The 57,671-nt window shown below is 63.2% G+C and carries 32 protein-coding genes and 1 pseudogene (1 of these 33 running past the window's edge); 6 read left to right on the forward strand and 27 right to left on the reverse strand.

Annotated elements, in window-relative coordinates; all coding sequences use genetic code 11:
- Positions 1-125: 125 nt before the first annotated feature.
- From ACVJGD_RS19815 to motA, 17 genes and pseudogenes are all read right to left on the reverse strand, one after another.
- Complete coding sequence (locus ACVJGD_RS19815) at positions 126-1,379, reverse strand: flagellin N-terminal helical domain-containing protein (RefSeq protein ID WP_456635923.1); 1,254 nt, start codon at positions 1,377-1,379, stop codon at positions 126-128.
- A 201-nt stretch (positions 1,380-1,580) separates the two neighbouring features.
- Positions 1,581-2,315: a flagellar type III secretion system pore protein FliP gene (gene fliP / locus ACVJGD_RS19820; protein ID WP_456635924.1), complete on the reverse strand. Its 735-nt coding sequence runs from the start codon at positions 2,313-2,315 to the stop codon at positions 1,581-1,583.
- The gene (locus tag ACVJGD_RS19825; protein WP_456635925.1) at positions 2,312-2,767 is read right to left on the reverse strand and encodes a flagellar basal body-associated FliL family protein; all 456 of its coding nucleotides are present in this window, start codon (positions 2,765-2,767) and stop codon (positions 2,312-2,314) included. The genes fliP and ACVJGD_RS19825 overlap by 4 nt, the downstream gene beginning before the upstream one ends.
- Positions 2,768-2,814: 47 nt before the next feature.
- Complete coding sequence (flgH, locus tag ACVJGD_RS19830; RefSeq protein WP_456635926.1) at positions 2,815-3,516, reverse strand: flagellar basal body L-ring protein FlgH; 702 nt, start codon at positions 3,514-3,516, stop codon at positions 2,815-2,817.
- Complete coding sequence (locus ACVJGD_RS19835) at positions 3,513-4,199, reverse strand: MotE family protein (protein ID WP_456635927.1); 687 nt, start codon at positions 4,197-4,199, stop codon at positions 3,513-3,515. The genes flgH and ACVJGD_RS19835 overlap by 4 nt, the downstream gene beginning before the upstream one ends.
- Before the next feature lie 70 nt (positions 4,200-4,269).
- A complete protein-coding gene (flgI, locus tag ACVJGD_RS19840; protein WP_456635928.1) occupies positions 4,270-5,370 on the reverse strand; it encodes a flagellar basal body P-ring protein FlgI in 1,101 nt (366 codons plus the stop codon).
- Positions 5,367-5,846 carry a flagellar basal body P-ring formation chaperone FlgA gene (gene flgA, locus ACVJGD_RS19845; RefSeq protein ID WP_456635929.1) on the reverse strand — a complete coding sequence of 160 codons (480 nt, stop codon included), beginning with the start codon at positions 5,844-5,846 and terminating at the stop codon, positions 5,367-5,369. Before flgA ends, flgI begins: the two co-directional genes overlap by 4 nt.
- A gap of 21 nt (positions 5,847-5,867) precedes the next feature.
- The gene (gene flgG, locus ACVJGD_RS19850; protein ID WP_456635930.1) at positions 5,868-6,656 is read right to left on the reverse strand and encodes a flagellar basal-body rod protein FlgG; all 789 of its coding nucleotides are present in this window, start codon (positions 6,654-6,656) and stop codon (positions 5,868-5,870) included.
- Positions 6,657-6,665: 9 nt separating this feature from the next.
- Complete coding sequence (locus tag ACVJGD_RS19855) at positions 6,666-6,986, reverse strand: flagellar hook-basal body complex protein FliE (protein WP_456640306.1); 321 nt, start codon at positions 6,984-6,986, stop codon at positions 6,666-6,668.
- 6 nt (positions 6,987-6,992) lie between these two features.
- Positions 6,993-7,412, reverse strand: a complete 420-nt coding sequence (gene flgC / locus ACVJGD_RS19860; protein ID WP_028161567.1) for a flagellar basal body rod protein FlgC — start codon at positions 7,410-7,412, stop codon at positions 6,993-6,995.
- Between the two features lie 11 nt (positions 7,413-7,423).
- A complete protein-coding gene (flgB, locus tag ACVJGD_RS19865; protein WP_456635931.1) occupies positions 7,424-7,801 on the reverse strand; it encodes a flagellar basal body rod protein FlgB in 378 nt (125 codons plus the stop codon).
- 92 nt (positions 7,802-7,893) lie between these two features.
- On the reverse strand, positions 7,894-8,970 hold the full coding sequence (gene flhB, locus ACVJGD_RS19870; protein WP_456635932.1) for a flagellar biosynthesis protein FlhB: 1,077 nt from the start codon (positions 8,968-8,970) through the stop codon (positions 7,894-7,896).
- Positions 8,971-8,982: 12 nt separating this feature from the next.
- Positions 8,983-10,018, reverse strand: a pseudogene (locus ACVJGD_RS19875) (flagellar motor switch protein FliG).
- Between the two features lie 11 nt (positions 10,019-10,029).
- A complete protein-coding gene (gene fliN, locus ACVJGD_RS19880) occupies positions 10,030-10,428 on the reverse strand; it encodes a flagellar motor switch protein FliN (RefSeq protein ID WP_456635933.1) in 399 nt (132 codons plus the stop codon).
- A gap of 51 nt (positions 10,429-10,479) precedes the next feature.
- A complete protein-coding gene (locus ACVJGD_RS19885; RefSeq protein WP_456635934.1) occupies positions 10,480-10,761 on the reverse strand; it encodes a hypothetical protein in 282 nt (93 codons plus the stop codon).
- Positions 10,742-11,677, reverse strand: coding sequence for a flagellar motor switch protein FliM (locus ACVJGD_RS19890; RefSeq protein WP_456635935.1), 936 nt, complete (start codon positions 11,675-11,677; stop codon positions 10,742-10,744). Before ACVJGD_RS19890 ends, ACVJGD_RS19885 begins: the two co-directional genes overlap by 20 nt.
- Positions 11,677-12,582, reverse strand: a complete 906-nt coding sequence (gene motA / locus ACVJGD_RS19895) for a flagellar motor stator protein MotA (RefSeq protein WP_456635936.1) — start codon at positions 12,580-12,582, stop codon at positions 11,677-11,679. The genes ACVJGD_RS19890 and motA overlap by 1 nt, the downstream gene beginning before the upstream one ends.
- A 215-nt stretch (positions 12,583-12,797) precedes the next feature.
- Here motA and flgF point away from each other — a divergent pair, with 215 nt between their 5' ends.
- Together flgF and fliI are read left to right on the forward strand one after the other, a co-directional pair.
- Positions 12,798-13,529 carry a flagellar basal-body rod protein FlgF gene (gene flgF, locus ACVJGD_RS19900; RefSeq protein WP_456640307.1) on the forward strand — a complete coding sequence of 244 codons (732 nt, stop codon included), beginning with the start codon at positions 12,798-12,800 and terminating at the stop codon, positions 13,527-13,529.
- Positions 13,530-13,558: 29 nt separating this feature from the next.
- Positions 13,559-14,890, forward strand: a complete 1,332-nt coding sequence (gene fliI, locus ACVJGD_RS19905) for a flagellar protein export ATPase FliI (protein WP_456635937.1) — start codon at positions 13,559-13,561, stop codon at positions 14,888-14,890.
- A 64-nt stretch (positions 14,891-14,954) separates the two neighbouring features.
- On the opposite strand, the gene ACVJGD_RS19910 is transcribed toward fliI, so the two are convergent.
- A complete protein-coding gene (locus tag ACVJGD_RS19910) occupies positions 14,955-15,761 on the reverse strand; it encodes an NAD-dependent protein deacetylase (RefSeq protein ID WP_456635938.1) in 807 nt (268 codons plus the stop codon).
- A gap of 139 nt (positions 15,762-15,900) precedes the next feature.
- Between ACVJGD_RS19910 and ACVJGD_RS19915 the strand changes: the two genes are divergently transcribed.
- A complete protein-coding gene (locus ACVJGD_RS19915) occupies positions 15,901-16,308 on the forward strand; it encodes a hypothetical protein (RefSeq protein WP_456635939.1) in 408 nt (135 codons plus the stop codon).
- An 810-nt stretch (positions 16,309-17,118) separates the two neighbouring features.
- Positions 17,119-17,934 carry a 4'-phosphopantetheinyl transferase family protein gene (locus tag ACVJGD_RS19920; RefSeq protein WP_456635940.1) on the forward strand — a complete coding sequence of 272 codons (816 nt, stop codon included), beginning with the start codon at positions 17,119-17,121 and terminating at the stop codon, positions 17,932-17,934.
- A gap of 9 nt (positions 17,935-17,943) precedes the next feature.
- Here the strand turns inward: ACVJGD_RS19920 and ACVJGD_RS19925 are convergent, their stop codons facing one another.
- The 3 genes from ACVJGD_RS19925 to ACVJGD_RS19935 all read right to left on the reverse strand — a co-directional run bounded on the left by ACVJGD_RS19925 (position 17,944) and on the right by ACVJGD_RS19935 (position 22,246).
- Positions 17,944-19,314: a lysine N(6)-hydroxylase/L-ornithine N(5)-oxygenase family protein gene (locus ACVJGD_RS19925; RefSeq protein WP_456635941.1), complete on the reverse strand. Its 1,371-nt coding sequence runs from the start codon at positions 19,312-19,314 to the stop codon at positions 17,944-17,946.
- A complete protein-coding gene (locus ACVJGD_RS19930) occupies positions 19,265-20,263 on the reverse strand; it encodes a GNAT family N-acetyltransferase (RefSeq protein ID WP_456635942.1) in 999 nt (332 codons plus the stop codon). Before ACVJGD_RS19930 ends, ACVJGD_RS19925 begins: the two co-directional genes overlap by 50 nt.
- 279 nt (positions 20,264-20,542) lie before the next feature.
- Complete coding sequence (locus tag ACVJGD_RS19935; RefSeq protein WP_456635943.1) at positions 20,543-22,246, reverse strand: cyclic peptide export ABC transporter; 1,704 nt, start codon at positions 22,244-22,246, stop codon at positions 20,543-20,545.
- A 296-nt stretch (positions 22,247-22,542) separates the two neighbouring features.
- Here ACVJGD_RS19935 and ACVJGD_RS19940 point away from each other — a divergent pair, with 296 nt between their 5' ends.
- Both ACVJGD_RS19940 and ACVJGD_RS19945 read left to right on the forward strand, forming a co-directional pair.
- On the forward strand, positions 22,543-23,601 hold the full coding sequence (locus tag ACVJGD_RS19940; protein WP_456635944.1) for a DUF2218 domain-containing protein: 1,059 nt from the start codon (positions 22,543-22,545) through the stop codon (positions 23,599-23,601).
- Entirely contained in the window at positions 23,601-24,431 is an 831-nt protein-coding gene (locus tag ACVJGD_RS19945) for an ATP-binding cassette domain-containing protein (protein WP_456640308.1), read from the forward strand. Before ACVJGD_RS19940 ends, ACVJGD_RS19945 begins: the two co-directional genes overlap by 1 nt.
- 36 nt (positions 24,432-24,467) lie before the next feature.
- Here ACVJGD_RS19945 and fhuB read toward each other — a convergent pair whose 3' ends face one another.
- The 6 genes in view from fhuB to ACVJGD_RS19975 are tightly spaced (at most 46 nt apart) and all read right to left on the reverse strand, a layout consistent with a single transcriptional unit that may run on beyond the window.
- Complete coding sequence (gene fhuB / locus ACVJGD_RS19950) at positions 24,468-26,474, reverse strand: Fe(3+)-hydroxamate ABC transporter permease FhuB (protein ID WP_456635945.1); 2,007 nt, start codon at positions 26,472-26,474, stop codon at positions 24,468-24,470.
- Positions 26,461-27,390 (reverse strand): ABC transporter substrate-binding protein, encoded by a 930-nt coding sequence (locus ACVJGD_RS19955; protein ID WP_456635946.1) that lies wholly within the window; start codon positions 27,388-27,390, stop codon positions 26,461-26,463. The genes fhuB and ACVJGD_RS19955 overlap by 14 nt, the downstream gene beginning before the upstream one ends.
- A gap of 46 nt (positions 27,391-27,436) precedes the next feature.
- The gene (locus tag ACVJGD_RS19960) at positions 27,437-28,426 is read right to left on the reverse strand and encodes an alpha/beta hydrolase (RefSeq protein ID WP_456635947.1); all 990 of its coding nucleotides are present in this window, start codon (positions 28,424-28,426) and stop codon (positions 27,437-27,439) included.
- 4 nt (positions 28,427-28,430) lie between these two features.
- On the reverse strand, positions 28,431-44,879 hold the full coding sequence (locus tag ACVJGD_RS19965; protein WP_456635948.1) for a non-ribosomal peptide synthase/polyketide synthase: 16,449 nt from the start codon (positions 44,877-44,879) through the stop codon (positions 28,431-28,433).
- Entirely contained in the window at positions 44,872-51,465 is a 6,594-nt protein-coding gene (locus ACVJGD_RS19970; protein ID WP_456635949.1) for an amino acid adenylation domain-containing protein, read from the reverse strand. Before ACVJGD_RS19970 ends, ACVJGD_RS19965 begins: the two co-directional genes overlap by 8 nt.
- Positions 51,466-51,467: 2 nt before the next feature.
- Positions 51,468-57,671 carry the 3' portion of an amino acid adenylation domain-containing protein gene (locus ACVJGD_RS19975; protein WP_456635950.1) on the reverse strand. The gene runs 3,615 nt beyond the window's last position, so only the last 6,204 of its 9,819 coding nucleotides appear in the window; its start codon lies beyond the right edge, outside the window; it ends in the stop codon at positions 51,468-51,470.

Genomic DNA, 57,671 nt, shown 5'->3' on the forward strand with positions numbered 1-57,671 from the left:
CCCTCTGCGATACTTCCGAATCGATACTCGATCGTGAAGCTTGTCCGAGGGTTGCGCGGCGCGAACATTGCAAAACGGCCGCGACCAGGTCGGTCGCGGCCGTCGTAGTCACGAGGTGACGTCTACTAGCCGCGGAACAGCGACAGGATGCTCTGGCTGCCCGAGTTCGCGATCGACAGAGCCTGAATGCCGAGCTGCTGCTGGACCTGGAGGGCCTGCAGGCGGGTCGATTCAGCGTTCATGTCGGCGTCGACGAGCTGGCCGATACCGCGATCGAGCGAGTCAGTCAGCGTCTTCACGAAGTCCTGCTGCAGGCCGATGCGGTTCTTGATCGCGCCAAGGTTGGTGGCCGAGTCGGTGATCTTGGCGAAGGCATCCTGGGTGCCCTGGATGTAGGTCTCGAGCTTCGCCAGGTCAGCAGCGCTGTCGGTGAGCTTCGAGATGTCCAGCGTCGCGACGCTGAAGGTCTCCCAGGCCGTACCGCTATAGGCATCGTAGGTGGCGTCGAGAATACCCTTCTTGGTGTCGACGGGCGTGGCGAGCGCGGTCAGCGTGACCGCGGCACCGAGACCGGCAACACTGGCGTCGATCGCGATGTCTTCATCGTTGCGGCTCTTGAAGGACAGCTTGTCGCCGGCCGCCGAGACGCCAACAGACAGACCATCGATGCCGAGCTTGTTGATCGCCGTCGCGATGTCCTTGAGCGAGGTGTTCTTCGCCACCGCGATGTTGATCGCCGGATTGGCGCCGACGGTCACCGTGATGTTGCCGCCGACGTCGGTTGTGTTGTCATAGGCAGCCGTATCGGCCGTCGGGAAGGTCTGCGCCGCGTAGGTGGTATCCAGATTCGCATCATAGAGCTTGATCGAGTCCAGATTGATCGAAAGCGTGTCGATCTTGACCGTGCCGCCGGCACGCGAGAACGACGAAACGACGGTCTTCGAGGAGTTGTAGCTCGCCGAGGTCGAGTCGACCGAGATCCAGTTCTCACCGTTGAAAACCGCGCTGTCGGCGGTGTTCTTCAACTGCTTCTGCAGTTCGGTGATTTCGCTCTGGATCTTGGCGCGATCGACGCCGGGCGTACGGGCGGCAACCAGCTTCGCGTTGATCTGCGAGACGACGCTGACGGTGCCGTTCAGGCCCGTATACATCGTGTCGATGGTCGCGGCGCCGAGGCCGAGAGCGTCCTGCACGGCGCTCAGAGCCATGTTGTCCGAACGCATGGTGGTGGCGATCGACCAATAAGCGGCGTTATCGGACGCCGTCGACACCCGATAGCCGGTGGAGATGCGGTTCTGGGTGGTCGCAAGACCCGCGCTGACTGTCCGCAGGGTCTGCAGAGCGGTCATGGCGGAGGAGTTAGTCATCAAGCTAGACATTGCTTATGTCCCTTTAGTGTGAGGTGTTTATCTGGGGACATACCGGGCTTTCACCGGTACGGCAGGGCGGCATCATGCCTTTGGGGTTGAAGGAGCACCCAACCTGCCGTTCATCCATCCTAGCAGCCGAACCTTACCTAAAGCTGAACAGCAGCTCGGGCATTTGCAGTCCGGATACCGTCCGGGGCACCCGATGCTAGTCTACTGAAATGATCGTACCAGGCCGATGGCGAGAAGATTCCAGCCATCGATCAGCACGAAGAACAGCACCTTGAAAGGAAGCGCGAACACGGTCGGCGGCATCATCATCATGCCCATAGACATCGTCAGCGTGGCGACGACCATGTCGATCACGAGAAATGGCATGATGACCAGGAAGCCGATCTCGAAGGCCCTTCGCAGCTCGGAAATCATGAAGGCGGGTATGATCACGCGCAGATCGATCCGCTGGCCGTCGGGCCGCGTCTTGAAGCCTTCGGCCGCCAGGCTTTCAAAGCTTTGCAGATCCTTCTCGCGAACATGCGCCAGCATGAAATCGCGAAACGGATCTGTCACACGCGTATATGCTTCCTGCTCCGAAATTTCGTTCTGCATCAAGGGCTGAACGCCGTCCTTCCAGGCGCGGTCAAATGTCGGTGCCATGACGTAGAAGGTCATGAAGAGCGCGAGGCTGATCATGACGATATTTGCCGGCGTCGTCTGCAGCCCGAGTCCCGCGCGCAGAAACGAAAGCGCGACGACGAACCTTGTGAAGCTCGTCACCATGATCAGGAGTCCGGGAGCCAGTGACAAGACCGTGAGCAGCGCCACGAGCTGGATGATCCGCCCACTGGCGCTTCCACCGCCTTGCGGGATCAGCGTGGACAGATCCGGAATCTGGGCCGCCGCCGCGGTGGGGAGAAGAGCCAGGAGCAGGACGAGGCAGAAGCGCTTCATTGGATGACCAGTGTTTCAATGATCAGTTCGCGCACTTTTCCACCCGAACGGATTGCCGCCCTCTCGTTGAGATCCTCGCGAAGATACTGCAGCCCGCGCGAGCCCTCGATCTGCGCCGCCGAAACCGTTCGCAGGTAGGACACGATGTCTTCGCCCAGCCGGGCAGCGAGAACGCTCGCCTCCTCCTCGTTCATCTGATCGGTGACAACCGATCCTTCCATGCGGATCCAGGTCCCGGCCGGCGCCGCCAGGTTGGTCACGACCGGCGAGATCTTCCGCAGGCGCGCCGTCGGACTGAATGCGGTCGCGACCGGCCGCTCCGCGGGCTCCTTCTGGCTATCGGCGATCCGCTGCCCGGCGGACAAAAGATACATGCTGGCAAGACCGCCCGCCCCAGCCGACAGCACCGTAAGCAGCAACAACGCGGCCAACCATTGCATCACGTTCCCCATGTCCCGCTCCGCTGCCTGACGAGCCTCGCCGCTTCTCGCCGCACCGGCTAGAACGGCCCGACCTGGTCGTAGATCTGGTGCCCCCACGCCGGCTGCTGCACCTCCATGAGTCGACCGCGACCACCATAGGAGATCCGCGCCTCTCCGATTTTGTCATAGGCAATAGTGTTGTTGCGGCCGATGTCCCGCGGCCGGACGATGCCGGCAACGTTCAGAATGCGCAGTTCGTAATTGACGCGCACTTCCTGCGATCCGCTGATCAGCAGGTTTCCGTTCGGCAGCACGTCGACCACGACTGCCCCAACCGAGAATTTCACCTCCTCGGTCCGGTCGATCTTTCCCTCTCCCTTGGTCGACGTTTGCGAGTTGACGTTGCCATTGGCCTGCCCCTTGGGCGACCAGCCAAACATCTCGACGAGGTAGTCGGCGCTGAATTTCGTCTGCGAATCCCGTGACCGGTCGGTCTTGTTGTCGAGCGTCGCCTTATCGTTCATCAGGATGGTGACGGTGATGAGATCACCGATACGCGCCGCGCGCGGATCGCGGTAAAGATCCTTCCGCTCGTCGTACAGCGAATGATAACCTGCGGTGTATCGGCCGCGCGGCTCGACGGGAACCGCTCGCGCTTCCGCACGCAGGCCTTGGCCGATCGGCGACAAATAAGGCGCCTGGTTGAGCTCGGCGAGACTGTTCATGCATCCGCCCAGAGCAAGAAACGGAAACAGGGAAAGCAAGCGAAGAACCTTCATTTGTTCGTCTTCCCGTCGTCGGGGCGCCGCATGCCCGCCAGGGTATCGGCGAGATGGGCCGCGCGCCCGGGCTCCATCTCGTTCAGGATCGCGCTTGCCGTCCGCACCCGAAGCTTGGCGAGCACGGCGGCCGCGGTTTCATCCGCCATGCTCGCGATCTGCTGGGCGGCGGCATCCGGGTTCATGCCGGAGTAGATCTCGACGACGTTGTCTTCCGCCTTCTTCAGGAAGTCTTCGCGCAGCTTCAGCCATTTCTCGTATTCGGCGCGCTTCGCCTCCAGCTCCGCGATCCGCTCCCGAAGCTTGGCTTCGGACGCTTCGAGCTGCTTTTGCTGCCACGCTACGCGCGCGTCCAGCGCCGCATCCGTGATGTTCTTGCAGAATTCGGTGGCGTCAGATCCACGAGGATCGGTTGTCGCCGGCTCTCCAGGTGTCGACGGTGACGCTGCATTCTTTGCAACGGTCGCAGTCGTCAGCGGCGGCTCGGGCTGCGAGGTGCTGGACGGGGCCTCCGGCTTGGCAACGGGGCGGGACGGCGGCGCGCGCGATGTCTTGGCAAAGTTGGCCAAGTTCAGCGGCTTCGACAATTTCTGCTCGGGCTGCGCCCACGCCTCCGCCTGCGCGTAGAGCGCAAGACACCCCGCAAGGAGAATGCTTTTTCCCAGCAACGTCGCGAGCTTCACCGTCCGCTCTCCGCACAGCACCTGTCCGAAGCGTTGCACGTTCAAGCTTGTGCGACGCTGACGCGGCGTTCTACTGGATGACAAGATCAGCCTGCAGCGCGCCCGCCGCCTTGATCGCTTGCAGGATCGCGATGATGCCCTGCGGCTTCAATCCGATCTGGTTCAAGCCGCGCACAAGACGCTGCAAGTCCGTTCCGCGCAAGATCGCGACTTGCGCACCAGGCTCGCCCGCTTCGATGAACGTTTGCGGCGTGACGACCGTTTCGCCGCGTGAGAATGGCGCAGGCTGGGAAACGACCGGCATCTCGGTGATCCGGACCGAGAGATTGCCGTGGGTGACGGCAACGGTCGAAACCTGGACGTTGCGGCCGATCACGACGGTGCCGGTCCGTTCGTCGATGACGACACGCGCCGGCGTGTCAGGCTCGACCAGCAGTTCGCCAATCTCGGCGATGAAACGAACCGGGGCAACCGTGCGTGGCCGAGACAATATGATCGACCGGTAGTCGCGCTCGAAGGCCATGCTGGCGCGATATCGCCCCTGACCGTAGTGGTTGATGGCGTCGATGATTCGCGTGGCGGTGACAAAATCCGGATTTTTCAGCTCGAGAATGAGCGACTCCATCTCGTAGAATTTGCCCTGTACCTCGCGCTCGATCAGCCCGCCGTTTGGAATGCGGCCTGAGGTTGGAACGCCCTGGCTGACGGTCTGCGCCGCGCCTTCGACCGAATATCCGCCAACCGCAACCGCGCCCTGGGCCACGGCATAGACCTCGCCGTCGGCGCCGCGGAGCTGGGTCATAAGGAGAGTGCCGCCCAATAGCGAAGAGGCATCGCCGAGCGAGGAGAGCGCAATATCCATGCGCGAACCACCAGGAGCGTATGGCGGCAGATCGGCCGTCACCACCACAGCGGCGACGTTCCGCGTCCGGAGCAACGTGCCTCGAATATTGATCCCCATGTTATCGAGCATCGATTGCAGCGACTGCTCGGTGAAGGGAGCGTTGCGCAACGTATCACCGGTCCCCTTGAGACCGATCACCAGACCGTAGCCGATAAGCTGGTTTTCTCGCACACCCTTGAGGTTGGCGATATCCTTGATCCGCACCGCCGCATCGGCGACGGTGGAGGAGAGGAGCAGGACAATGAATGATAGAAGTCGCAGTGTCATCCGTTTTGAATCCGCACCGAACCGTCCTGCTGAACGACGCCCCTGATGATCACGCCGGTATCAAGGTTCCGAAGCTGGATCAGAGTGCCTGGACTTCCGGATTGCAGCGATGAGGCGTAGGTGACGATGGAGAGCGATCCATCCTCGACAATCACCTTGACGACATTGCCTCGCGTCACGAGCTTCTGCTCTTCGAGCGCATTGATCGGGATCGGCTGGCCCGACACCAACGTCCTTCGCGCGACACGGCCGACGGCCGATGCCCGGTTGGCGACAAAGGCCGCCGCACCGGGCATGTTTGGCGCGAAGGCACGATCGATGATCAACTCGTCCTTGATCATATCGCCCGGATAGATCACCGTTGCCGGCACGGGAAAGTGCATGGACTCCTCGGCGACCGCACCACCATGCGCGCCGCTCGCAACGAGCATGAGCGTTGCGATCATGCGAACCACGGCGAACTGAACGAGCTTCAAGACGCTTCTCCGCGTGCAATCCTATCGAAGACCTTTGGAGACCGTCGACGCCATCTCGTCCGCCGCCTGGATCACCTTCGAGTTCATTTCGTAAGACCGCTGCGCCGAGATCAATTCGGTGATTTCCTTGACGGGATCGACGTTCGAACTCTCCAGATAGTGCTGATGGATCTTGCCGAAGCCGGGATCGCCGGGAACGCCCACGACCGGAACACCGGACGCCAACGTCTCCTTGTAGAGATTGCCGCCAAGCGGATCGAGGCCCGCCTCGTTGGCGAAGTTGGCGATATTTAGCTGGCCGAGCTGGCGCGGAGCGATCTCGTTGTCCAGCTTCGCGAACACTTCGCCTGATTCATTGACCGTGACGTCGACCGTTCCTTGCGGGACGATAATCGCCGGATCGACAGTATAGCCATCCGCCGTCACCAACTGCCTGTCCGCGTTGGTATTGAAGGCCCCGGCGCGGGTGTAGAGCGTTTCGCCGTTCGGCCCCACAACCTGGAACCATCCTCTGCCGTTGATGGCGAGATCGTAGGTATTGCCGGTTTGCGCCAGCGAACCCTGCAGGTGCAGCTTTCGCACCGCTACCGACCGAACGCCCAGCCCCAGCTTGGCCCCTTCGGGGACCGCAGCTTCGCCGGCGCGGTTCGGAACGCCCTGCATGCGATCAACCTGGTAGAACAGGTCGGTGAACTCGGCTCGCGCACGCTTGTAGGATGTCGTGTTGATGTTGGCGATGTTGTTGGCGATGACCTCGACATTGAGCTGCTGCGCGCTCATTCCGGTCGCCGCGATGGCAAGCGCTCTCATTGCTATCCCTCAGATCGCCATTCGGCTGACTTCTTGGTACGCCTGCACGACCTTGTCGCGCACGGCGACCGCCATCTGCAACGTTTGCTCGGCGGACATCACGGCTTCCACCACGCTCTGAGCCGACACCTTGCCCTTGATATAGGAGACCGACGCCGCCTCTCCGTTCTTCAGGCTACCGATGGCATCGGCCGCAACCTGCTCCAGGACTCCATCGAAGCCGACCGCGGGTTGAGCCGTCTGCGTTACGGCCGGCACGGACGTCGCAACACTGCTCGATCGAACGACGCCGCCGACGTCCTTCAGAACCGAAGAAACCGCTTCCATCATCATCGATTATGCCCCCTTCAACAGATCGATCGTCATGGCAACCATCGACCTCGCCTGCTTGATCACCTGCAGATTGGCTTCATATGACCGGTTGGTTTCCCGCATGTCGGCCATTTCGATCAGCATGTTCACGTTCGGCAGCTTGACGTAGCCGTCCTGGCCAGCCGCCGGATGAGTCGGCTCATAGTCGACCCGAAACGGAGCACGATCGACGCCGATATCCTTGATCTTCACGACCCGAACGCCCGCCGCGCGATCGACCTCCGCTGAGAACGTCGTGGTCTTGCGTCGGTAGGGCTCCGCACCGGGAGTACGCCCGGTCGAGTTTGCGTTCGCCATATTTTCGGATACGACGCGCATCCTGGTCGACTGCGCCTCAAGTCCTGAACTGGCGATTTGAACTGATGCCTGCAGCGGATCGATCATCAAGCCTCGCGTTAGCTCTTTGCACCGGTCATGAACATGCGGTGGAAGGATTTGACGATTGCGACATTCAACGAATAGTCCTTGTTGATATCGCCTGCCTTGAGCATCTCCTGCTCGAGGCTCACCGAGTTTCCGGAGTGAACGACTTCCCAGCTATTCTCCTTGCGCGTGCCCTGCGGACGGACGAGCGAGCCGGTGGTCATGTGTTTCGGAGATGTGACCGCGAGCGGCACGACTTTGGTATCGAGTATCTTGTCGAACGCCTCGATGTCCTGCGCTCGGTAGCCTGGCGTATTTGCATTGGCTACGTTCGACGAAATCGTGGCCTGCCGGAGCGACAGCCAGCGAGCGTGAGATGAGGCAAGATCAAAGAGATAAACGGGTCCCACAACGTCCTCGTCACAGTCGACCTATGACGATCGTATACGAACCCAAACTTGTCCGAGGCTGGTGAACCTTCACCGTCAATGCGGAGCGTTTTTCACGCACCGGCTTTCTGCTTGCGCGAATGCAGGAAGTAGATGATCTCGGCTACCGGGCGAAAGAACTCTTGCGGAATCACCCGGTCGACCTGAGCCGCACCGTACATCGACCTCGCAAGCATCTTGTCCTCCACGACCGGTACATTGTTCTGCTCGGCAACTTCTCTGATCTTGAGGGCGATGAGGTCCTGCCCCTTTGCAAGCACGGTAGGAGCTGCATCTTCGCCATGTCGATACTTCAGGGCGATCGCATAATGAGTGGGGTTGGCCACGACCAACGTTGCGCGGGGGACTGCCGCCAGCATCGTCTTTCGTGCCCGATCGCGGGCCAATGATCGCAACCGCGACTTGACCAGAGGATCACCCTCCGCCTGCTTGAATTCGTCCTTGAGTTCCTGCCGTGTCATGCGCAGGTCGCGGCGCCAGTGAAATCGGGCCCAGACGAGATCGAGTGCCACCAGCACGATGGTGGCAATGCTGATTGCCGATACGAGCCGCATCGCGGTGGTCAAGATGAGTTCCGGAACGCTGGTCGGATCGCTGAACAATGAATTCACGGCCACTGCCTCCTCGGCCCGCAATACGATGGTCACCACAATGCCTACGGCAAAAAACTTAAAAACGGCCTTCGCGAACTCGATGCGCCCCTGACCGCCGAATATTCTTCCCCATCCCTGCGAGATCGAGATGCGTGAGGCGTCGGGCTTTATCCTCTCAAACACGATACGCGGAGCATTCTGCAGAAACGAGGCCGCCAACCCGGCTATTGCCAAGACGATCACGATTGGAAGCAGCAGGATGGCCGAACTGCCGCCGATGACGACCATGAATTCCACGGCATCCGCACCATTGCGGATGCGAACTCCGGAAGGGTCATCGATCAGCCGGCTCAGCGTCGATGCCAGATTCCGGACACTGTCGACGGTGAGGAAACTCAGGATGATGAGGAGTGCGATCATGGACGAAAAGACCGACGCTTCACGCGAGACCGGAATTTTGCCCTTCTCGACGGAGTCCCTTATCTTCTTTTCCGTCGGCTCTTCGGTCTTGCTCTCCTTGTCGGGTCCCTCTGCCATAACGGCTGGTCTTTACGTGAATACCGGCTGATCTTCCTGGTCGGGGTTGAGCTCGATCTCCCCTCGCCCGGCCATATCGAGCGCGAGGTCCGTGATCGCCCGTCGCGCCTCCAGGATTTCGCGGTGGTTCGAAGGGATGCCGTTCGCAAGCTCGTGCTCGACCAGCCGGCGCGTCCGCGACGCCAGCGATGATAGAATGAGTTCGCGAAAGCTCGCATCCGTTCCCTTCAGCGCCGTCACCACGCGATCGGTCGGAACCTGATCGAAGATCAGCATGCGCGCCTTGGCGGTGAGATTGACGATATCGTCAAACGTGAACAGCATCCCCTTCAGTATCTCCGCCGACTTCGGTCGCGATTCGGAAAGGTTCTTCAGCGATTCCTCCATCTGCGTCCGCTCCATCTTGTTGATGATGTCGGCCATGCGCGGATAGGTATCGGATGCGAGGTTGCGCGCGAAGTTGATCATGAAGTCTTCGTGCATGGTCTTTTCGATGATCCCCATTGCTTCCTCGACAACGGGTTTCAGGCTAAGCATCCGACGCATCAGATCATGCCGCAGGTCCGCCGGCAGCAGGCTCATCACCCTTGCGGCGCACGCGGGCTTCACCCTGGAAAGGATCAAGGCGGCCGTTTGCGGATGCTCCTTGAGCAGATAATTGGCCAGCAGGCTTTCTGATACGGAAGAGATCCGTTCCCACACCGACTTGGTCTTGTTGCCAAGCACCTCCGATATGATGTCCGTGACCTCGTTCAGGAGGGAGAACGCCGGTCAGCAGTTTTTCCAGCTCGCCAACCGTTCCAAAGATGTTCGGCCCCGTGGAGAAGTGCTGGGCGAACTCCTCGATGATCGCCTCCAGCTCGGGACCCGAAACAGGTTTCAATTCCGCCGCTGCGCGCGTGACAAGCCTGATCTCTTCCGGATCGAATTCTTTCAGAACGCCGCCGGAAAGCTCCCGGCCCATGGCCAGAAGAAGCGCGGCGACCTTCTCGGTGCCACGCAGCGGCCTGGCTTCGGAGCCACGCTTTGCAGGTGCATTGAACGCCATTCGGAGATCCCTCAAGCCTCTACATCGCCTGCGGATCCTCCGACGATTTCGGTGAGCGACACGCCGAACCGCGAGTTCTCATCCTCGACGACGACAACCGCGCCGCGCGCCACGATTCGGCCGTTGACAACCACCTCCACGGGTTCGCCAACGCGATGATCAAGCGGAATAACGGCGCCTCGTCCCAGCTTCATCAGATCGGCGACCGGCATCGTCGCCGAACCAAGAAGAACCTGGACAGTGACCGGAATGCGCAGGATCGGCTCGAGGTTTGTAAGTCGGCTCGTCTCCTCCGCCGCGCGCGCAGCGAGATCCGCCAGTTTCCCGAACGCGGCGCCTCCCAGCTTGGTCGTCTCCGACGCAGTTGCTGTCGCGGGGCTGGCTGATTCGGCTTCGAACGGTTGCTTCATCTCACGTGCTTTCTCGGCAATTCTGTTTTCTGGCGACTACGCCAATCTTGGCTACCTTCGGGACACATCGGCGCGAGTCTCGATATCAATGATTGCCTTGCGCGCCTCTTCGATCTTGCTCCCAAGGATATTGACCAGCTGCTTCCCATCGGCGCTGAACTCTCGCACCATGAGCACCATGTCATCGACGGTTTCGGTCGTCTTACCGAGGATGAAAGCGAAATCTCCCTGGCTGGCGCGCAGGTGAACGAGCTCGCGGTGCATCCTTGTCACACGGATGGTGGTGACAAGCAGCGCCACCAGGAGAATAAGGTCAACGAGATAGGATGCCATCGATGAACTCCCGCTTTTGATCCGCAGATTCCTTGACTTGCAGCGAATAGGCCCCGTTCAGCTGTCCCATTTGGCACCAGAACAGCCGCTGATTGTTGCACTCGAGCCTCACGAGAGTGCTCGGCGTGGCATTCAGCTTGATCACCTGACCCACGTGGAATCCCGCGACTTCGCCGAGACTGAGCGAGCGCTCCTCGAGCACCGCCTTCAGCACCACCTCGGTGCGCTGTATCTCATTGTGCAGCTGCTTGCTCCAGTTCGGATCCGTGGATACGGACTCCCCGGACACGATCTGCGAGAGAGACTGGCGGAGAGGATTGAGAACCGAGTGTGGAATGACGATGAACATCTCGCCACCCCGGTCCAGTCCCTGGACCAGAATCTTGGCATATACGGCCATGTTGTTGAGCCGGCCGATTGCCAGGTAATCCATCCGCGTCTCGACGCGTTCCAGATTGAACTTGACATCCGAAGCGCGCGAGAACGATGACTGCAATGCCTTGCCGAAGCGCTCGAAAAGCGCTTCTGCAACATGCAGCTCCACGTTCGAGAATACCCGCGGCATGTCCAGCGGCGGCTCCGCCCCATCGGAGCCGAACAACAGCTCCACCATCGTGTATACGAAATCGCGATCGAAGCCGATGAGGATTCGGCCATCCCACGCCTGAGCGTGGAATACCGCCACGATCGCTTCCGATTCGTAGCCGTCGAGGATCTCGGAAAGACGATCGCTGCCGACGCCGGTCAGCGAAAAATACGACTGCGATGGCGACATCGACCGGAGGCTCTCGGCGCAGAGGTTGGTCATCTGGTCGAAGATCACATGCAGCATCGGCATGCGATCGACCGAGATTCCGGCAGCTCCGAGCAACTGATCCGGCGCCTGTTCGTGCCGCAACGGCTTGCTTTCCGACATCAGGCCTTCGCTCCCGCCACCTTCGCCACCTGTTCACCACCTCCGCCCTTTGTCGCGCCGGCGATGGTTTCGTTCTCGACCACATCGATCGAGGGACGATCGCCGGGCCCGATCATCTTGCGGCCATGCTCGATTGCGATTTGCGGCAGCGCGCCGTTCATGAAGGCGAGCAGCGTCTGCTTGACGATGATGTACAGCCGGCATCGTTGCTCACGCACCATTTTGACCTTGTGGGCCAACGGCGCAACGAGACCGTACGAGAGAAAGATTCCAGCAAATGTTCCAACCAGCGCCGCACCGATCAAGCCACCGAGAAGCTTGGGCGACTGATCGAGCGCCCCCATCGCCTTGATGACGCCGAGGACCGCAGCCACGATCCCGAGCGCCGGCAGGCCTTCCGCAACCATCATCAGAGAATGGTACGGCTTCAGTTTGCTGCGAACGATCGTTTCGATCTCTTCGTCCATCAGCGCCTCGATTTCATGCGGTCGCGCACTTCCCATGACGATCAGGCGAAAATAGTCACAGATGAAATGGACGAGAGAATCGTTGGCGAGCACGGTCGGAAAACTCTGGAAAATCTCCGACGATGACGGATCGTCAATATGTGCCTCGACTTCATTGCGCCCCTTGTTGCGCACTTCGCGCATGAGAGCGTGCAGAAGTCCAAGCAGGTCGAGATAGTGGCGCTGCTTCGGCACAGCCACCGTAAGCGCCTGCACGGTCGCGACGCCCGTATCGATGACAACCTTCCAGGGGTTCGCGATGATATAGGTTCCGATCGCCATCCCGGCGATGATGACGAACTCCCACGGCTGCCAGATCACGCTGACATGCCCACCCAGCGCCACGAAACCGCCCAGCAGGCTCGCGATCGTGATGATGACGCCAAAAAGAATGCTCAATCGCACCGCTCCGAATTCGGTTACGATTCGTTTAGGCAGCGATGCTTGCACGAAGCTGTCATTGGACCACCGCGAACAGCCTCACACAAGCTTGCCAGTCGATTTTGCCGCTAGCCTCAGTGCGCGAAGGAGTCATTTCCGCGATGGTGTCCCGCGATGGTGTCCACCATCGCAATACCACGCGCATAAAACCTGAAGATCGGAAGATAGTCGGTATGCAATCAGCGCTCTATGTCAGCCTTTCTGCTCAGGTCGCCCTCGAAAAGAGGCTTGAGACCATCGCCAACAATCTGGCGAACATGAAGACAGCCGCTTTCCGCGCCGATGCCGTGAAGTTCGAAACGGCGCTGTCGCGCGCGGCATCCCAGCCTGTCGCCTTTTCGACCCCCGGAGAGAACTTCATCTCTCGAAAGCCCGGAAGTGTGACGCGGACCGAAAACACTCTGGACGTCGCCGTCATCGGCAACACATGGATGGGGTTTTCCGCGCCCACCGGCAAGGTCTATACACGGGACGGCCGGATGCAGATCAGCAACAATGGCGAATTGCAAACCGTTGCAGGGTACCCCGTGCTCGATGCAGGCGGCACGCCGATCATCGTCGATCCCGAGGGTGGACCGCTGACGATCGCACGTAACGGGACCATGACTCAAGGCGCAAATCAGGTCGGGGTACTGGGCCTGTTCGAAATTCCTGCGGGCGCAAGGCTGGAGCGTTTCGGCAATTCAGGCGTCATTCCCGACCAAGCTGCCACGCCGGTCATCGATTTCCTGAACACCGGCTTCCAGCAGGGCTTTGTCGAGGAGTCCAATGTCGACCCGCTATCGGAGCTGACACAGTTGATCACCGCGTCGCGCGCGTTCCAGAGCGTCACCTCCCTTGTGGAGGGCTCCGAGGGCTCGATGCAGAACGCCATTCGCTCGCTTGGCGAGCCGACCAAGGCATAGCGGCCGGCAACAGTGGAGCCTGGTGAGCGATGAACGCGCTGGAGCGGCTGGAATCGACGCTTGCGTCGCTCCGCAAGGATGTACCGACGGTTCGGGTTGGCGGCATTGTTTCGGAGGTCGCGCCGACGCACTACCGCGTATCGGGCCTGTCGCGATTTGTGAGACTGGGCGAGTTGGTCGGGCTCGAGATCGATGACCAGGTACAACTCGGCGAGGTCGTTCGCATCGACGGTAACGGCATTACTGCCAAGCCGTTCGATTCCCATATCGGGGCGGGCCTGGGTCTCGTTGCCTATCGTCTTCCGCCGAAGACGATCTCGCCGCATCCAAGTTGGAAGGGTCGGGTGCTCAATGCGCTCGCTCAGCCGCTCGACGACGCTGGCGCGTTGCACGTCGGAGACCGGATCATGTCGACCGATGCGAGCCCACCGCCCGCCATCAGCCGCGCCCGCGTGCGCATGCCGCTACGGACGGGTGTGCGCGTGCTCGACCTGTTTACGCCGCTCTGCATCGGGCAGCGCATTGGCATTTTTGCAGGATCTGGCGTCGGCAAGACGACGTTGCTCACCATGCTCGCGCAAAGCCAGGGCTTCGACACCGTCGTTACCGCCTTGGTCGGTGAACGCGGCCGCGAGGTACGCGAATTCCTCGACGAGGCGCTCGTTCAGCATAAGTCGCGCGCGATCACGGTGGTGTCCACGAGCGACGAGAGTCCGATGATGCGCCGGCTGGCAGCAAAGACCGCCACCACGATCGCCGAATATTTTCGGGATCGCGGCGAATCGGTGCTGTTGATCGTCGATTCGGTCACCCGCTTCGCTCACGCGGCCCGCGAAATCGCACTCGCCACCGGCGAGCCCGCGGTTGCGCGCGGCTACGCTCCAAGCGTCTTCAGCGACCTGCCCCGCCTGCTCGAACGCTCCGGCCCCGGAAGCGATGGACAGGGCTCGATCACCGGCATTTATTCCGTGCTCGTCGATGGCGACGACCACAACGAGCCGGTGGCAGATACGGTGCGCGGCACCCTCGATGGGCACATCGTGCTTGACAGGGAGGTCGCAGATCAGGGGCGCTATCCCGCCGTCAATGTCCTTTCATCGGTGTCGCGGCTGGCGCAACAGGTCTGGACCGCGGACGAACGCAACCTGCTGCGAAAGCTGCGCGCCATGATCGCGCGGTTCGAGGACACACGCGATCTTCGCTTGATGGGCGGCTACCAGCCTGGCCGCGATGGCGAACTCGACCAGGCAGTCCAACTCGTTCCGAAGATCTACGACCTGATGCGGCAAGCTCCGTCGGATCCGCCAAGCCGAGAGCCGTATCAGGAATTGCTGAATCTCATCAAGGCCGCAATCGAGTAGCGCCATCCTTTGGTCTATTGGACGCTCACCGTAGCATTGTCGTTCCTGACGCTCGCCGGATGTCTTACAGCAAAAAGGCAAGCGCGGCCTCGCAACGATCCTCCACCTTCAGCGTGAGAAGATGATCGGCACGGGTCCGACCGAGATTGACGGCCGCGATCGGCAGGCCATTTTGCGCCGCCATCTGTACGAACCGAAAGCCGGAATAGACCATAAGCGAGGAACCGACGATCAACATGCCGTCCGCTTCGTTCAGATGGCCCTTAGCGGCGGCGACGATGTCGCGCGAAACATTTTCGCCGAAGAAGACGACATCCGGCTTGAGAACGCCCCCGCACGATTGGCAAGGCGGTACGACAAAGCTTGAGAAATCCTCGTTCTCGACGTCGGCGTCCCCGTCTGGAGCGTCCGCAGCGTCCAAAGCGAGCCACGCGGCGTTCAATCGAGACAGTTCGTCCTGAAAGATCGACCTCGGCGTCGTCGACGCGCATCCCAGGCACCGAACCATGTCGAGCCGTCCATGCAGATCGATGACCTGCTTGCTGCCGGCAGCCTGATGAAGCCCATCCACATTCTGGGTCAGGAGAATCTTGCTTCGACCTTTCGCCTCCAGCCTGGCCAGCGCATGGTGGGCATCGTTAGGGAGTGCACGCCCAAACCTCCGCCACCCGATCAGACTCCGTGCCCAATAGCGCTGCTGGGTCGCGTGTTCACGAATGAAGGCTTGGTAGGCTACCGGCGGTGTCCGCTTCCACTTGCCGTCGCTATCGCGATAGTCGGGGATACCGGAATTTGTGCTACAGCCTGCCCCCGTCAGAACGAACAGACGAGAGTGGCGGTTGATGAAGTCCTCGAGCGCGTGGTCTTGCATGGTCGGAAGTATTTAATGCACAGGCGTCGCTGGCGCCAGTAGGGACCCCACGACCCTGCGTGCGGGGCCGGAACAAGATGGTCCGGTCTGAAGATCGCGTCTCGGCGGAACGCGGCCTACTTGGCCGGCGCTCACGGGTTTGCGCGTCAGCCTTCCGATTTTCTACAGCCTTGGCAACTTCGTGGGCCAGAATGAACTGGTGTCGCGCTTGCCATCCGATGCCTTTGAGCGGTTCCGCGTCGATCCGCAGCTAACGCCGGGCATGGTCTTCAAGCAGCGCACCGATTCCGATCGCAAGAGCTTTCCGGTCGACCGGCGCCTCTGGGAAACGGTCGTGCCGATCTGCAGCTTCAGCGACGGACGCTTGTCCCGCATCGATATCCATCCTGTCACGTTCGGTCTTGGTGACAAGAGACATCTCCGAGGTCGTCCCCGGCTTGCGGCGGGAGAAGAGGCTGAGCGCATCCTGAGACGGTTCGCCGACCTATCCGAGCCATTCGCTACCCGCTTCAATATTGGCACCAGGGTGGCCACCCTCGCCATCTGATCAGTCGGATCAAATCGCCATGAAGGACTTTGACAGAGCGCGACGTTCCCTCGGCTTCGGCGCTGATCACGCCGCAGCGAAGGAGCGATGCAATGGAGTCGATATCGCACCAATCATGCAAGCTCACGCATTCTACGCGGCTGCGGCTGAGGCGCATTCTCACCAACCACGATGCTCGAAGCATCGCCGGAACCAGTTGCTCCGGCTCGTGGCGGCCGAATCGTGGGCTTGGCGCGTCCCTTGCGAAACTCGAAGTGACAGATCACGCTATCCAGACTCTCGTCCGCGTGACGAAGACGTCGCCCGTGAAACGCCAGCCACTTTTCAATTCGGCGGATGGTCAATCGCCCCAAGCCACGCTGCCGAAACAGCTCGTCCCTGGTGTGGAGCGACGCAATCTCCGCAACATAGTCAAGCCGCGCCGACATCGTTCGACCCACGAGGGCAGCGTACCTGCTGCGGACCAACATTTCGATGAGCCGCTCGGGCAGGTCGGGTTCCATAGCGCTATTTCTTCCCTGGGAAGGTTGAAGGTCGGGCGCATTGGCGTGTATGGGCATGTGATCGCAGACGCTTTCTCGGGGTGGATGAGATCGTGGTGTGGGCGCGCGTCACTCGCGTGCCAATGCTGGATATCATGCTCGCTTCAGAAAACCGGTGGTTGATATTATCGACAACACACGGAAGCTTCGATCTCCATTCTAGATCGTTAGAGAGATTCTAATTGGTATTCCTTTCCAATCGGCGCCTGCCGTAGCCAATTGGCGGAGAGCATCGAACGGGCGCCACTTTCTGATTGGTCAATGTCGCATGAGAAATGCGGGCTATACCGGGTGCGAAGGTTTCGCCTCATCGCTTACCGCGTCGCAGGCAACAGCCTCGGTCGCCTGGGCAATCGCTGTCAAGCGTGTCACGCCGCATGACGACGAGTTGCGCCTGCGATGGTTGCCTCATCCCAACCTCCCCATTGCGGCCGGACGACCGATGCCGGGAGAAATCGCATTCTGGTTGGCCATAGTCTCTCCGCCTGGAGAAGGCGCCACACCGGTCCCCTTGGCGCTTGTCCTTGAGCACAGTGCCGCGCTGCTTGACGTGCAGGAGACGGACCACTTGGCACGACTTCGGCATCATGAGGATCGGCGCAGCTATCTGGCCGCGCATGCCGGAGCACGTCTGATTCTCGGACATGCAGTAGGTCGGCCACCGAACGCCCTGCAGTTTGGATCGTCGCCGAATGGCAAGCCGTTCCTTCTCGGCCATCCGCAGGAAATCGATTTCAGCCTCAGTCATGCCAGAGGCGCTGTTGCCGTCGCAGCCGCACGCATGCCCATCGGCGTCGATGTCGAACCTCTGCGTGAAGTGAATCATCTGGATTCCATGATCGAGTTGGTCCTGGCTGCGGAGGAGCAAGCTGTCTTGCGGAAGGCGTCGAAGGCATCGCGGTCGCGAATGTTCCTCCGTTATTGGACCCTCAAAGAGGCATTGCTGAAAGCAGCCGGACTAGGCTTCGCAGTTTCGCCGAATGCAGTCATTGTCGATGCAGGACCAACCCCAACGGTCCTCTCGGTACCTCCTGCGCTTGGATCTGTCGCAGAGTGGCACCTCATCGCCCCTTCCGAAACCTGACTACGATGCCTAGGCAATAAGCTCGCGTCGAGAAATGGTCAGCACGAGCGACTCAGCAATTTCCTGCGAGCGTGTGGCGAGAACTGAGAGCAACGTATCGCTGAGGCCGTGCGATGTCTCGGAATAGCCCTGCAGATGAATTTGCGGATGAAACGCCGGGCTCGTTACAAGCCGGTAATTGCGATCAAGCGTGTTCCCTTCCACATAGCGCTGAATCGGTTCCAGAAATGCGTGCGGCGTAGTCCTGTCATAGCCGGTCGCCAGGATGACAGCGACATAGGTACCACGCTGAGTACGACCGCCGAACCGATCCACCGTCGCAACGTCAATGCCATCGGATGCGGCGCTGACATTTGTGATCTCGCTGCGCGGGTGCAGTTTGATACCCGCCGAGCCGGTGACGCGCTGCTGGTAAAGCAGCCGGTACAACTGATCGAGCAGATCGGCATCAACGACGGCATAGTTGGTGTTTCGGAAGTTACGAACGATGGCGTCGCGCCGCTCGTCGGGCTGGGAGAACATGAAATCCGTGTAGTCCGGATTGAAAATCTCGTTCACGAACGGGCTTGAGTCGGACGGCTTCAACGCATGCCCGCGAAAGATCAAATCGATAGTCGCTTCCGGGAATCGGCTGTGCAGGTCGACCGTCACCTCGGTCGCGCTCTGGCCGCCTCCGATAACGGCCACCCGCGCCGCTTTCCCTTCGAGCCCGACAGCGTCGATAGCATCGAGATACCGGCTCGAATGAAGCAATCTTGGATCATCTGCGATTTTCTCGAAGATCGGAGGCACGTAAGCCGTCCCGCCGACCGCAACCACCAGATTCCTCGCAAGCCGCATCGTCTCACCGCCAGAACGGGTACGCGAGTGAACCCGCAAGGATGTCACGGACTGCCCGACCGTCACCGGTTCGACGGCGACGATGGTCTCGCCGTAGGCGACAACGGACTTGAGCTGACCTGCCACCCAACGCAGATAGTCATTGAATTCCAGCCGGCTCGGATAGAACGTTCGGCAATTGATGAAATCCAGCAGACGGCCGCGCTTGTGCAAATAGTTCACGAACGTGAACGGGCTGGTTGGATCTCGCAGGGAAACCAGGTCCTTGAGAAACGAGATCTGCATGTCGCTGCCCGGCAAGAGCATGCCGCCGTGCCAGGCAAAATGCGGCTGCTTCTCGACGAACAGGGAAGAACATCTCAGGCGGGATTTGGTGGCGCATTCCTGAAGCGCGATCGCAAGCGCGAGGTTGGAAGGCCCGAAGCCGACACCGATGACGTCGTGTTCGATGGCAAGCTGTTGGGACATGAGGCTGCGTTCCGTTTGCGCATTAAGCCGCGGCTGCCGAACCGGTTGCGACCGGCAGCCAGAGTCGATCACCGAAGAAGCGCTCGCGCAGCAGCATGACCAAGGTCGCCCGCTTGTGCGGAAAGTCGAAATTCTTGATCTTGGCAAATCCGGAGACTTCGAGATTGCGGAGTTGTTGCAAATGCGCCGCAGCCGGCTCTCCCACGATCCGCTGCGTCCGGCAGTCGTCGAGGAACATGTAATGCATGAGGGACGGCAGCCACGCGCTGATGTAGCGCCGGCCGCGATAGGCGTCCTCGCCGACAATGACATGCCAGCCGCGATCGTAATCATCCGCGTCGTAGAAGGGAGCGATGCGGTTCTCCTTGGCCCAATAGAGCTCGAAATAGCCGAAGGGTTCGTCGCCGAAGTAACCGATCAGCGGCAACATGTGTGGATCGGCGAGTATCTTCGATAGATACGCTCGATGCTTCTCCAGATCTCCGGCCTCGTTCCAGAACGCATCGACGCGGGGATCGTTCATCCAGCGATGCAGGAGATGAAGGTGATCGTCCAGGCTGGCTGCTCGAAACGAGATCGTTTCCGAGAGCCAAGGGATGAAGCGGGCATAGACCAGGCCGCTCGGCTTGGGTGCGCGTCGCGGATGTCGCTTGCCATCAGTCATCACGTAGAGCTGCGGTAGCGGGGGCCGCATCGCGTCGACAAGCCAGTTATCACGCCGCTGCATCGCAAGCTCCGGAAGCAGCGTAAGGTCATCTTCGATCATCACGGCGAGCCCGTGATGCAAAATCTCCCTTGCAAGAATTTCCCGATCTGCCACATCGAGAATGAGCCGATCCAACCCAGGCCGCCAGCCGAACAACGCCTCGGCGGCCCCCGAGACCGCAGGCAAGGCAAGCTGCGGATCGTCCGGAACAGCCAACATTTTCAGATACTTTGACTGTTCCTCAAGACGCAGCCGCATCAGCGTCACATCGTTCGCAACAACCTGCAGGTCGCAATCCTGTTGAACGACCTTCATCGCGGGACCCGGACCGATTGGAAACACATGAGGTCCTATCGCGGAGCTCGAAGCTCTGTTCATCTGGCCCTCATATCGCGAACACCACAGCGTGCAACAAGGCAGGTTGCTCTAGCACGCGATGTAAATCACTCCGGCGGATGAAGACAAGAAATGACGGTGATTGTAATTTAGATTCTGTACAAACCTATCTTGTGATGCGGGAGCGGAACTTTCCGCCGACTGCCTCCCCTACCGATTCCCGGAACTGATTTCAAACCGTCGCAGAAGAACATGATTTCACGAAGAAGCCCTGCCTGGAGTAAGTGACGGCTCGATGACGTCGTCGTCGTTGACCTGATCTGCGACGATCTTGCCATGGCGAAGACGCACGAGGTGATCCGCGGCAGCAAAGTAGCGGTCATCGTGTGAAATCACGATGATCGTCTTCCCGAGACGCTTCAGATCAGGCAATAGCTCGGTGTAGAAGATATGCCGGAAGGTCGGATCCTGATCCGCTGCCCATTCGTCGAAGACAAGGACCGGCCGATCCTCGATCCAGGCGTTCATCAGCGCCAGTCGCTTGCGCTGTCCTGTCGAGAGATCCGTCGTCGTGAAGACGCCGTTCTCGACCGAAACCTTGTGGGCGAGCTCCAATCGCTCGAGGTATCGTTCTGCCATATCGGGCACGCTCCTCGAGTCCTGCAGGAGATCCTCAAAGAGGTAGTAGTCGGAGAAGATGGTGGTGAAGAGCTGGCGGTAGTCGTCGCGTGTTTCCACGACGACAGGTGCGCCGTCGCGCAGCACCGTGCCGGACTGCGGTGTGTAAAGACCCAGCAGCAGCTTGATGAGTGTCGTCTTTCCGCTGCCGTTCTCCCCGACGATGAAAACTATGTCGCCGCCTCGAATGCACAGGTCGATCGGCCCAAGGACAAAGGGATCGCTGCCCGATACATGTTGAAAGCCATAGGACACGCCACGGAGCTCAATCGACTCGACCTTGCCCGACGCTTCCGTGGTAGCCGCCGGGTTCGTCAGCAGCCCTTGCTCGGGCGTCGAGAACTGCTCCGATAGCTCGGCTATGCGGCGTATCGCCACCTGCGCACGGCCGAGCGCGGGCAGGATTCCGATCACCTGATCGACCGGCCCTCTCATATAGAGGAGGACCAGGACGAAACCGCTTGAGACCGAAGCTGGACTGTCCGGCCACAGGAACGGTCGCAGGGCGAGCGCCACACCGATCACGACGAAGAACAGGATTGTGCCCAGCGCCCGCGCGGTCACGAACAGGTTGATCGACTTGATCTGGATCGAGCTGATCCGGTCGACGGTACGTTGAAGCTGGTCGACATAGACGCGCTGACGGCGCGACCGATTCAATCGCAGTTCTTTTGCTCCCTCCGCAATGGCCCGGTAGTGCTTCTGCAACTGGTCCTCGGAATCGCGCGCCGCGTTGAAGCCCTGCACGCCTCGCGTTCGCGCATAAGCGTGAGCGATCGAGCCGAGGATGATGACCAGTCCCGTGACGAGACAAAGCGGCCACGACAATATCGCGAGATAAACCAAGCAGCCGATCGCGATGACCAGGGACACGAAGAAAGAAGAAAAGAAGAATGCGAAATCGCTGATCGTATCGACGTCGTGCGTAAGGACCGGGATCAGGCGATGCGTTCGGTAGATTTCGAGCTGGTCGATCGGTGCCAGCAGAATCTTGGCGGCCAACGACTTGCGAAGCGCGCCGATGATGCGCTGTCCCACATAATTGGCGCTGATATCAGCGCCGACGGATCCGATCAGGATCAAGATACACAGCCCCGCGAACGCGCCAAGCAGCGTGGCCGCGTCGTGCTGCCCGGCGTAGAGCCCGCGATTGACGAGCGCAAGCAGTCCCGCAACGCTGGCGCCGCCGACGAGGCCGAGAAGGCTCCCTCCCAGAACGATCTGCCAATAAGGTCGCAGCAGATGAAAGATTTGCGCAGCAAGGCTGTTTCGTGAGGTCATCATGGGCGTCACGTTCGAGCGGGAGCGGCGAAGCTACACGGTTCATCGTCGCGCGAACAGCCTTGCCGGAATTACCTGGATGATGACACCGGCATTGTGAAGCAGATTACCGTTGTTTCGATGGATTCTAATTTGCGATTTGAAGCGTGTTCAATAGAACGGTCAACCGACGGCTGTCCTTCCGTTTGAGATTGGTCAGCAGGCAGAATGCCGAAGCCGCGTCGATGTATCGTGCTGCGACGAGCCGGAACTCCGCAAATCAATCGGCCAGTGTCGGCCAGGCGCGGCTGGAGGAAGACTTGGATTGGCTGATCTCTGAAACGCGCATAACGCTTGCCGATCCCGCCGGTCTTGCCGCCCGAATGGTGGAGCATTTGGCCGAACACGAGATCGCCTTCGAGACAAGCGATGGCGTCATGATGGCACGGTTGCCGTATGGAACCAGTACCCTCGCCGTTGAAGCGGACGCGCTCAAGATTCGCGTCTCAGCATCCGACAAGGGCAACCTCGAAGTGCTGCGTTCGGTCGTTGCTTCCCACGTCGTTGAACTGGCCGGCGATGACGCGCCGACGATCGTATGGCAGGGCCACGAGTCCGGAACTACATTTGCCAATTTCCGCGAAGTGCGGCTGAAAGCCTCGTTCGATCTCACGCCCCACATGCGGCGCCTGACCTTCGTCGGAGACGATATCGCCCGCTTCGCAAGCAATCAGGACCTGCACGTCCGGATGTATTTCCCGCCTGATGGTCTCGACAAGCCTGAGTGGCCCCGGCCCGCCCCGGACGGACGTATCTTGTGGCCCGAACCGGATCGGCGACCGGCGCCGCGCTACTACACGGTCCGTCGGATCGACACGCGCGCGGGCGAGATCGATGTCGACTTCGTGCTTCATGAACACGCTGGGCCGGGATCGGATTTCGCCCTTAAGGCGCGGCCTGGCGCGATCTGCGGAATGGCCGGCCCGCTCGGACGCGGTGTTCGGCCGGCACGCTGGCTGCTTCTAGCCGGGGATGAAACGGCGCTTCCGGCCATCGCACGCATCCTCGAGAGCTTGCCCGAGACCACTTCCGGCGAGGTCTTCATCGAGGTCGCCGATGCCAGCGAGGAGCTGGCGCTGACAGCGCCATCCGGCATGTCGATCCGCTGGCTGCATCGCGGCGACGCCGTTCCCGGCTCAACACAGCTATTGGCCGAGGCCGTCAACAGCGTGCGATGGCCTGACGATCCGGATGTCTTTGCCTGGATCGCGGCCGAGACACAGGCGGTGCGGACGATACGCAAATATCTGCGCGATACGCGCCAGCTCACGCGCGAGCAGCATCTCGCGGTCGCGTATTGGGGCCTGCGGCAATCATGATGTCCGGCGTTCTTGCTCGCGAAGACTCGCGTCAGCGGTCCGCCAGCAACCTTGCCGCGCCGCTGTTCGAACTGGAGCATGTCAGCTTCGCGGTCACCGGACGCACGCTCCTCGAACCGTTGACGCTAACCCTTCCCGCCCGCACGGTCGTCGGCCTGATCGGCCACAACGGCTCGGGCAAATCCACCCTGCTCAAGCTGTTGGCGAGGCAGCAGCCAAGCTCGTCGGGCACGATCCGTTTCGAAGGACGGTCCCTGAAAGAGTGGAGCGATCGGGAATATGCCCGCAAGGTGGCGTATCTGCCGCAGCAGATTCCGCAAGCCGCCGGCATGCTGGTCAAGGAGCTCGTCGCGCTTGGCCGCTATCCCTGGCACGGCGCGCTAGGCCGTTTCGGCGAGGTTGATCGCCGCAAAGTCGCCGAAGCCATCAAGCTCACCGATATCGAGCCGTTCGCAGATCGTCTGGTCGACACGTTGTCGGGCGGCGAGCGCCAACGGGTCTGGATCGCCATGCTGGTCGCACAGGACGCCGAGTGCCTGCTGCTCGACGAGCCAATATCGGCGCTCGACGTGGCACATCAGATCGAAGTGCTGTCGCTCGTGCAGCAGCTTGCCCGCGAGCGCAATCTCGGCGTCCTCGTCGTCCTGCATGACGTCAACATGGCCGCACGCTTCTGCGACGAGATCATCGCATTGCATTCGGGCAGACTGATCGCCAGAGGAACGCCCGATCAGATCATGACGTCGACGCGGCTCGAGGCCATCTACGGCATCCCCATGGGGGTGATGCCGTCGCCGGATGGCGACCGCCTTATCAGCTTTGCACGGTGAGCGGGAACGGTGGGAGAAAGGCTTCGACGCGCGACATCATGCGTGTCGGGGACGCAGCAGCCATAGCAGATAGGGTCCGGCGATCATCATGGCGAATATGCCGGCCGGCATCTGAAACGGAAATATCACCACCCGTCCCGCCCAATCCGCCGCCACCATCAGGATCGCTCCGATCACGGCTGCGAGCGCGATATGATGAAGCGCCCGTTGCGCACCCATCATCCGCGCCATGTGCGGCGCGATGAAACCGACAAGGCTCAGGAGCCCGACCATCAGCGTCGCGGTTGCCGTCAGCAGCGCGGTGAGCAGCATGATGAGCATGCGGCTTTTGGTCATCGACACGCCGACTGAACGCGCCGTGTCCTGGCCGAGCGGCAGGATGTCAAGCCATCGCGACATCATCGGCACCAGAAGCAACAGGACGAAAGCGGCTGCCGCGAGCACCACGGCTTCGGCCGGCCCGATCTGATAGAGCGAACCGGTCAGCAACGACAGCAGCATTCCGATGCGCGGATCACCGGTGGCAAGCGCAATCGCGATGATTGCGCCGAAGGCGGCGGCCATCGCGACACCAGCCAGCAGGACGCGCTCGGGACTGAATTCGGAGCGCCGGCTGAACATCATGATCAACGTCAGCACGGCGAGAGCGCCGAGACCGCCGGCGGCGATCTGCGCCAGGCGCGAATGGAACGGAAGCAGATAGAGCAGAATGATCACACCCATCGCCGCGCCATAACTGATCCCCATCACCTCCGGCGCCGCCATCGGGTTTCCCGTCATCCGCTGCAACAACGTTCCAGCCACCGCAAGGGTGGCGCCCGCCGCAAGCGCCGACACCACGCGCGGCCAGCGCCATGGCAGAAACTCCTCAATACCGGCCGGACCGCTCCAGCTCCAACCGCCGGCGCCCACGCCGACGGCGAGCGCGACCCAGACCACCAGCAACAGCAATGCGAGAGCGAGCAGGATCACCCGCCACGGATGTTCAAGGCGTGGAGGCACGGATGGCGTGAGACCGCCCACCGGCGCCGCGGCCCGCAACCGCGGCAGCAACACCAGGAGCATCGGCGCGCCGATCAATGCCGTCGCCGCACCGGCCGGCATTTCGCGATAGCCCGGCGGAATCAGCAGCACAATCTCGTCCGTCAGCCACAGCAGGCCCGCACCGCACAGCGGTGCCCATATCAGCCGGTCGCGAAAGCGGCGCGCGCCCGCGAGCATGGCGAGCGCCGGCGCCGCAAGGCCGACGAAACCCAGGACGCCGACCACGCTGACGACCGAGGCGCTCAGCGCGATCGCGATGCCGAGCGCACAAACGCGTGCCCCGGTCAGGCCGAGGCCGAGGTTGCGTGCGGTCTCATCGTCGAAGCCGAGCAAGGTCAGCGGGCGGATCATCATCGCGATGAGCACGATGGCGATGAGAAAGCGCGGCGCGAGGAACGCGACGTTGCTCCAGTCCTGCTGATTGAGGAAGCCTGCGCCCCAGATGAACAGGCCGATGAGATATTCGTGGTTGATCAGAACCAGGGCCTGGGTGATGACCGCGCAATAATATCCGACGATCAGCCCCGCCAGCACCAGCGCAACCGGAGACAGCGCGCGGCGCCAGGTGAGAGCGAACACGCACATGAACGCAAGGAAGCCGCCGAGGACCGCAACCCATTCGCGGCCGAAGACGAGCAGCGACGGCGCCCACAGGGTCGTCACGGCAAGCGCAAGATAAGCGCCGTTCGACACGCCGAGCGTGGTCGGTTCGGCAAGCGGATTGCGCAACACCTGCTGGCAGACCGCGCCTGCCAGGCCAAGCGCCGCCCCACCCAGCAATGCAACGGCGATGCGCGGAAAGACGGTGTAGTGCACCAGCATCTGCTGCGGGTCCGCGACCTCGGGTCGCCACAAAACCGGCAACCAGGCCGCGACAGGCAGATGCGTCGACAGATCGCGACACGCCAGTGCGCCGGCGGCGGCAAACAACAAGCCGACCAGCATCGCGGGATGCACGCCGAGGCCGGACCGGACGGGCAACGCGTCAACCTTGCTCATGTGCGTCCCGTGGCAGCCGTTCGGCGAGAAGGCGCGCGAAGCGCAGGGCTGCCGGAACGCCGCCGTAGAAGAACTGATTTCCGAGAACCGTCAACCGCCCCGACCGGAGGAAGGGCAAGGTCCGCAGCACCGGGCTCACCGCAAGCAAGGCCTTGATATCCGCGACCCGCGAGCTCAGGAGGACCAGGCGCGCGTCCGGAACTGCAGCGAGCCGTTCGAGGCCGATACTGGTGTGTCCCCATGGGCCGCTCTGCCCGGTCCAGGCATTCTTCAACCCGAATTGATCGAGCACGTCCTGGTAAAGGCTGTTCGGACCGAACACGAGCGCCCGATTGCGGGCGATCTCGCTGACGAGATAGAGCGGCCTGCTTCCGGAATCGCGCAGCCCTTCGCGGCTCTCGTCCATCACCGCATCGAAACGTGCAAGGTAGGCATCGCATGCGGCCTGCGCACCGAGACGCCGGGCCAGTTCGATCGTCGAATTGCGCGCTGTCTCCAGCGGACGGCCGCCGGGCTTGAAGATCGTGAAGACCTCGACCGGTGCGATCAGCTTGAGCCGCGGCGTGGCGGCAGCCAGGCTCGGATCGATGATGATCAGGTCAGGCGCGAGGCTTTGCAGCAATTCGAGATTGGGCTCCGAGCGTAACCCGACTTCCCGTACGGCAGGCGGAATCTCCGGCTCGACCACGAGCTTGCCGTATCGCTCGATCTCCGGGATCGCCAACGGCACGACGCCGAGCGCAAGCAGCGTCTGAGCACAAGCCCAGCCGAGCGCCGCGACGCGCGGCACCGCCCGCGACGGCGCAGGCTGCGCCTTCGCCAGCGGCGCGCGGTCCAGCAACGCCCCGCCAAGCCCAATGCCGGCCGCAACAAAGGCGCGGCGAGATAGCCAAGTCACGTTCTCTGGTCGGTTCATCGAGCGCCGCTGCAGTGGAGGCCGGAGCAACGATCATGGCATATCTTCAATCGCGGCGCCCTTCTATATTAGCTTCGGTCCGGAAGGCCGCGGCCAGCGCTTGCCCGATCGCAGCCCGCGCGCGCAAGGCTTCCGCGACGACGTTTCCCATCCGCAGGAACTCATGAATCATGCCCGGATAGACCTGGAGATCGACGGCAACGCCGGCAGCCTCGAGCCTTGACGCATAGTCGCGTCCCTCGTCCAGCAGCGGATCATATTCGGCGAGAACGATCAGCGCCGGCGGCAGGTCGGAGAAATCGCGAGCGACGAGCGGCGCAAAGCGCCAATCGTCGCGGTCGGAATCGTCGCGCAGATACTGCCGGAAGAACCAGTCGACCGTGTCGCGCTCCAGAAGAAATCCGGAGCCGTAGCGGATGTAGGAGTCCGATACCTGCCGCGAGCTCAGGCCCGGATAGGCCAGCACTTGGAGGACCGGCTGCGGCAAATTTCCGTTGGCTCTCGCCTCGATCGCCAGCGCCGCCGCGAGCGTCCCGCCCGCGCTATCGCCGCCGACGGCGACGCGCTGCGGGTCCAGGCCCGCCGCGGGACCTTCGCGAGCGATCCAGGCGAGCGCATCGACGGCGTCTTCGAACGCCGTCGGAAACTTGTGTTCCGGCGCAAGCCGGTAATCGACCGACAGCACGGCTGCACCGCTGTCGGCCGCAAGACCGCGGCACAAGGATTGATGCGAATCGAGACTGCCGACAACGAAGCCGCCGCCGTGCATGTAGAGGAGAACAGGCATGGGGCTATGGCTGTCGGGCGCCCGTTCAGCATAGAGACGCGCGGCAATCCTGCCGCCATCGCGCGTCGGCAGCGATAGATGACGTTCATGGGCAAGCGGCGGCGGATCGACATCGAGCAGCGGCGAGGATGCATCGAAGTCCGCCCGCGCCTGGGCCGCGCTCAGTTGCGGGAACGGAATGCGCGCGCCGCTTTCGGTCCCGGCCTGGACCATTTCGAGGAGTGCGGCGATATCGGGATGAAGGCTCATGTCGTCAATCCGCCGGTTCCGCGATCCGGGAAACCGCCGCTTCCGGCTTCGGATCGAGCAGCTCGCAGATCACGTCGAGGAAATCTGTATCCTTGAGGATGGCGAAGTGATTGTCGCCGACAACGCCGCTGTCGATGGCGTTCGGCAGCCTGTCCTCCAGCCAGTTGCGCTGTAGCAGGCGGGTCGACGTCCACCAGCATCGCGGTGCGACCGCCAAACGCGCCGGCAAGGACGATTCCTGCGCGAGATTCTTCAAGTGTCGCCCGACGGAGAAAGCGCTGGAGATGTCATCGATCCCGAGAGAGACGTCTCCCGAGGCCTGTGGTGCGACTTTATCCAATACTTCCGCGACGAACCGCCGAACGGTTGCCGGCGTCTCCGGCACGCCCGCGGACTTCGTCGATCCCGCGTGCGACTGAACGCGAGCAACCGACACCGCCGGGACGACCGCCGTCAGCAAGCCGGCCAGCTCATCGGTCCAATGGTTATCAACTTCCGTCCGCTCCGCCAGACCATGCTTCCGCGGCACGAAGCTGTCCACCATGGCCAGACAATCGACGTGTTCGCCGCGCCGCTCGAGTTCGGCCGCGACAAGGCTGCCAACCAGTCCGCCGAGCGACCAGCCGACCAGGCTGTATGGACCACGCGGCTGTACGCGCATGATCTCACCCGCATAGTCCACCGCCATCGCCTCAAGTGAACGATCGCTCCAGGATGGATCGACGAGCATCCGGGATTGCAGCCCGACCAATTGACGGCGACCTTCAACGCGGCGCGCCAACGGTTCATAGTCGAAGACAGTCCCGAACCCGCCATGCAGACAGAACACCGGCCGTGCGCCAGCAACCGGCGCGTTGAGGGGCAACAGAGCCGATGGCGCCGACCGCTCCGCGGTGGCAGCGCCATTGGCCAACAATTCGCGGATCGTCGGCTTCTGCAGGATATCGCGAAGCTTGATCTCGATGCCGAAGTTCTTGTCCTGCCGAACCTTCGCGACCACCTTCAGGCTGAGGATCGAATTGCCGCCGAGTTCGAAGAAATTGTCGGTGACACCGACCTGCGGCAGCTTGAGTATTTCGGACCAGAGGCGCGCCATCGCGATTTCGGCCGCGCTCTGCGGGGCCACGAAGGTCCGTGTCGGCGCGTCCGGCGCCGGCAGCGCCTGGCGGTCGATCTTGCCGCTCGGCAGCACCGGCAGACGATCCAGCATGACGATCCGCGACGGCACCATATAGGCCGGCAAGCTCTGCTTCATGAATCCAATCAGTCGCTCGGCCATGCACTCGGCTGTCTCGCCGGATGCATGCTTCGTCGTCTTAGGCGCGACATAGGCGACAAGCTGGCTTCCGGACGCGCCCGCCAATGCCACGACCGCGGCCTGATCGACCTCCGCATGGCGCAGCAGTGCGGTCTGGATCTCGCCGAGCTCGATCCGGAAGCCGTTGATCTTGACCTGGTCGTCGCTGCGGCCAAGATATTCGATCGTGCCGTCCTCGCGCCAGCGTGCCAGATCGCCGGTCCGGTACAGCCGGGCGCCCGGCACCGCCGCAAACGGATCGGGCACAAAGCGCTCGGCGGTCATGCCGGCCTTGCCGTGATAGCCCCGCGCAAGCCCGGAGCCGCCAAGATAGAGTTCGCCGACGACGCCGGCGGGAATGATATTGAGCGCGTGATCGAGAATGTAGGCGCGACGGTCGCCAACGGGCACGCCGATCGGCGCGTAAGGCGTCGCGCATTCGGCGCTGCCATCGACCTTCCAGACCAGCGGCGTGACCACGGTCTCGGTCGGGCCATAGCCGTTGATCAGGATGCGCGGCTTCAGCACCCGCTTCACCTTGTCGAATCCTGCCTTCGGCATCGCCTCGCCGCCGAAGGAATACAGCTTGACCGGAGGCGGATTGCCGGCCTGCTCGACCCAGTCAGCAACTTGCTGCAGATACGCCGGCGGCAAGCCGATGTGGCTTGCGCGATAGGCGTGCAAGGCATCGACGGTCTGCTCCGGCGTCCACAATTCGGCGTCGCGCATCAAGAGCCGTGCGCCATGCGACAGCACCGTCAGCCAACGCTCGTGCGCGCCATCAAAGGCCAGCGACAGGAAATGCAACTCGCAGGAGTTCGCGTCGATTTCGTAAAGTGCGCCGGTCGCGTGGCAGTGCATGGCAAGCGGACCATGGGCGACCGCCACGCCCTTTGGCTTGCCGGTCGAACCGGAGGTGTAGATGAGATAAGCGAGGTTCTCCGGGTGCAGGCCAGGTTGCGGCACATGATCCGGCCCGGCGTCAAAGTCGAAGGCGGAAAGCTTGATCTGCTCGACCCGATCCACACCCGCCAGGCCCGCGACGTCGGACTGTCCCGTCAGCAGAAACGCGATGCCAGCATCACGCATGATGTAGGACAGCCGGTCAGCCGGATACTCGGGATCCAGCGGAACATAGGCGCCGCCTGCCCTCAACACCGCGAGCAACGCCACCATGGTCGTATCGGAGCGCTCGACCATCACGCCGACGCGCTGTTCGACCCGAAGCCCGCGCGCGATCAGGTGATGGGCGAGACGATTGGCCCTGCGATCGAGCGCGGAATAGGAGAGCTCCTTGCCGCCGATGATCACGGCGGTTCGTTCGGGGTGAAGTCCCGCCCAGGCGCTGATCGCCTCATGCACGAACGGCAGGGCGACGGCCGGCTTTGCATGGCCGTTGCAGTTGTCGGCAAAGGCCGTGTCGCATGCCGTAACCGGATCGATGCCGCCGAGCGTTGCGGTTGCGTCCCGCGTCAGCGCCGTAAGCAGATGCTCGAACTGTGTGCTGATCTGCTCCGCCTGCGCAGCGGTGAAATGGCTCGGCATGTAGGTGTATTCGACCTGAAGCGTCTCCTCGACCAGGATCGAAAGGTCCATCGGATAATTCGTCACGTCGACATTGTTCAGGCCGCCGAACTGCAGCGAGCCGTCGCCGCGCTGCATGCCACGCTCGATCGGATAGTTCTCGAACACGATGATGCTGTCGAACATCGACTGCCCGGCGCGGCCGGCCCAGCCCTGGATATCGTAGAGCGGCGTATGCTCGTAATCGCGGATTGCCAGATTGCGATCCTGAAGCGTGCGCAGCCAGTCGCCAACCTTGCTCGTCGGCCACGGCGTTTCGATCACCGGCAGCGTATTGATGAAGAGGCCGAGCATCTGATCCGACCCATCGAGGCTTGCCGGGCGGCCAGCCACGGTGACGCCGAAGGTGACTGTCTGCTGGCCGGTATAACGTTGCAGCAACAGCGCCCAGACGCCTTGAATGAGGGTGTTCAGCGTGATCCGTTCGCGGCGTGCGAACGCTTTCAACGTCGCGGTCGCTTCCTCACCAAGCCGCGTATAGCAGCGCTCGTGGCCGGACGCCTGATGGCGGCGCGAACCGAAGGCGTCGGAAAGCTGGGTCGGCTCGGCGAAGGCCTTCAACTGTCCGCGCCAGAAACGTTCGGCGGCCTGCGCATCCTGTGCCAGCAGCCAGGCGATATAGTCGCGGTAACGCGTCGGGTTCGCTGTCGATGTCCCGTCGTAGTAATGTTGCAGAACTTCGGCGACAAACCTCGCCGAACTCCATCCGTCCATCAGGATGTGATGATAGGTCCAGATCAGGCGATAGAGATTGTCCTCGAGACGGAGCAGCCGCACGCGCTGCAGTGGTGGCGTCGAGAGATCGAATTCCGCGGCACGCTCGGTGGCAAGGGCTGCTGCGATGCGCTCCTCGCTGATGGCCTGCCCGCGCCAATCCTCTTCCTCGAACGGGGCAACCGCCTCGCGATAGACGGCCTGCAGCGGCGAGCCGGACAACTCGCGCCAGAGAAAGCCGGTGCGAAGCATCGGATGACGCGCGGTCACCTCGCGCCATGCGCTCCGCAGGCGACCGGCATCGAGCCCGCGAATTTCGACGCTGACCTGATTGACGTAAACGCCGCTGCCGGCATCGCGCAGGCTGTGGAACAGCATGCCCTGCTGCATCGGCGCGAGTGGATAGATGTCTTCGATGTTGCTCCAGTCGAGGCCGAGCCGTTCAAGCTGTTCGCTGGTCAGGCCTGAGAGGGAGCCGAGTGCCGAGGCTGGCGCTTGCTCCTCGTGCCGCACTTCGCGGGACACCGTCGCAAGGGTTTCGATCGTCTGATGCCGGAAGATATCGCGCGGCTCGATCAACAGGCCCTGGCGGCGCGCGCGGCTCACCATCTGCAGCGAAATGATCGAGTCCCCGCCGAGTTCGAAGAAGTTGTCGGTGACGCCGATGTCGCCCTGGCGCAGCAGTTCGGCCCAGATCGTGGCCAGCGCCGCCTCGGTCGCCGTCCGCGGCGCCACGCGGGCCGTGGCGGTTGCGAGGGCGTCCGGCGCCGGCAGCGCCTTACGGTCGACCTTGCCGTTCGGCGTCAGCGGCAATTGCTCCAGCGCCACGATCCGCGACGGCACCATGTAATCCGGCAGCAGCGATGACAGCGCTGCCCGCAGCGCCGCGCCGTCCAGGGTACCCTCGCTGACGACATAGCCCACCAGTTGGCGATGGGCGCCGATCTCGCGCGCCACCACCACCGCCGCGCGCACGCCGGGCTGTGCCACCAATCGCACCTCGATCTCCCCGAGTTCGATCCGGAAGCCGCGGATCTTCACCTGATGGTCGGCGCGGCCGACATATTCGATCAGGCCGTCGGCCCGCCAGCGTGCCAGATCGCCGGTGCGATAGAGTCTTGTGCCGGGAGGACCAAACGGATCGGGAATGAACCGCTCCGCCGTCAGCGCGCCGCGACGCCAATAGCCGCGGGCCAGGCCGGCGCCACCAATATAGAGCTCGCCGACAACGCCGATCGGGGCGACGTTGAGGTCGCGGTCCAGGACGTAGAGCGTGGTGTTGCCGATCGGCCCGCCCAACACCGGGCGATCATCCTGGGCGTCGAGCCGGTGACGCGCCGACCACACCGTGGTCTCGGTCGGTCCATACAGGTTCCAGACCTCAACGGCCTGCCCCACCAGCCGCCGCGCCAGATCCGGCGCCAGCGCCTCGCCGCCGCACAGCACCCGGCAGCCCTGCGGAAGCCATCGGCCAGATGCCTCGTCATGGTCGAGCAGCATCCGCCAGGTCGAGGGCGTCGCCTGCATCACCGTTACGCCCTGCGTACTCACCAGCGCCTTGAGCCGGGCCGGGTCATGCGCCGCCGCGCGATTCGCCAGCACCACGCACGCGCCACGCGTCAGCGGCAGCCACAATTCCAGTACCGCAATGTCGAACGACAGCGAGGTCAGGCCGAGCACCCGGTCCTGCGCCGTCAGGCCCGGCTGCTCCGCCATTGTTGCCAGGAAGTTTGTCACCGCGTCGTGACGCACCATCACGCCCTTCGGCAGGCCGGTCGAGCCCGAAGTGTAGATCACATAGGCCAGGCTTTCCGGATGCACCGCAACGTCGAGATTGCCGGCGTCGCCACCTGCTTCATCATGCCCGTCCAGCAGCCAGGCCTCGGCCCCGGTCTCCGCGAGCACAGGAGCGAAACGCTGCTGCAGCGCCTCCTGCGTCAACACCAGCCTCGCGCCGCTGTCGCGCAGCATATGCGCCAATCGCCCTTCGGGGTAATCCGGATCGAGCGGCAGATAGGCCCCGCCCGCCTTCAACACCGCGAGCAGCGCCACCATCATCTCGATGCCGCGCTCCAGCGCCAGCCCGACCACCACATCGGCGCCGACGCCACCCCTGCGCAGCCGATGAGCCAGCACATTCGCCCGGCGGTTCAACTCGCCGTAGCTGATCTCCCGGTCGTCAACGACAACCGCAATCGCATCGGGCGCTGCCTTCGCTTGTGCCTCGAATTGTGCGATGATCCCCAAACGCGGCTTGTCGTGGCTCGTATCATTGGCCTGTAAGAGCAAGGCAATCTCGGCCGGATCACTCGTCGTGATCGAGCCGACGGCTCTGTCCGCGTCAGCGCTCAGCGCGTCGAGCAGCCGCACGAACGCGGCCTGCAACTTGTCGATCTGCGCCTCGTCGAAATATTTGCGCTGGAAATTGAACACCAGCCGCAGCCGATCATCGAGACCGACACTCGCGAACAGCGGATAGTTGCTGGTTTCGACGATGCTGGTCCTGCCGACACTGACGCGCTGCCCTTTCTCCTTCAGCGCCTGGTCGACCGGATAATTCTCGAACACCAGGATGCTGTCGAACAGCGGCCGGCCAGGACGTCCGGCCAGACGCTGGATTTCATACAGCGGCGTCCAGTCATATTCCCGCAGGGCCAGATTGCGGTCCTGCAAGTCGCGCAACCATGCGCCGACCTTCTGCTGCGGATTGACGCTGTCAACGACCGGCAACGTGTTGATGAACAGGCCGACCATCTCTTCGGAGCCCGCGAGTTCGGCAGGCCGGCCCGAAACGGTGACGCCGAAGCATACAGTGCTCTGCCCGCTATGCTGGCGCAGCAATTGCGCCCATGCTGCCTGCACCAGGGTGTTCAGTGTCACGCGCTCACGCGACGCAAACTCCTGCAGCCGCGCCGTCAATTCCAGATCCAGCGCCAGCGCGCGGTGACCGGACGCGTCACCATCGACGCGTTCTGCCGGTGCCGTCGCCAGGAAGCTCGGCTCATCCAGCGACGCCAGCGCATTGCGCCAGAACGACGCCGCCGCGTCACGGTCCTGCCTCTGCAGCCATTCGATATAGTCGCGATAGCGAATCGGCAGTGCGGGTAACAGGCCATCACCATCGTGACGCATCACCTCCGCGATGAACCGCGCCGAGCTCCATCCGTCCAGGAGGATATGATGATGGGTCCAGATCAGCCAGTGACGATCGTCCGCAAGCCTGACCAGCCGCACCCGCTGCAGCGGTGGCCGGGACAGGTCGAAGCCCTCAGCACGTTCGCGCCGTGACAGCTCCCTCAGCGCGGCCTCCAGTTCGGGCTCGCCAAGTTCAGCGACGCGCATACGCCAGTCGTCTTCGACGAACGGCACATCGGCATGGCGACAGACGACCTGCTGCGCCAAACCGGATAGCTCGCGCCAGACAAATCCGGTTCGCAGCACCGCGTGCCGGTCACTGACCGCCTGCCACGCCGCGCGGAGCCTGCCGGCATCAAGGTCACGGACTTCGGCCGCGACCTGATTCACGTAAAGCCCGCGCTCATCGTCGTGCACCGCATGGAACAGCATGCCCTGCTGCATCGGCGACAGCGGGTAGATGTCCTCGACCTCTCGCCAATCCAGTGCGAGCGCGTCGAGATCGGCCTGGCTCAGGTCGGACAGCGCCACGTCCGAAGGTGTCAGCCCAGAGACACCGCTGGTGCAATGATCGATCAGTTCGCGCAGGGCTGTCTCATAGAAGCCGGCCAGCCGCTCGACGGTCTCGCGCCGATAACGCCGGCGACCGAAGCCGAACGACAGCCGCAATTGGCCTTCCTGCACCAGGCCGTTGACGCTGAGCCAGCGCCGCAGCGGGCTCGAGGCGCTGCGCGAAGAACCTGCGCTTTCCGGCGCCATGGTGAACGACGCGGCCTCTCCGGTGCCGCCATCGACCTGGCCGAGATAATTGAACACGATCCTTGGCTCGGCCATCGCCGACAGCATCGTGCGCTGCTGTTCAGAGCCGAGATAACGCAACACGCCATAACCCAGCCCGCGGCCGGGGATGGCGCGAAGCTCTTCCTTCACCGTCTTGATCAGGGACGCGGCATCGCGCGCGCCGCCAGTCAGCTTCACGGGAAACGCTGTCGTGAACCAGCCGACCGTGCGAGAGATGTCGAGATCGCCAAACAGATCCTCGCGGCCGTGGCCTTCAAGCTCGATCAAAATCTCCTCACGGCCGCTCCACTGCCACAGCGCACGCGTGAGCGCCGCAAGCAGGAGATCGTTTGCCTGGGTGCGATAGGCCGAAGGAGCATCCCTCAACAGGCGACTTGTCAGTTCGACATCGAGCGACAGCGAGATTTCATCGCCGTCGGCCACCACGTCGACGCCACCATGATCGTGATCGCATGGCAGGCCGGCGCCAGCATCGCGCTCGAGCCAATAAGGCAATTCCGCAGCCAGTTCCGAAGATGCGGCGTAAGCGTGCAGGCGTTCGCCCCACAAGGCATAGGGGTGGCTCTTGGGTGGAAGAGCAGCGATCACCGCACCTTGCGCCAACTGGTCATAGGCGGACGCGACGTCTTCCAGCAGTACACGCCAAGATACGCCATCGACGACGAGATGATGGATTACGATCAATAGCCGCTGACTGCCATCTGCCAGATCGATTCCGACCGCGCGCAGCAACGGTCCTCTGGACAGCGACAGGCTCGCTTGCGCCGATGAGGCCAGCGCCGTCACGGCTTCGCCGTCAGTCGCACTGCAAACCCGGAACAATTCCGATGCTTCCGGCGCTGCGCCATGCTCGGCGTGCCACGTCCCATCAACCTCTGCGAAGCGGAGACGCAACGCATCGTGATGATCGACCACGGCCGCAAACGCGCGCGCCATGATCTGCCAATCGAGCCGGTGTTGCGGGCAGAGCAGCACGGCCTGATTCCAGTGATCGCGCTCGGCGATGTCTTGCGCGAAGAAACGTACCTGGATCGGCAACGGGAGATGCCGACCGGAGATGGGCCCCTGATCAGCCGGAGTTTCGGTCCGCTGCTCCGTGCGCGCCACGCGCGCCAGGGATTCGAGCGTCTGATGCTGGAAAACGTCGCGCGGCTCGATCAACAAGCCCTGGCGACGGGCCCGGCTCACCATCTGCAGCGAGATGATCGAGTCGCCGCCCAGTTCGAAGAAATTGTCGGTGACACCGATCGTTGACTGATGGAGCAGTTCGGCCCAGATCGCGGCCAGCGCCGCCTCTGTCGGCGTCCGCGGCGCCACATGGTCCAATGGGACCGCAAGCGCTTCCGGCACCGGCAATGCCTTGCGGTCGATCTTGCCGTTCGGCATCAGCGGCAGCCGCTCCAGCACGACGATCCGCGACGGCACCATATAGTCCGGCAGCACCGACGACAGCGCCGATCGCAGCGTTGAGCTTTCCAGCGTATCCTCGCCGCTGACATAGCCCACCAGTTGGCGGTTGGCGCCGATCTCGCGCGCCACCACCACCGCCGAACGCACGTCGGGCTGCGCGAGCAGTCGCGCCTCAATCTCCCCGAGTTCAATGCGGAAGCCGCGGATCTTCACCTGGTGATCGGCGCGGCCCACGTATTCGATCAAGCCGTCCGCCCGCCACCGCGCCAGGTCCCCGGAGCGATAGAGTCGCGCGCCGGCCGGACCAAACGGATCGGGGATGAAGCGCTCCGCCGTCAGTGCGCTGCGGCGCCAATAGCCGCGCGCCAGGCCGGCACCGCCGATATAGAGTTCGCCGGTCACGCCTTCGGGCGCCAGATTCAAATCGCAGTCGAGAATCCTGATCACCGTTCCTGGAATCGGCTGCCCGATCGGCACTCGCGCCGCGCCATCGTTTCGACAATTCCAGAACGTGGCGTTGATAAGAGCTTCGGTCGGACCATAACGGTTGTCGAAGCGAACGTTTGGGAAAGCCGCCAGCACGCGCGCCTTCAACTCCGCCGATAGCGCCTCGCCACCGGCAAACAGGCGCTTGAGCGTCGCGCAGCGTTTCGCCTCGGGCTCGGCGACGAAATGCTCCAGCATCTGCGGAACGAAATGCAGCGTCGTCACGTCGTGGGCAATGATCGCGTCGATCAGGAGCCGCGGCTCGCGATGCGCAGCCGGCGGCGCAATGGCAAGACGGGCGCCAGTGGCGAGCGGCCACAGGATCTCCCAGACGGAGACGTCGAACATGAATGGCGTCTTCTGCAACAAGGTCTCGCCGGGATCGAGGCCGTATTCGGCCTGCATCCAGCCGAGCCGTGCGGCAAGCGCACCGTGCGAACAGGCCACGCCCTTGGGCACTCCCGTCGATCCCGAAGTGTAGATCACATAGGCCAGGTTCTCGGGGTGAAGCGCGATGCCGAGATCGCGGTCGACATCATCAGAGCCTGCTTCATCGCCTGTTTCGACCGTCCAAACCTCGGCGGCTGCTTTCGCGAATACAGGCGCGAGGGCTTCGAGCAACCGGCCTTGCGTCAGCACCAGCTTTGTTCCGCTGTCGCGCGACATCAGAAGAAGCCGCTCAGGCGGATAGTCCGGATCAAGCGGCAGATACGCCCCGCCCGCTTTCAACACCGCCAGCACCGCAACGATCAGGTCAACGCGGCGTTCCAGGGCAAGCCCGACCACCGTGTCCCGCGCAACGCCACCGTCGCGAAGCCGCCGGGCCAGACGATTGGCCCGCGCATTCAACTCGCCGTAACTGATCCGCTCTTCGCCAAACACCAGAGCAGTCGAGGACGGCGAACCGGCGGCGCGCGCCTCGATCTGGGCCACGATGCCGCCATTGAAAGCCCTTGGCGCGCTCGCGGCTTCGCCATTCCAGCCCAATATCCGCTGTGCTTCCTCCTTGCCGAGGCCGTTGAGTTCGCCGAGCGAACGATCCGCACCGCGCGCGATTCCGGCAAGCAGGCGTGCCAGACTTTCCTGCAGACGTATCACCTGCCGCTCGTCGAAGCGGCTGCGGTCATAACGAAGGCCGAGATTGATGCCGTCGGTCTTCGTGAACACCGCCACCGTCAAGGCATAGTTCGTGATCGATATCTGTTCGGCACGTCCCATGGGCGGACCGTTGTCATTCTGCCCGCGCAACGCCTGATCGATCGGATAGTTCTCGAACACCAGGATGCTGTCGAACAGCGGCCGGCCCGAGCGCCCCGCGAGGCGCTGGATCTCGTAGAGCGGCATCCAGCCGTGCTCCCGCAAATCGACGTTGCGCTGCTGCAGGCCGCGAAGCCAGGTAGCAACATCGGTTTGCGACCGAGCCTGATCGACGACCGGAAGCGTGTTGATGAACAGGCCGACCATTTCCTCGGAGCCGACGATCTCCGCAGGCCTGCCGGATATCGTCGCTCCGAAGCATACGGTGCGCCGGCCGGTATACTGACGCAAGAGCTGCGCCCACGCTCCCTGCAGCAGCGTGTTCAGCGTCACCCGTTCGCGTTTGCAAAATGTCTGCAGTTTCGCCGTCAGCTCCGGATCGAGCACCAGGTCGAGCGAGCCGTGGCCGGATGCTTGTGGATCGGAAGGTCCACCCAGGGCATCCGCGAGAAAGCTCGGCTCGTCCAGTTCGGCCAACGTCGCGGACCAGAACTTCGCCGCCCCGTCGTGATGCCGGCCTTGCAGCCAGCCGATATAATCGCGGTAACGTCCCTGCACGACCGGCAAAGGCTTGCCACGCTCGTGCTGCAGGATCTCGGCAATGAGGCGCGCGGAGCTCCAGCCGTCCAGGAGAATGTGGTGATGGGTCCAGATCAGCCGGTAGCGATCCTCGCCGAGCGTGATCAATCGCACCCGCTGCAATGGCGGTCGCGACAGGTCGAAGCCCTGGAAGCGTTCGGCGCGCGACGCTTCCGCCAAGGCGGCATCCAGCTCGGCGCGGCCCATCCGCGCGGCGCGGTCGCGCCAATCTTCTTCCACGAACGGCACCGTCACGTGACGATAGACCACCTGCTGCGCCGCGCCCGACAGCTCGCGCCAGACGAAGCCGGTGCGCAGCACCGCATGGCGGGCGCTGACCGCCTGCCACGCCGCGCGCAGCCTGCGCGGGTCCAGACCGCCGATGTCCGCCGCGACCTGGCTGATATAGAGCCCGCTTTCCCCGTCGCGCAGCGCGTGGAACAGCATGCCCTGCTGCATCGGCGACAGCGGATAGATGTCCTCGATCTCGCGCCAGTCGCGCGTTGCTCCCAACAGATCGAGATCGGGCTGACTCAATCCCGACATTGCGACGTCCGACGGCGTGATGCCGCAAGCGCCGCTGGTGCAGTGCGCGACGAGCTCCCGCAGCGCTGCCCCATAATGCTCGGCGAGGCGTTCGACCGTCGCGCGCCGGTACCGCCTGCGCCCGAATCCAAACGACAAGCGCAACCGACCTTCCGATACCTGGCCGTTGATACTCAGCCAGCGGCCAAGCGGCGCGCTCGCGCTGCGTGCTGGACCAGCGCTTTCGGACGCGACCGTGAACGGTGCGCCCTCGCCAATGCTGGAATCGAATTGGCCGAGATAATTGAAGACGATCCGCGGCTCCGCGATCGCGGCCAGCGCGCTGCGCTGCTCGTCGGTGCCGAGATAGCGCAGCACGCCGTAACCCAGTCCGCGGGCCGGAATCGTGCGCGATTCTTCCTTGATGGTCTTGATCAGCGTGACGTCGTCTTTCGCGCCGCCCTTCAGATGCACCGGAAAGGCGGTCGTGAACCAACCCACCGTGCGCGAGATGTCGGCGCCCGCGAAGATGTCCTCGCGGCCATGGCCCTCGAGCTCGACGAGGACTGCGTCGATTCCGCTCCAGCGCCATACCGCCCGCGCCAGTGCCGCCAACAGCAGATCGTTGACCTGGGTCCGATAGGCCGAAGGTGCGTCCTTAAGTAGCCGAGCTGTCGTTGCCGCATCGAACGCCAGCACAATCTCTTCACCTTCAGACACCCGATCGATGTCGCCGTGATCATCGTCACAGGGCAACTCGGCATCCGGTTTCCGTTCGAGCCAATAGGGCAGCTCCGCGGCCAGCATGGGAATAACGGCATAAGCCTGCAGCCGCGTGCCCCATGAGGCATAGGACTGGCTCTTTGGCGGCATCGCGATCGACGCCGCGCCCTGCGTCAATTGGCCGTAGACCGCGGCGATGTCTTCCAGCAGAACCCGCCACGATACTCCGTCGATCACAAGGTGATGCACCACCACGAGCAGCCGCTGGCTGCCATCGGTGAGATCCATCCCGACCAGGCGCAGCAGCGGGCCCTGCAATGACAGGCTGGCCTGCGCCATCGAAGCCAACGCCGTCACCTCCGCCGCATCGCGTATGCCGCTGCGAATCCATAGCAGGTCGGAGAGCGCGGGCGCAGCGCCATACTCCGCCCGCCAGGCACCATCGATCTCTTCGAATCGCAGCCGCAGCGCGTCATGATGCGCAACCACGGCCGCGACCGCCTGCCGCAACACATCCCAGTCCAGGCGCGATCGCGGCACCAGCAGCACCGCCTGATTCCAGTGATGGCGTTCGCCGGCGTCTTCGCCGAAGAATCGCGCCTGGATCGGCAGCAGTGAATGTTCGCCGCCGGTGAGATCCTGCTCGAACGCCGCCTCTTCCGCCGGATGGTCGGTGCGTGCCGCGAGCGCCAGCTCCTGCAGCGTCTGATGGCGGAAAACGTCGCGCGGCTCGATCAACAAACCTGCCTGACGCGCACGACCGACCAACTGCAGCGAGATGATCGAATCGCCGCCGAGCTCGAAGAAGTTGTCCGTGACCCCAATGGCGGGCTGACCAAGGAGTTCGGCCCAGATCGCGGCAAGCGCGATCTCGGTCGGGGTTCGTGGTGCGACATGTTCCCCCGGGACGGCAGGCAGGTCGGGTGCCGGCAAGGCTTCGCGGTCCACTTTGCCATGCGCGGTGAGCGGCAATCGCTCGAGCGTCACGATCCGCGCCGGCACCATGTAGTCCGGCAGTTCCTCCGCGAGCGCGGCGCGTAGCGTCGCCTCGTCGAACTTGCCCGTGCCGCAGACATAGCCGACCAGTTGGCGGCCCGCCCCTGCTTCACGCGCGACCACCACCGCCGACCGTACGCCCCGCTGGCGTATCAGCCGTGCCTCGATTTCACCCGGTTCGATCCGGAAGCCGCGAATCTTCACCTGATGATCCGACCGGCCGAGATATTCGATCACGCCATCTGCGCGCCAGCGCGCAAGATCGCCGGTGCGGTACAGCCGCGCGCCGGGTTCGCCAAACGGATCGGGGATGAACCGTTCCGCCGATTGCGCACGGCGCCGCCAATAGCCCCGTGCCAATCCCTCGCCGCCGATGAACAGCTCGCCTGTCACGCCGACGGGTACGATGTTCAGATCGCCGTCGAGGATAAAGGCGGAGCGATCCCCGACCGGACGTCCGATCGGTGCGTAGGCCCCCTCGATCTCAGCGTCGGCGTCGACCTTCCAGACCAGCGGCGTGACCACCGTTTCCGTCGGACCATAGCCGTTGATCAGCTTGCGTGGCCTCAGCGCACGCTTGACCTTGTCGAAGCCGGCCTTCGGCATCGCCTCGCCGCCAAACGAATAGAGTGCGACCGGCGGTGGATCGCCGCGCCACGCCGCGAAATCCGCGAGCTGCTGCAGATAGGCAGGCGGAAACCCAGCATTGGTCACGCGCTGCTGGCGCAAGACGTCGAGCGTCTGCTCGGCAGACCACAGATCCTCATCCCGCATAACGAGCGCGGCGCCGCAGGTCAGCGCGGTCCAAAGCCGCTCATGCGCGCCGTCGAACGTGAACGACAGAAAATGCAGTTCGCGCGAGTTCCGATCCATCTCGTAGAGTTCGGTGGTCGCCTCGCAATGCATCGCGAAGGGACCGTGCGCAACGGCAACGCCTTTCGGTATTCCGGTCGAGCCGGATGTGTAGATCACATAAGCCAGGCTTTGCGGATTCACCGCGATCGCAGGATCGCTTTCCGGCTCCTGGTCAAGATCGATCGCCTCAAGATCGATCATCGCAATCCCGGTCGACTCCGGTGACCGCGTCAAACCGACGGCATCGGCCAACACAAAGTGCAGGCCGGCATCGTGCATCGTGCCGGCCAGCCGCGCGGCCGGATGATCGGGATCAAGCGGCAGATAGGCGGCGCCGGCCTTCAAGATACCCAGCAGGGCCGCCACAAGCGACGGCGAGCGCCGCGCGGCGATGCCAACCACTTCATCCGGACCGATGCCAAGGCGGATCAGGCGATGCGCCAGACGGTTGGCATTGCGATTGAGTTCGGCGTAGGAGATGACAGTTTCCGCAAACACGAGCGCCGGCGCATTCGGCGCTTGCTCCGCAATGCGGGCAACCGTCTGGTGTACAGGCGTGAACGACACGGGCGTTCGGGCGGACGCGTTATTATTCCAGCGGCAAAGCTCGGCCCGTTCCTGCGGCGAGAGCAGCGTGATGCCGGCGATCGGCTGCATCGGATCAACGGCCATGGCTTTGAGGATCGTGAGCCAATGTGCCGAAAGGCGTTCAATCGTCGCCCGCTCGAACAGCGCCGTCGCATAGGAGAAGACGGCGCTGATCTCTCCTGAAGACGTCTCTTCGCTGTCGAGCGCCAGATCAAACTTGACCGTATCGACCTCGGGGTCGATTTTTTCGATTCGCAGGCCAGTTCGATCGGGCGGATTGATCGAACCCCGGCGGCGCTGATGATTGTAAAGAACCTGGAAGAGCGGATTCTGGCTCAGGCTCCGCTGCGGCTGCAGGATATCCAAAAGGCGCTCGAAGGGAAGATCCTGATTCTCCTGCGCTTCGATCGTGGCGGCGTGGACGGAAGCGATGAAATCCGCAATCGTTTCGCGGCTGTCGAGCGATGTGCGAAGCACCTGTGTGTTGACGAACGGCCCGATCATCCCCCGGGTCTCGTCCCGGTGGCGATTGGCGACGGGTACTCCGACGCTGACATCGGATTGACCGGTGTAGCGATAAAGCAGCAGCTTGAAACCTGCCAGCAGGACAGTGAACAGCGTGGTCCGGCGCTGGCGTGCAAGCGCGCGCAAGGCATCGGCGAGCATCGGATCGAACTCGATGCGAACGGCCGCGCCGGCATGATCGGGCAATGCCGGACGCGCCCGGTCAACAGGAAGCTGCAGCGCAACCGGCTCCTTGAGGCGACGGGTCCAATATTGAACCTGGCGCTCGCCATCGACGGCGCTCATCCACAACCGCTGCCAGGCGGCGTAGTCGGTGTATTCAATCTCAGGTTCCGGCAGTATCGCCGCTTCGCCGCGGACGGCCGCTCCGTAGAGCTGCCAGAACTCGTCGACCAGCACCGCCATCGACCAGCCGTCGGCCACGATATGGTGCATCGTGACGACGACGATGTGGTCTTCCTCTCCAAGTCCCAGCAACGCCACCCGCAGCAGCGGGCCGATCTCGAGATCGAAGGGCGCTGCGGCTTCCTCGCGGGCCAGGCGCCGGGCTTGCTGTTCCCGGTCGCTGCCATCCACGATGATGCGCCGCAGCTTGACAGCGTCCGCCTCGAGCAGGATCTGCTCGGCTTCCCCGCCCTCCTGACGGAATACCGTGCGAAGCGCGCCGTGGCGGACCACCAGTGCGTCGAAGGCCTGCTGCATGGCGTTGACATCGAGCTTGCCGCGCACGCGCACCGTCACCGGCATGTTATAGGCGGCGCTGCCGGGATCCATTCGCCACAGGAACCAGAGTCGTATCTGCGCAAAGGAGAGCGGCGCCCGTTTTCGTTCCTGACGCGCGATCGGCAGCATCGACAGATTGACGCCCCTTGCCCCAAGCTGCGTCAGGAACGCGTGCTGCTTGGTGGCATCAAGGCGCATCAGCCGCCTCGAGATGTCGCGAAGCTGGTCCTTCTGCGTTACGGCAAGATCACTCATCGGAAAATTCGACTTCCTTCAGCATGTCGAACATGGCGGCGATGTCATCTGTCCGCTTGTCGGCAACAAGCTCGGGCGCCAGCGCCGCCGCCATCGTTTCGATGGTCGTCATTTCGAACAGGCGGTGCAGCGGCAATTCATGGCCGAGATCGCGCTTGATCCGGCTGACGAGTTGCACGGCGATCAGCGAATCTCCGCCGAGTTCGAAGAAGTTGTCGGTGACGCCGATGTCGCCCTGGCGCAGCAGTTCGGCCCAGATCGCGGCCAGCGCCGCCTCGGTCGCCGTCCGCGGCGCCACGCGGGCCGTGGCGGTTGCGAGGGCGTCCGGCGCCGGCAGCGCCTTGCGATCAATCTTGCCATTTGGCGTCAGCGGCAGCCGCTCCAGTATCACGATCCGCGACGGCACCATGTAGTCCGGCAGCAGCGATGACAGCGCTGCCCGCAGCGCCGAACCATCCAGGGTCCCCTCGCCGCTGATATAGCCCACCAGTTGGCGGTGGGCGCCGACCTCGCGCGCCACCACCACCGCCGCGCGCACGCCGGGCTGCTCCAATAGCCGCGCCTCGATCTCCCCCAGTTCGATGCGGAAGCCGCGGATCTTCACCTGATGGTCGGCGCGGCCGACATATTCCACCACCCCGTCCGCCCGCCAGCGTGCCAGATCGCCGGTGCGGTAGAGTCTTGTGCCGGGAGAACCAAACGGATCGGGAATGAACCGCTCCGCCGTCAGTGCGCCGCGACGCCAATAGCCGCGGGCCAATCCCACGCCCCCGATATAGAGCTCGCCGACGACCCCGATCGGGGCGACGTTGAGGTCGCGGTCCAGGATGTGGAGCGTGGTGTTGCCGATCGGTCCGCCCAACACCGGGCGATCATCCTGCGCGTCGAGACGGTGACGGGCCGACCACACCGTGGTCTCGGTCGGTCCATACAGGTTCCAGACTCCGCCGGCCTGCCCCACCAGCCGCCGCGCCAGATCCGGCGTCAGCGCCTCGCCGCCGCACAGCACCCGGCAGCCCTGCGGAAGCCAGCGGCCAGATGCCTCGTCATGGTCGAGCAGCATCCGCCAGGTCGAGGGCGTCGCCTGGATCATGGTCACGTCCTGCGCAGCCACCATCGCCTTGAGCCTGCCAGGATCATGCGCCGCGGCGCGATCCGCCAGCACCACGCACGCGCCACGCGTTAGCGGCAGCCACAATTCCAGCACCGCGATGTCGAACGACAGCGAGGTCAGGCCGAGCACCCGATCCTGCGCCGTCATGCCCGGCCGCTCCGCCATCGTCGCCAGGAAGTTCGTCACCGCGTCGTGACGCACCATCACGCCCTTCGGCAATCCGGTCGAGCCCGAGGTGTAGATCACATAGGCCAGGCTTTCCGGATGCACCGCGATGGTGAGATTGCTCCCATCATCGCCTGCTTCATCATGCAGCCCCTCCAGCAGCCACGCCTCGGCCCCGGTCTCCGCGAGCACAGGAGCGAAACGCTGCTGCAGCGACGCCTGCGTCAACACCAGCCTTGCGCCGCTGTCGCGCAGCATGTGCGCCAATCGCCCTTCGGGGTAATCCGGATCGAGCGGCAGATAGGCCCCGCCCGCCTTCAGCACCGCGAGCAGCGCCACCATCATCTCGACGCCGCGCTCCAGCGCCAGCCCGACCACTACATCGGCGCCGACGCCGGCTCCGCGCAGGCGTCGCGCCAGCACAAAGGCCCGGCGGTTCAGCTCGCCGTAGCTGATCTCCCGGTCACCAACGACAACCGCCGCCGCATCAGGCGTCTTGCCGACCTGTTCTTCGAACAGCTCATGGAAACAACGGCCCGACGGATATCGCATCTGCGTCCGATTCCACGCCCTAAGCAGCAGCTCACGCTCCTCCGGCGGAAGGATATCGAGTTGGCGGACGGGAGTGCGCGGCGCTCGTTCCAGTGCGGTGGCCAATTGATCAAGCGCATGCTGCATCATCGCGCAGACACGCTCGGGGGAAACAGGCTCGACGACCTGCGCGGTCAAGCCAAGCGCCTGACCATGGTCTTCGACCGACAGCATCAGGGGATAGTTGGTCCGCTCCTCGCCGCCGAGCCACTCAACGCCGTCCAAGAGTTCATTGGTCCCCGGCGAGTCTGCCGGCATCCTGTTGTGACGGTAGTTCAAGAGCGCGCTGAACAAGGGCGCCGGCGGCGCGATGCCGCTGCACCGCTGCGCGAGCGCCAACGAGGCATGTTCGTGCGTCATCAGCTCGGCCAGCCGGGCATGCGCGTGACGAACAGCATCCTCGACAGCCGTACCGTCAAGATCGAGCCGCAGCGGCAAGGTGTTGATGAACAGTCCCATGGCGCGATCGGCACCGACGCCGGCATGCATGCGGCCGAACAGCACCGTCCCGAACACGACCTGCTCTCGCCCGCTGCTCCGCGCGACCACCTGGCCCCAGGCGAGATGGCAGAGGCTCGCCAAGCTCACCCCCAGGCGTCGCGCCTGAGCACGAAGGCGCTCGTTCAGCGCTTGCGGCAACATCCGGCGGGCTTCGCGCACATCTCTGCCGTCGCCATGCACCTGGTTCAAACCAAAGGGAACAGTCGGCTCATCGACATCCGACAGCATGTCGCGGAAGAATCGCTGATGCTCCTCTGCAGCGAGCTTCCCTCGTGCCTGTGCCACGAGATTGCGGAACGGATTCGGAGCACTCAGTTCGTGCTTGCGCCCGGAAAGGATTTTCTCGACCTCGCCATGCACCACCTCCAAGGTCGAATGATCGCCGATCATGTGGTGCAGCAGCAGCAACAGCAGCCAACGTTCGCTGCCGGATGCGCGTGCGATGACAAATCGCAGCAATGGCGCCTGGCCAAGATCGATGCGATGTTGGCGCGGATCGAAGCGGCACGCCAACTGGTCGCGCGCAGCACCAATGTCATCGAGTTCGATCTCGGTGACGATCAAGGGCGCCTGCCGCCAGACCACCTGGGCCGGGCTCGACAACCCCTCCCACTCGATGGAGGTGCGAAGGATGTCGTGACGATCGACCACCTCTTGAACGGCCGCGAGATAGCGATCGAGCAGGTCGCGGCTTGCGAACGCCATTTGACCGACCATCAGATATGGATCGCCTTCGGTCGACAGCAGGTGGTGGAACAGGATGCCATCCTGCAATGGCGACAGGCCGTAGATATCCTTGATGTTGGCGACGCCACCCGACACCCTGGCGACTAAGCTGTCGATCTCGGATTGGCTCAAGGCGATCAGCGGCAGCATCTCCGGCGTGATCGTCGTGGTCTGCGGCGTGATCGGATTGGCGGGAACGACGACCTCGCCGCCGCGATTCAGGCTGGCAGCGAGTTCACACAGCACGGGCCGCGCGAACAGGGTGCGCACATCGGTGGTGAGCGAATGCCGTTGCAGCCGCTCCAGCAGTCGGACAGCAAGCAGCGAATGCCCGCCGAGCTCGAAAAAATGATCGTTGCGCCCTATCCGCTCGATCCCCAGTAGTTCGGACCAGATCTTCGCAAGGATCTCCTCGACCTCGCCTTGCGGCGCCGCATAGCCGCGACGCGCAAAGGCATCGCTGTCAGGCGCTGGCAACGCCTGGCGGTCGACCTTGCCGTTCGGCGTGAGAGGCAATGCATTGAGGCGCACGAAGGCTGACGGCACCATGTAATCAGGCAATCGTTCGCCGAGATGGTCGCGCATCGTCGCCGCAAATGCGGTCAAATCGAGTTCACCGTTATCGCCCTGCTGCACAGCCGGCACCACATAGGCGACGAGGCGCGGGGCGTCGCCTTGATCGCCACGTGCCAGAACCACCGCATCGCCCACAGCGGGATGTTCGTTCAGACGAAACTCGATTTCGCCGAGCTCGATCCGAAAACCCCTGATCTTCACCTGATGATCGTTACGGCCGAGGAATTCGATGTTGCCATCGAGAAGGTAGCGTCCGAGATCTCCGGTGCGGTAGATCCGCGCCGCCAGATCGGAACTGAAGGGATCGGCCGCGAACCGCTCCGCCGTCAGATCGGCCCGGTTCAGATAGCCGCGCGCGACACCGACGCCGCCGATGCAGATCTCCCCGATCGCACCTCTCGGCACCGGCGCGCCGGCTTTGTCCAGCAGATAAATTCGCGTGTTCGCGATCGGACGGCCGATCGGGACAACACCACCGTCAAAGCCGGCTGGCCGCCGCCAGGTCGTAGCACAGACGGTGGCCTCCGTCGGTCCATAGCCGTTGAAGACGGCGACCGCCGCGGGCAGGCTTTCGATCAGCTCAGCCCTGGGCAACTCACCGGCGAGAACGATCACCTGCAACGACGCCAGGCGTTCCAGATCCGCGCGTCCCTGCAGCAGCGCCGGCGGAAGGGTCGCATGCGTGATGCCGTTGCGCGCCAGATAATCCAGGAGTTCCGGCACGCTGCGCTGCTCGCGCGCACCAAGCAGATGCAATTCGGCCCCCGAGCACAGGGCCATGATGATTTCCCAGATGCTCGCGTCGAAACTGAATGACGCAAACTGAACGATGCGGCTCCGGGACGAAACGCCAAACAGCTTCATCTGGGCCAGCGCGAGGTTCACCAATCCGCGATGCTCGACCATCACGCCCTTGGGCGTGCCCGTAGAACCCGAGGTATAGATGACATAGGCGAGATGGCGCGATGTCAGACCAAGAACATCGGAGTCAGGGGTGGATGTTGGCAGCATGCCCCAGCCCGATGCATTCGCTTCGATGTGAATGATGTGACACGTCGTGTCGCTGAGCGACGATCGGCCGACGTCATCGCAGATCAACAGTTGCGGCTTTGCGTCGTCGAGGACCTGGCGCAGCCGCTCGGCTGGATAGGCCGGATCGAGCGGCAGGTAGGCGCTGCCCGACTTGAGCACCGCCAGCAGCGCGACGATCATGTCAACGCCGCGCTCCAGACAGATCGCGACCAGCCGATCCGGGCCTGCGCCGAGCCCGATCAGATGATGAGCAAGCTGATTGGCCCTCGCATCGAGTTCGCCATAGCCTACGCGCCGGTCATGGTGGACCAACGCGGTCGCTTCCGGCGCCTTGCGGACCTGCTCGGCGAATAATTCGTGGATGCAGCAATCGGACGGATACGGTGTTGCCGTCCGATTCCACGTTTCCAGAAGCAGCGCACGCTCTTCGGCCGGAAGCAGATCGATGCGGTCGACGATCTGGTCTGCATCGGCAATCATCGCACGCAGCACGGCAAGCAGATAGCCCCGATAACGCTTCACCGTCATTTCGTCGAACAGTGCGGTCGCGTAGTTCAGCGCACCAACGATGCGGCCGTCGACTTCGCCGAGGTCGAGCTCCAGGTCAAACTTGACCTGGTCGAGCGCGGTTCTGGCAACCTCGACCTGCAGACCGGGCAGTTCAAACGCCGCCATATCGTTGTTCTGCCAGGCGAACACGACCTGGAAAATCGGGGTGTGATCGAGACGCCGCGGAGGCTGCATGATCTCGACGAGTTGTTCGAAAGGCAGATCGCGATGATCCTGCGCCGCCAGCGCGGCATCGCGCACGCGGCTCAAGAGTTCCGCAACGCTCGGCTCGCCCGACAAATCCAGACGAAGCGCCAGCATGTTGACGAAGAAGCCGACCAGGCCTTCGACCTCGCGCCGGTCGCGGTTGGCCGTGGGCGTGCCGATCACGAGATCGCCCTGACCGGACAGCCGCGAAAGCACGGCCGCCCAGGCCGCCAGCATCGTCATGAACGTCGTCGTGCCGTGGCGTTGGCTTAACCGCCGGATGCCGATCGCAAGATCAGCATCGATCTCGATCGGCAGTGATGCGCCGGAAAGAGACCGGATCGGTGGGCGCAGCCGATCGGTCGGCAGTTCGAGCAAGGCCGGAGCACCAGCCGGCACCTGCCGCCAATAGTCGATCTGCCGCTGCAATCGTTCTCCGGTCAACCACTGGCGCTGCCAGGCGGCATAGTCGGGATATTGAATCGCAAGCGACGGCAGCGGATCTTCCTGGCCGGCGACAAAGGCGCGGTACAGCGCGGAGAGCTCGCGGATCAGCACTCCCATCGACCAGCCATCGGAAACGATGTGATGTTGAGTGAGCAAAAAGACGTATTCCTGTTCCGCCATGCGGATGAGACATCCGCGGATCAATGGCCCGCGAGCCAGATCGAACGGAGCCTGCACTTCCTCGGCACACAGACATTCGAACGCCGCTTCGCGGTCCGGTGCATCACGCAGATCATGCTCGACCAAAGGCAGGCCCGCATCGGCGGGCAGCAGCTCAACGCGAGGTTCTCCACCCCTCGCAATGAAAATGCTGCGCAGGGCTTCATGGCGCGCGAACAGGCGATCCAGACTGCGACGCCAGGCAGCAACATCCAGCACCCCGGACAGGCGCAGCATGCCACGGACGTGATAGTTGCTGGCCGCACCGTCGAGCTGCGCCAGCAGCCAAAGCCGCTGCTGCGCAAAGGACAACGCGAGCACGCCGTCCCGCGAGACCGTCGGTATCTCGGAGCTTTCGCGCTTGCCGGCACTGCGACGACGATCCTTGGCGAGCAGGACGAGCTTTCTTAGCTCCTCCGGATCCAGCTCCCGCAGATCGCGCTTGGATGGAGTGGCCATGCTCATATCCCCGCGGCGATCAGCTCTTGAAGTTCCCCTGCGTCGAATTCGCGCTCGATCAAACCGATCGAAACGGCGCGGGCGAACTCGGCGAGTTCGGGATGGCGGAAGAGATCCGAAAGCTGAACGGATACGCCAAACTCCTGCGATACGCGGCTGAGCAGCCGCACCGCGAGAAGGGAGTGTCCGCCGAGTTCGAAGAAGTGATCGTCGCGCCCGACGCGATTCAGGCCAAGCAATTCGGCCCAGATCTTCGCAAGCGCGGTCTCGATCTCACCTTCCGGTTCCGTGTAGCCGCGCCGCGCCACGGCTCCGTCCTGCGGCACCGGTAGCGCCTTGCGATCGATCTTGCCGTTCGGCGTCAACGGCAACTGCTCCAGCACCACGATCAGCGGCGGCACCATGTAGTCCGGCAGGCGACTGGACAGTTTCTCCCGCAACGCCCTGCCGTCGAGCTCCGGCGCACCGCTCACGTAACCGATCAGTTGCCGCCCCGCGGCGGCCTCATGCGTGACCACAGCCGCCGAGCGCACGCCGTGTTGCTCCAGCAGACGCGCCTCGATCTCGCCCAGTTCGATCCGGAAGCCGCGGATCTTCACCTGATGGTCGGAGCGGCCGACATATTCGATCACGCCATCCACTCGCCATCGCGCCAGATCGCCGGTCCGGTAAAGCCGCTCGCCGCTGCAGAACGGATCCGGGATAAACCGCTCCGCCGTCAATTGTCTCCGATTCAAATAGCCGCGCGCCAGCCCGCTGCCGCCGATGAAGAGTTCGCCTGTCACCCCGACGGGCACGACGTTGAGGTCGCCGTCGAGGATATAAGCGGACCGCAAACCGACGGGCCGCCCGATCGGCGCGTATCGGCCCGGAGTCAATGCGGTCTCATCGACCGCCCAGGCCATCGGCGCGATCACCGTCTCGGTCGGGCCATAGGCATTGATCAGCAACTCGATGTCCGTTGACCGGCGGAGTGCCTTGACCCCGACATCCGACCAGGCTTCGCCGCCGACAATGCAGAGCCGCAGCGCCAACTTTCTGTCGCGTTGCCGCAACGCCTCGCTCAACTGGTCGGCGTAGGCCGGAGGAATGAAGACCGTCGAGACCGAACGAGCTTCGATCTCGCGCAGGAGGTCGTCGATCGAGAGGTCACGTGTTGGCGGCATCACCAGCGCTCCGCCCGTCATCAACGGCACCAGCCAACGCTCATGGGCGATGTCGAAACTGATCGACGCGGAATGGAATTCGCGATCGGCCGGATTCATGCCGTAGAGCCGGCCGATCGCGTCGCAATGCATCGCGAGCGGTCCGTGCGCGACCGCGACGCCCTTCGGCACTCCGGTCGAGCCCGAGGTATAGATCACATAGGCGAGACTGTCGGGATGGATTTCGATCTCGAGGTTGCCGATGTCGTCCTTTGCGCTTGGCTGCAGTTCGTCGAGGCACCAGGCCTCGACCCCGGTTTCCCGCAGCACCGGCGCGAGACGTTCGCGTAGCGCGCCTTGCGTCAGTAGCAGCGTGGCCGCGCTGTCGCGCAGCATGTGGACCAAACGCTCGGAAGGATAATCCGGATCGAGCGGCAGATAGGCCGCACCCGCCTTCAACGTAGCAAGCAGCGCAACAATCAGCTCCGGTCCGCGCGCGAGCGCGAGGCCCACCAGTCGATCCGGACCAATGCCATGACGGCGAAGACGCCGCGCCAGGCGATTGGCGCGGATATTCAGTTCGCGGTAGCTGATCTGCTCGTCGCCGCAAATCAGCGCGACGGCGGAGGGAGACTGCGCAGCCTGCTTCTCGATCTGAGCAACGACGCCGAAGGACAAGCGTGAGCAAGAGTCTCGCGATGTCTCTGAGGCCGCGCGCGCGAGTGCGGCCTTCCCGCTCCAGTCCAGGATTCGCCTCATCTCTTCATTGTCGGACGATCCGAGATCGCCTAGCGGCCGTTCAGCGCTCTCCGCAATCCGTTGCAGCAATCCGCGCAAGGCATCCCGCAGGAGCGCGAGCCGGGCGTCATCAAAGCGCGTACGATCGTAGTTGAATTCCAGCTTGAGCACGTCCGGTCCGGCGAACACGGCGACCGCCAGCGCGTAATTCGTCGGCGTGACGTGCTCCACCTGTCCCAACCGGGGACCGCCTTCGCTTTTCCCAAGCAAGGCCTGATCGATCGGATAATTCTCGAACACCAGGATGCTGTCGAACAATGCGCGGCCCGCCTGCCCGGCCAGACGCTGGATCTCGTAGAGCGGCGTCCAGCCGTGCTCGCGCAATGCCAGATTTTTCTCCTGCAATCGATGCAGCCAGACGCCGACGGGCGTTTGCGGATTTGCTTCATCGACGATCGGCAGGGTGTTGATGAACAGGCCGACCATCTCCTCGGAGCCCGGAAGCTCCGCCGGGCGTCCGGAGACGGTGACACCGAAGCAGACCGTGCTCTGTCCCACATGCTGCCGCAGGAGCTGAGCCCATGCCCCCTGCACGAGGGTGTTGAGTGTGATCCGTTCGCGCATCGCGAATGTCTTGAGACGGTCCGTCAGCTCGCGATCGACTGTGAGGGCCAATCGGGCATGACCGGAGGCATCCGGCGCCGGAGGAGTCGATGCCAGCGCATCCGCAAGAAGCGTCGGCGTCTCCAGCGTGGCCAGCGCGTCGTGCCAGAATGCGACTGAGACCTTGTGATCGCGGCTTTGCAGCCAGGCGATATAGTCGCGGTAGCTGCCATGCACTCCGGGCAGCGTGCCGCCGTCCATATGCTGCGGCACCTCGGCGATCAACCGCGCCGAGCTCCAGCCGTCGAGGAAAATGTGATGATGCGTCCAGATCAGCCAGTAACGATTATCGTCGAGCCGGATCAACCGCACCCGCTGCAATGGCGGCCGCGACATGTCAAAGCCATTGCCGCGTTCGCGCCGTGACGCTTCCGCCAGCGCCGCATCCAGTTCGGAGGGCTTTCCGTTACGCACCAGCTCGATGGTGCGGTCGCGCCAATCCTCCTCGATGAAAGGTACCGCGACATGACGGTACACCACCTGCTGCGCCGAGCCTGACAGGCTCTGCCAGACAAAGCCGGTCCGCAACGCTGCATGACGATCGCTCACCGCCTGCCATGCCGCGCGTAGTTTCGCCGGATCGACGTCCAGGAGCTCAAGCCCGATCTGGTTCACATAGACATCGTCGTCGCCGTCCCGCAGCGCATGGAACAGCATGCCCTGCTGCATCGGCGAAAGCGGATAAATATCCTCGACGTTGCGCCAGTCCAGCGCCATTCCCAAGCGATCGATATCGGCTTGCCGAAGACCCGACAGCGGCACGTCCGAGGGAGTGACACCGCGGGCTCCGCTGGTGCAATGGTCAACCAGCTCCCGCAGCGCCGCTGCATACGATCGCGCCAGCCGCTCGACCGTCTCGCGGCGATAGCGGCGGCGTCCGTATCCGAACGACAGCCGCAGGCATCCCTCGCGAACCTCGCCATTGATGTTCAGCCATCCCCGCAGCGGCGCATTGGCACTACGTGTTGGACCCGGGCTTTCGGGAGCAATCCCGAAGGCCGAAGCCTCGCCCACACTGCCATCGAAGCGACCGAGGTAGTTGAACACGATCCGGGGGTCCGGCAATCGTGACAGCGCCTTGCTATGCTCCTCTTCGCCGAGATAGCGTAACACGCCGTAACCGAGCCCGCGGTTCGGAACGGCGCGAATCTTTTCCTTCACCAGCTTGATCAGCGCCGCATCATCGCGCGAGGCGCCTTCAAGGCGCAGCGGAAATGCGGTCGTAAACCAGCCCACCGTCCGCGAAATCTCAGCGTCCGGGAAGATGTCTTCGCGCCCATGGCCCTCGAGTTCGATGGTCACATCGTCGAGGCCGCTCCAGCGCCAGACCGCCCGCACGAGGCCCGCGAGCAGGACATCGTTGACCTGTGTCCGATATGCAGAGGGCGCTTCCCCGAGGAGCCGCGACGTCAGGTCCGCATCGAACGCCAGCGACACGTCTTCACTGTCGCAGACGCGGTCGATGCCGCCGTGATCGTCATCGCAATGGAGCTCTGTTGGCGCTCCGGACGCGAGCCAGAACGGCAATTCCGCCGTGAGTTCCGGAGCGGTCGCATAAGCCTTCAGCCGCGCGCCCCATGACGCAAAGGACTCGCTCTTCGGTGCCAGCGTCACGGCCGCCGCGCCCTGCTTCAACTGATCATAGGCGGACGCGATGTCTTCCAGCAGCACCCGCCACGACACGCCGTCGACCACCAGATGGTGGATCGCGATCAAGAGACGCTGGCCACCATCCGTAAGCTCCATCCCGACCGCGCGCAGCAGCGGACCGGAAGACAGCGACAGGCCTACCTGTGCGGCGGAGGCGATCGCCGTGACCTGCGCCGCATCGATCGCGCTAGCATGAACGCTGAGCAGATCTGACGGCACGGGGGCTGCCGCGTACTCTGCCCGCCATACGCCGTCGGCCTGCTCAAATCGCAGCCGCAAGGCGTCGTGATGATCCACCACCACGGCCAGCGCCCGGCGCAGGACATCCCAGTCAAGCCGCGCTCGTGGCACCAGCAGCACGGACTGGTTCCAGTGATTGCGGTCGCCGATATCGTCCTCGAAAAAGCGGAGCTGGATCGGCAGCAAGTGATGCATGCCGCTTACCGGATCGGTCCCGGCAGAGGTAGAGGCCTGCGTTTTCGACTTCCCCTTCTTCGCAGCAGGCTCAGCCGTTACAGTCGCGACGCCTGCCAGCGCAGCCACGGTCTGCTGCGCGAACACCTGCTTCGGTGTCAGACGAATGCCGCGCTTGCGCAAACGCGAGATGATCTGAAGGCTGAGGATCGAATCGCCGCCCAGTTCGAAGAAATTGTCGTGGCGGCCGATCTGTTCGCGGCCGAGCACGTCTCGCCACACCGTCGTGATCGCCTGCTCGATCTCCCCTACCGGCGCCGAATAGGCCGCAACGACGGTGTCTTGATCCGGCTGCGGCAACGCATTGCGATCGACCTTGCCGTTCGGCGTCAGTGGCAGCCGGTCCAGCACGACGATGCGCGAGGGCACCATGTAGTCCGGCATGAGGTCGGCGAGATGCTGTTTGACTGCCTCCGGCTTCAGCGTCGCGCCGGACGCTTTAACACAGTAGGCCACCAGTTCCTGACGCTCCTGTCCCGCCCCGATGGCACGTGCAACGACAACGGCATCCTCGATATGCTCCAGCGCCTTGACGGCGCGCGTGACCTCGCCGAGTTCGACGCGATAGCCACGCAGCTTGACCTGATCGTCACCGCGCCCGAGGAACACCAATCGCCCCGATTGATCGCAGCGAACCATGTCCCCTGTGCGATAGAGCCGCTCTCCGGGCGGTCCAAATGGATCGGGAACGAAACGCTCGGCAGTCAAGCCAGGCTCGCCGCGATAACCGCGCGCCAGCCCGGCGCCGCCGATATAGAGTTCGCCGGTCACACCGATCGGAACCTCGTTCAGCGCCGCATCCAGCACATGGGCGCGCAGATTGGCGAGCGGCAGGCCAATCGGAATTGGGCCCACCGTGCGTTCCGGCTCGCATTCATGCGTGACGGCGCCGACCGTCGTTTCCGTCGGGCCGTAGTGATTGAGGATACGACACTGCGGACGCAATTGACGGATGTCGGCCAGGAGCGCTGCATCGCAGGCTTCGCCGCCCAGGATGAGGACGTCGCGGGGCAGCACATCCGCCGAGCGGGACGCCTGCAGCAGGCCGCGCAAATGGCTCGGCACGATCTTCAGAATGCCGACCTCGCCGTCCCGCAGCGCGCGGGCGAACAGATCGGCGTCGAAGGCGGCCTCTGGAGGCAGAAGATGGAGCGTCGCTCCGGTCGCGAGCGCGCCGAACAGCACGGTGTGACCGAGATCGGCCGCCACCGTCGAGACCATCGCCATGTTCGCGCCTGGTGCCGGTCGTAGCCGTCGCAACAAGGCCTGGACGTAGTTGGCCAGCGCGCCGTGCGAGACCGCGACTCCTTTCGGGGTGCCGGTCGATCCCGATGTATAGATCACGTACGCGGTCTGCGCCGGGCTGATCGCAATCTCCACGGGCGCTGTGGATGCGCTTTCAAATCCTGCATCGTCGTTCGCATCGAGCACGGCGCAACCGAGCGCCCGCGCCGCAGCCAGCGTGTCGCCGGCGGCGATCACCGTTGCGATGTCGCCGTCTTCAAGGATGCGCCGTACCCTCTCGAGCGGCCATTT

It is taken from the genome of Bradyrhizobium sp. USDA 10063 (assembly GCF_054063735.1).

Bases quoted from the DNA above. Each gene is read 5' to 3' on its own strand.
- ACVJGD_RS19815 (WP_456635923.1), bottom strand. From the start codon at position 1,379: ATGTCTAGCTTGATGACTAACTCCTCCGCCATGACCGCTCTGCAGACC.
- fliP (WP_456635924.1), bottom strand. From the start codon at position 2,315: ATGAAGCGCTTCTGCCTCGTCCTGCTCCTGGCTCTTCTCCCCACCGCG.
- ACVJGD_RS19825 (WP_456635925.1), bottom strand. From the start codon at position 2,767: ATGGGGAACGTGATGCAATGGTTGGCCGCGTTGTTGCTGCTTACGGTG.
- flgH (WP_456635926.1), bottom strand. From the start codon at position 3,516: ATGAAGGTTCTTCGCTTGCTTTCCCTGTTTCCGTTTCTTGCTCTGGGC.
- flgI (WP_456635928.1), bottom strand. From the start codon at position 5,370: ATGACACTGCGACTTCTATCATTCATTGTCCTGCTCCTCTCCTCCACC.
- flgG (WP_456635930.1), bottom strand. From the start codon at position 6,656: ATGAGAGCGCTTGCCATCGCGGCGACCGGAATGAGCGCGCAGCAGCTC.
- ACVJGD_RS19855 (WP_456640306.1), bottom strand. From the start codon at position 6,986: ATGATGGAAGCGGTTTCTTCGGTTCTGAAGGACGTCGGCGGCGTCGTT.
- flgC (WP_028161567.1), bottom strand. From the start codon at position 7,412: ATGATCGATCCGCTGCAGGCATCAGTTCAAATCGCCAGTTCAGGACTT.
- flhB (WP_456635932.1), bottom strand. From the start codon at position 8,970: ATGGCAGAGGGACCCGACAAGGAGAGCAAGACCGAAGAGCCGACGGAA.
- fliN (WP_456635933.1), bottom strand. From the start codon at position 10,428: ATGAAGCAACCGTTCGAAGCCGAATCAGCCAGCCCCGCGACAGCAACT.
- ACVJGD_RS19885 (WP_456635934.1), bottom strand. From the start codon at position 10,761: ATGGCATCCTATCTCGTTGACCTTATTCTCCTGGTGGCGCTGCTTGTC.
- ACVJGD_RS19890 (WP_456635935.1), bottom strand. From the start codon at position 11,677: ATGTCGGAAAGCAAGCCGTTGCGGCACGAACAGGCGCCGGATCAGTTG.
- flgF (WP_456640307.1), top strand. From the start codon at position 12,798: ATGCAATCAGCGCTCTATGTCAGCCTTTCTGCTCAGGTCGCCCTCGAA.
- fliI (WP_456635937.1), top strand. From the start codon at position 13,559: ATGAACGCGCTGGAGCGGCTGGAATCGACGCTTGCGTCGCTCCGCAAG.
- ACVJGD_RS19910 (WP_456635938.1), bottom strand. From the start codon at position 15,761: ATGCAAGACCACGCGCTCGAGGACTTCATCAACCGCCACTCTCGTCTG.
- ACVJGD_RS19920 (WP_456635940.1), top strand. From the start codon at position 17,119: ATGAGAAATGCGGGCTATACCGGGTGCGAAGGTTTCGCCTCATCGCTT.
- ACVJGD_RS19930 (WP_456635942.1), bottom strand. From the start codon at position 20,263: ATGAAGGTCGTTCAACAGGATTGCGACCTGCAGGTTGTTGCGAACGAT.
- ACVJGD_RS19935 (WP_456635943.1), bottom strand. From the start codon at position 22,246: ATGATGACCTCACGAAACAGCCTTGCTGCGCAAATCTTTCATCTGCTG.
- ACVJGD_RS19945 (WP_456640308.1), top strand. From the start codon at position 23,601: ATGTCCGGCGTTCTTGCTCGCGAAGACTCGCGTCAGCGGTCCGCCAGC.
- fhuB (WP_456635945.1), bottom strand. From the start codon at position 26,474: ATGAGCAAGGTTGACGCGTTGCCCGTCCGGTCCGGCCTCGGCGTGCAT.
- ACVJGD_RS19955 (WP_456635946.1), bottom strand. From the start codon at position 27,390: ATGAACCGACCAGAGAACGTGACTTGGCTATCTCGCCGCGCCTTTGTT.
- ACVJGD_RS19960 (WP_456635947.1), bottom strand. From the start codon at position 28,426: ATGAGCCTTCATCCCGATATCGCCGCACTCCTCGAAATGGTCCAGGCC.
- ACVJGD_RS19965 (WP_456635948.1), bottom strand. From the start codon at position 44,879: ATGAGTGATCTTGCCGTAACGCAGAAGGACCAGCTTCGCGACATCTCG.
- ACVJGD_RS19970 (WP_456635949.1), bottom strand. From the start codon at position 51,465: ATGGCCACTCCATCCAAGCGCGATCTGCGGGAGCTGGATCCGGAGGAG.